Origin of the sequence: Pseudomonas sp. PDM22 (genome assembly GCF_014851965.1) — a bacterium.
GTDB lineage: Bacteria > Pseudomonadota > Gammaproteobacteria > Pseudomonadales > Pseudomonadaceae > Pseudomonas.
Window position 1 is genome coordinate 622148 of record NZ_JACVAR010000004.1, and the last position, 56189, is coordinate 678336.

51 protein-coding genes (1 of these 51 cut by a window edge) are annotated in these 56189 nt (G+C 67.1%); 19 read left to right on the forward strand and 32 right to left on the reverse strand.

Annotation, left to right across the window (positions count from 1 at the left end; all coding sequences use genetic code 11):
* The 12 genes from IB255_RS17765 to IB255_RS17820 form a co-directional block, all read right to left on the reverse strand.
* Positions 1–1710: the 5' portion of a hybrid sensor histidine kinase/response regulator gene (locus IB255_RS17765; protein WP_081515603.1), read on the reverse strand. Its footprint begins 1098 nt before the window's first position; the window shows 1710 of its 2808 coding nt (coding positions 1–1710); it begins with the start codon at positions 1708–1710; the stop codon falls past the left edge of the window.
* 125 nt (positions 1711–1835) lie between these two features.
* Positions 1836–3125 carry a phosphoribosylamine--glycine ligase gene (gene purD, locus IB255_RS17770; RefSeq protein WP_081515604.1) on the reverse strand — a complete coding sequence of 430 codons (1290 nt, stop codon included), beginning with the start codon at positions 3123–3125 and terminating at the stop codon, positions 1836–1838.
* A gap of 218 nt (positions 3126–3343) precedes the next feature.
* Positions 3344–4951: a bifunctional phosphoribosylaminoimidazolecarboxamide formyltransferase/IMP cyclohydrolase gene (purH, locus tag IB255_RS17775; protein WP_081515605.1), complete on the reverse strand. Its 1608-nt coding sequence runs from the start codon at positions 4949–4951 to the stop codon at positions 3344–3346.
* Between the two features lie 87 nt (positions 4952–5038).
* Positions 5039–5359 (reverse strand): DNA-binding transcriptional regulator Fis, encoded by a 321-nt coding sequence (gene fis, locus IB255_RS17780; protein ID WP_024766365.1) that lies wholly within the window; start codon positions 5357–5359, stop codon positions 5039–5041.
* Entirely contained in the window at positions 5356–6363 is a 1008-nt protein-coding gene (gene dusB, locus IB255_RS17785; RefSeq protein ID WP_081515606.1) for a tRNA dihydrouridine synthase DusB, read from the reverse strand. The genes fis and dusB overlap by 4 nt, the downstream gene beginning before the upstream one ends.
* 221 nt (positions 6364–6584) lie before the next feature.
* Positions 6585–8195 (reverse strand): DUF3426 domain-containing protein, encoded by a 1611-nt coding sequence (locus IB255_RS17790; RefSeq protein WP_081515607.1) that lies wholly within the window; start codon positions 8193–8195, stop codon positions 6585–6587.
* A gap of 60 nt (positions 8196–8255) precedes the next feature.
* Entirely contained in the window at positions 8256–9134 is an 879-nt protein-coding gene (gene prmA, locus IB255_RS17795; protein ID WP_081515608.1) for a 50S ribosomal protein L11 methyltransferase, read from the reverse strand.
* 183 nt (positions 9135–9317) lie between these two features.
* Entirely contained in the window at positions 9318–10667 is a 1350-nt protein-coding gene (gene accC / locus IB255_RS17800; protein WP_045216407.1) for an acetyl-CoA carboxylase biotin carboxylase subunit, read from the reverse strand.
* A gap of 17 nt (positions 10668–10684) precedes the next feature.
* Positions 10685–11149, reverse strand: coding sequence for an acetyl-CoA carboxylase biotin carboxyl carrier protein (gene accB, locus IB255_RS17805; protein WP_081515610.1), 465 nt, complete (start codon positions 11147–11149; stop codon positions 10685–10687).
* A gap of 24 nt (positions 11150–11173) precedes the next feature.
* Positions 11174–11617 (reverse strand): type II 3-dehydroquinate dehydratase, encoded by a 444-nt coding sequence (gene aroQ / locus IB255_RS17810; protein ID WP_015479055.1) that lies wholly within the window; start codon positions 11615–11617, stop codon positions 11174–11176.
* Between the two features lie 149 nt (positions 11618–11766).
* On the reverse strand, positions 11767–13620 hold the full coding sequence (locus IB255_RS17815) for a protein-disulfide reductase DsbD (protein WP_081515611.1): 1854 nt from the start codon (positions 13618–13620) through the stop codon (positions 11767–11769).
* Between the two features lie 145 nt (positions 13621–13765).
* Entirely contained in the window at positions 13766–14674 is a 909-nt protein-coding gene (locus tag IB255_RS17820; RefSeq protein ID WP_081515612.1) for a LysR family transcriptional regulator, read from the reverse strand.
* Between the two features lie 114 nt (positions 14675–14788).
* Between IB255_RS17820 and IB255_RS17825 the strand changes: the two genes are divergently transcribed.
* Together IB255_RS17825 and speB are read left to right on the forward strand one after the other, a co-directional pair.
* The gene (locus IB255_RS17825; RefSeq protein WP_081515797.1) at positions 14789–15880 is read left to right on the forward strand and encodes a polyamine ABC transporter substrate-binding protein; all 1092 of its coding nucleotides are present in this window, start codon (positions 14789–14791) and stop codon (positions 15878–15880) included.
* 151 nt (positions 15881–16031) lie between these two features.
* On the forward strand, positions 16032–16994 hold the full coding sequence (gene speB, locus IB255_RS17830) for an agmatinase (RefSeq protein ID WP_081515613.1): 963 nt from the start codon (positions 16032–16034) through the stop codon (positions 16992–16994).
* 166 nt (positions 16995–17160) lie between these two features.
* Here the strand turns inward: speB and IB255_RS17835 are convergent, their stop codons facing one another.
* On the reverse strand, positions 17161–19128 hold the full coding sequence (locus tag IB255_RS17835; RefSeq protein WP_081515614.1) for a methyl-accepting chemotaxis protein: 1968 nt from the start codon (positions 19126–19128) through the stop codon (positions 17161–17163).
* Positions 19129–19262: 134 nt separating this feature from the next.
* Positions 19263–20873: a response regulator gene (locus tag IB255_RS17840; RefSeq protein WP_081515615.1), complete on the reverse strand. Its 1611-nt coding sequence runs from the start codon at positions 20871–20873 to the stop codon at positions 19263–19265.
* A gap of 288 nt (positions 20874–21161) precedes the next feature.
* Here IB255_RS17840 and IB255_RS17845 point away from each other — a divergent pair, with 288 nt between their 5' ends.
* From IB255_RS17845 to speA, 4 genes are all read left to right on the forward strand, one after another.
* On the forward strand, positions 21162–22226 hold the full coding sequence (locus IB255_RS17845; protein WP_045216423.1) for a DUF2333 family protein: 1065 nt from the start codon (positions 21162–21164) through the stop codon (positions 22224–22226).
* A 3-nt stretch (positions 22227–22229) separates the two neighbouring features.
* Entirely contained in the window at positions 22230–22769 is a 540-nt protein-coding gene (locus IB255_RS17850) for an NUDIX hydrolase (RefSeq protein ID WP_081515616.1), read from the forward strand.
* Positions 22770–23078: 309 nt separating this feature from the next.
* Positions 23079–23450 (forward strand): translation initiation factor Sui1, encoded by a 372-nt coding sequence (locus IB255_RS17855; RefSeq protein WP_015479046.1) that lies wholly within the window; start codon positions 23079–23081, stop codon positions 23448–23450.
* Positions 23451–23739: 289 nt separating this feature from the next.
* The gene (speA, locus tag IB255_RS17860; protein WP_081515617.1) at positions 23740–25653 is read left to right on the forward strand and encodes an arginine decarboxylase; all 1914 of its coding nucleotides are present in this window, start codon (positions 23740–23742) and stop codon (positions 25651–25653) included.
* Between the two features lie 271 nt (positions 25654–25924).
* Here the strand turns inward: speA and IB255_RS17865 are convergent, their stop codons facing one another.
* The 4 genes from IB255_RS17865 to IB255_RS17880 all read right to left on the reverse strand — a co-directional run bounded on the left by IB255_RS17865 (position 25925) and on the right by IB255_RS17880 (position 30427).
* The gene (locus tag IB255_RS17865; protein ID WP_081515618.1) at positions 25925–26623 is read right to left on the reverse strand and encodes an anaerobic ribonucleoside-triphosphate reductase activating protein; all 699 of its coding nucleotides are present in this window, start codon (positions 26621–26623) and stop codon (positions 25925–25927) included.
* The gene (nrdD, locus tag IB255_RS31300; RefSeq protein WP_015479043.1) at positions 26620–26766 is read right to left on the reverse strand and encodes an anaerobic ribonucleoside-triphosphate reductase; all 147 of its coding nucleotides are present in this window, start codon (positions 26764–26766) and stop codon (positions 26620–26622) included. The genes IB255_RS17865 and nrdD overlap by 4 nt, the downstream gene beginning before the upstream one ends.
* A gap of 54 nt (positions 26767–26820) precedes the next feature.
* On the reverse strand, positions 26821–28839 hold the full coding sequence (locus IB255_RS17875; protein ID WP_081515619.1) for a ribonucleoside triphosphate reductase: 2019 nt from the start codon (positions 28837–28839) through the stop codon (positions 26821–26823).
* Between the two features lie 157 nt (positions 28840–28996).
* Positions 28997–30427: a PLP-dependent aminotransferase family protein gene (locus IB255_RS17880; RefSeq protein WP_081515620.1), complete on the reverse strand. Its 1431-nt coding sequence runs from the start codon at positions 30425–30427 to the stop codon at positions 28997–28999.
* A 264-nt stretch (positions 30428–30691) separates the two neighbouring features.
* On the opposite strand from IB255_RS17880, the gene cbpA reads away from it, so the two are divergent.
* Positions 30692–31660, forward strand: coding sequence for a curved DNA-binding protein (gene cbpA / locus IB255_RS17885; protein WP_192210606.1), 969 nt, complete (start codon positions 30692–30694; stop codon positions 31658–31660).
* Positions 31657–31959, forward strand: a complete 303-nt coding sequence (locus IB255_RS17890; protein ID WP_225594885.1) for a chaperone modulator CbpM — start codon at positions 31657–31659, stop codon at positions 31957–31959. Before cbpA ends, IB255_RS17890 begins: the two co-directional genes overlap by 4 nt.
* A 4-nt stretch (positions 31960–31963) precedes the next feature.
* Here IB255_RS17890 and IB255_RS17895 read toward each other — a convergent pair whose 3' ends face one another.
* Together IB255_RS17895 and IB255_RS17900 are read right to left on the reverse strand one after the other, a co-directional pair.
* On the reverse strand, positions 31964–32719 hold the full coding sequence (locus IB255_RS17895) for a hypothetical protein (protein ID WP_081515626.1): 756 nt from the start codon (positions 32717–32719) through the stop codon (positions 31964–31966).
* Between the two features lie 156 nt (positions 32720–32875).
* Positions 32876–33436, reverse strand: a complete 561-nt coding sequence (locus IB255_RS17900; protein ID WP_081515628.1) for an NADPH-dependent FMN reductase — start codon at positions 33434–33436, stop codon at positions 32876–32878.
* Between the two features lie 182 nt (positions 33437–33618).
* On the opposite strand from IB255_RS17900, the gene IB255_RS17905 reads away from it, so the two are divergent.
* Genes IB255_RS17905 through IB255_RS17915 form a run of 3 tightly spaced genes read left to right on the forward strand, consistent with a single transcriptional unit; the run spans position 33619 to position 35724 of the window.
* Positions 33619–34359, forward strand: coding sequence for an NAD-dependent epimerase/dehydratase family protein (locus IB255_RS17905; protein WP_081515629.1), 741 nt, complete (start codon positions 33619–33621; stop codon positions 34357–34359).
* Positions 34356–34850, forward strand: coding sequence for a cupin domain-containing protein (locus IB255_RS17910; RefSeq protein WP_081515631.1), 495 nt, complete (start codon positions 34356–34358; stop codon positions 34848–34850). The genes IB255_RS17905 and IB255_RS17910 overlap by 4 nt, the downstream gene beginning before the upstream one ends.
* 22 nt (positions 34851–34872) lie before the next feature.
* Positions 34873–35724: an arylamine N-acetyltransferase family protein gene (locus IB255_RS17915; RefSeq protein WP_192210607.1), complete on the forward strand. Its 852-nt coding sequence runs from the start codon at positions 34873–34875 to the stop codon at positions 35722–35724.
* Here the strand turns inward: IB255_RS17915 and IB255_RS17920 are convergent.
* The 7 genes from IB255_RS17920 to IB255_RS17950 all read right to left on the reverse strand — a co-directional run bounded on the left by IB255_RS17920 (position 35694) and on the right by IB255_RS17950 (position 40973).
* Entirely contained in the window at positions 35694–36365 is a 672-nt protein-coding gene (locus tag IB255_RS17920) for a hypothetical protein (RefSeq protein ID WP_081515635.1), read from the reverse strand. The genes IB255_RS17915 and IB255_RS17920 overlap by 31 nt on opposite strands.
* A gap of 112 nt (positions 36366–36477) precedes the next feature.
* Entirely contained in the window at positions 36478–36933 is a 456-nt protein-coding gene (locus IB255_RS17925) for a DUF2214 family protein (RefSeq protein ID WP_081515636.1), read from the reverse strand.
* Positions 36934–36965: 32 nt separating this feature from the next.
* Entirely contained in the window at positions 36966–38009 is a 1044-nt protein-coding gene (locus IB255_RS17930) for a sensor domain-containing diguanylate cyclase (protein ID WP_081515638.1), read from the reverse strand.
* 17 nt (positions 38010–38026) lie between these two features.
* Entirely contained in the window at positions 38027–39376 is a 1350-nt protein-coding gene (locus IB255_RS17935; RefSeq protein WP_081515640.1) for an MATE family efflux transporter, read from the reverse strand.
* Between the two features lie 65 nt (positions 39377–39441).
* On the reverse strand, positions 39442–39843 hold the full coding sequence (locus tag IB255_RS17940) for a YkgJ family cysteine cluster protein (protein ID WP_081515642.1): 402 nt from the start codon (positions 39841–39843) through the stop codon (positions 39442–39444).
* A 90-nt stretch (positions 39844–39933) separates the two neighbouring features.
* A complete protein-coding gene (idi, locus tag IB255_RS17945) occupies positions 39934–40473 on the reverse strand; it encodes an isopentenyl-diphosphate Delta-isomerase (RefSeq protein ID WP_081515644.1) in 540 nt (179 codons plus the stop codon).
* Positions 40474–40523: 50 nt separating this feature from the next.
* Positions 40524–40973: a DMT family transporter gene (locus IB255_RS17950; RefSeq protein ID WP_081515646.1), complete on the reverse strand. Its 450-nt coding sequence runs from the start codon at positions 40971–40973 to the stop codon at positions 40524–40526.
* A 126-nt stretch (positions 40974–41099) separates the two neighbouring features.
* Here IB255_RS17950 and IB255_RS17955 point away from each other — a divergent pair, with 126 nt between their 5' ends.
* Positions 41100–41501 carry a polyketide cyclase gene (locus tag IB255_RS17955; RefSeq protein WP_081515799.1) on the forward strand — a complete coding sequence of 134 codons (402 nt, stop codon included), beginning with the start codon at positions 41100–41102 and terminating at the stop codon, positions 41499–41501.
* Positions 41502–41510: 9 nt separating this feature from the next.
* On the opposite strand, the gene IB255_RS17960 is transcribed toward IB255_RS17955, so the two are convergent.
* The 3 genes from IB255_RS17960 to IB255_RS17970 form a co-directional block, all read right to left on the reverse strand.
* On the reverse strand, positions 41511–41798 hold the full coding sequence (locus IB255_RS17960) for a HigA family addiction module antitoxin (RefSeq protein ID WP_081515648.1): 288 nt from the start codon (positions 41796–41798) through the stop codon (positions 41511–41513).
* A gap of 14 nt (positions 41799–41812) precedes the next feature.
* Positions 41813–42091 (reverse strand): type II toxin-antitoxin system RelE/ParE family toxin, encoded by a 279-nt coding sequence (locus IB255_RS17965; protein WP_081515650.1) that lies wholly within the window; start codon positions 42089–42091, stop codon positions 41813–41815.
* 177 nt (positions 42092–42268) lie between these two features.
* Positions 42269–44293 carry an NADPH-dependent 2,4-dienoyl-CoA reductase gene (locus IB255_RS17970; RefSeq protein ID WP_192210608.1) on the reverse strand — a complete coding sequence of 675 codons (2025 nt, stop codon included), beginning with the start codon at positions 44291–44293 and terminating at the stop codon, positions 42269–42271.
* A gap of 191 nt (positions 44294–44484) precedes the next feature.
* Here IB255_RS17970 and IB255_RS17975 point away from each other — a divergent pair, with 191 nt between their 5' ends.
* The 7 genes from IB255_RS17975 to selB all read left to right on the forward strand — a co-directional run bounded on the left by IB255_RS17975 (position 44485) and on the right by selB (position 54065).
* Positions 44485–44673, forward strand: coding sequence for a hypothetical protein (locus IB255_RS17975; protein WP_081515654.1), 189 nt, complete (start codon positions 44485–44487; stop codon positions 44671–44673).
* A 153-nt stretch (positions 44674–44826) separates the two neighbouring features.
* A complete protein-coding gene (fdnG, locus tag IB255_RS17980; RefSeq protein WP_139791455.1) occupies positions 44827–47904 on the forward strand; it encodes a formate dehydrogenase-N subunit alpha in 3078 nt (1025 codons plus the stop codon).
* 8 nt (positions 47905–47912) lie between these two features.
* Positions 47913–48845 carry a formate dehydrogenase subunit beta gene (fdxH, locus tag IB255_RS17985; protein ID WP_081515660.1) on the forward strand — a complete coding sequence of 311 codons (933 nt, stop codon included), beginning with the start codon at positions 47913–47915 and terminating at the stop codon, positions 48843–48845.
* A gap of 57 nt (positions 48846–48902) precedes the next feature.
* The gene (locus tag IB255_RS17990; RefSeq protein WP_081515662.1) at positions 48903–49529 is read left to right on the forward strand and encodes a formate dehydrogenase subunit gamma; all 627 of its coding nucleotides are present in this window, start codon (positions 48903–48905) and stop codon (positions 49527–49529) included.
* Positions 49530–49654: 125 nt separating this feature from the next.
* The gene (gene fdhE, locus IB255_RS17995) at positions 49655–50587 is read left to right on the forward strand and encodes a formate dehydrogenase accessory protein FdhE (protein ID WP_081515664.1); all 933 of its coding nucleotides are present in this window, start codon (positions 49655–49657) and stop codon (positions 50585–50587) included.
* Positions 50588–50739: 152 nt separating this feature from the next.
* A complete protein-coding gene (selA, locus tag IB255_RS18000) occupies positions 50740–52146 on the forward strand; it encodes an L-seryl-tRNA(Sec) selenium transferase (protein WP_081515666.1) in 1407 nt (468 codons plus the stop codon).
* A complete protein-coding gene (gene selB / locus IB255_RS18005) occupies positions 52143–54065 on the forward strand; it encodes a selenocysteine-specific translation elongation factor (protein WP_081515668.1) in 1923 nt (640 codons plus the stop codon). The genes selA and selB overlap by 4 nt, the downstream gene beginning before the upstream one ends.
* Before the next feature lie 127 nt (positions 54066–54192).
* On the opposite strand, the gene IB255_RS18010 is transcribed toward selB, so the two are convergent.
* Together IB255_RS18010 and IB255_RS18015 are read right to left on the reverse strand one after the other, a co-directional pair.
* Positions 54193–55647: an alpha/beta hydrolase gene (locus IB255_RS18010; protein ID WP_192210609.1), complete on the reverse strand. Its 1455-nt coding sequence runs from the start codon at positions 55645–55647 to the stop codon at positions 54193–54195.
* 65 nt (positions 55648–55712) lie between these two features.
* The gene (locus tag IB255_RS18015; RefSeq protein ID WP_192210610.1) at positions 55713–56183 is read right to left on the reverse strand and encodes a hypothetical protein; all 471 of its coding nucleotides are present in this window, start codon (positions 56181–56183) and stop codon (positions 55713–55715) included.
* Positions 56184–56189: the final 6 nt, after the last annotated feature.

Here is a 56189-nt window from a genome sequence, read left to right on the forward strand (position 1 = left end):
AAGCAGGGCCTGGCGGTCGGCGCTGTCCAGCGGACGGCCGCTGTCCTGCACGGCGATGCGCAGGCGCGGACGCTCGGGCGGGCCGTCGAGGGCGACGACGAGGAGAATTTCGCCCTCGTCGGTCTGCTTGAAGGCGTTGTCCAGCAGGCTCAACACGGCCTGGCGCAGGCGCGTCGGGTCGCCACTGACGATGCGCGGCACCTGCGGCTGGGTGAAGCTGATCAGCTCGACCTTCTGCTGCTCGGCCTTGGCACGGAAGATCGCCAGGCAATCCTCGATCAGCGCGCCGAGGTCGAACTGCACTTCGTCCAGCTCGATCTGCCCGGACTCCAGCTTGGAGATGTCGAGGATCTCGTTGATCAGCGAGAGCAGCTCGTTGCCCGCGCTGTGGATGGTCTGCACATAGTCGCGCTGCTTGGCCGAGAGCGGGGTGCCGAGCAGCAGCTCGGTCATGCCCAGCACGCCGTTCATGGGGGTGCGGATCTCGTGGCTGATCTTGGCCAGGAAATCGCCCTTGGCCTTCAGCTCGGCGACGTTGGCGGCGCGCTGGCGGCTGGCGGCGAACTGGTCGTTCTGGATTTTCCGCTGACGCTCGGCTAGCGCCAGGCTGAGCAGGAAGCCGACCACTGCCGAGAGGCCGAGCAGGCCGCTGCCGAGCCATTCCGCCCGGGTCGCCACGTAGCCCAGCAGCGACGGCAGGCTCAGGCACCAGACCACCACGAAGAGGCCCATGCCGATGGCGAACAGGCGCGCCGGGCGGTAAGCGTGAATCCAGTAGTAGACCGCCACGCCGAGAATGCTCAGGGTCACCAGAGTGATCAGCCCGTAGACCAGGCTGCTGATGGACAGGTCGAGTACCAGGTTGAGCGCCACGCACAGCACCACCAGTCCGGCGGTGCCACCCAGCAGCAGGCGCTTGAGCGGCAGGCGCGGGGTGAGGTCACGGAAGAAGCTGGCGGTATAGCCAAGACCGCAGATCAGCGTCACCACCAGGCAACCCAGCGCAATCATCGGCTGCAGCGACTGGCTGTTGCCGTACCAGGGGCTGAGCAGGCCGAACAGGTTGAGGCAGGCCAGCAGCAGGCTCGCATGCACGCCGGCCAGCCACAGGCCGCTGGCGACGCGGGTGTAGGCGAAGCGCACGAGGTTGTAGAGCAGCAGCATGGCCAGGCAGCCGATCAGCACGCCGAAGTGCAGCGGGCGCTGGTCGTTGCTCGGCTGGCCGGCGGCCTCGATGCTGATGTTCGGGCGCAGCGGCAGAGTCGAGGCGAGGCGCAGGTAGAGATCCAGCGGCTCGGCGGCCGTGCGCAGGGGGATCACCAGATCACTGTTGAGCAGGGGGCGCTGCACCGGAGAGAGGTTGCCGGCGCTCTTCTGTTCGAGGACTTTCTGCCCGTCGAGGATGAACATCTCGAAGCTGTCCAGGCTCGGCGCGAACAGGCGCAGCTGCTGGGGCTCGTCGTTGGCGGGCAGGCGGAAGTGCAGCCAGGTCGCGCCGGGGCCGGCGGGGGCGTGCAGGTCGCTGATGTCGAGGGGGCTGAAGAGGGTGCGGTAGCGCGGGGAGATCACGTCCTGCAGCTGCAGGCGGGCGTCACTGTCGTGGAGCTGGGACCAGCCGGGTTCCTGGCTTGCCGCATAGGTCGGAAGACAGACCAGAGCGGCCAGCAGCAAGCTGACGAGGAGTCCTGTGGCAGTCCAGAGCCGACGCACGGCGAAGTCCCTTCGGTAGTGAGTGGGCGGATTATAGCCAAGTGTGCTGAAGGCCGTAATCCACCCGTGCACGCCGGGACCGGTGTGGAGGAGGCGTCCGACGGGGGACGCCTCCACCCGTCGGATCAGCCCTCGCCGCGCTCGCGGGCGATGGCGCGATAACCGATGTCCTTGCGGTAGAAGCTGCCGTTCCAGCGGACCTTCTCGGCCAGACGGTAAGCCTGTTCCTGGGCCGAGGAGACGGTCGGGCCGATGGCAGTGGCGCACAGTACGCGGCCGCCGGCGGTGACGATCTGGCCGTCCTTGAGCGCGGTGCCGGCGTGGAAGACCTTGCCGTCGAGCTGGGCGGCATCGTCCAGGCCGAAGATAGCGTCACCCTTGGCGTAGTCGCCCGGGTAGCCGCCGGCGGCGATCACCACGCCTACGGTGGGACGCGGGTCCCAGGTGGCTTCGACCTTGTCCAGCGCCTTGGCCAGGGCGGCCTCGACCAGCAGGACCAGGGACGATTCCAGGCGGACCATGATCGGCTGGGTTTCCGGATCGCCGAAGCGGCAGTTGAACTCGATGACCTTGGGCTTGCCGCTCTTGTCGATCATCAGGCCGGCGTAGAGGAAGCCGGTATAGACGTTGCCTTCCTCGGCCATGCCGCGCACGGTCGGGTAGATCACTTCGTCCATCACGCGCTGGTGCACGTCGGCAGTTACCACCGGAGCGGGGGAGTAGGCACCCATGCCGCCGGTGTTCGGGCCGGTGTCGCCGTCGCCGACGCGCTTGTGGTCCTGGCTGGTGGCCATGGGCAGCACGTTCTGGCCGTCGACCATGACGATGAAGCTGGCTTCCTCGCCGTCGAGGAACTCTTCGATCACCACGCGCGATCCGGCGTCACCGAAGGCGTTGCCGGCGAGCATATCGCGCACGGCTTCCTCGGCTTCGGCCAGGGTCATGGCGACGATCACGCCCTTGCCCGCGGCCAGGCCGTCGGCCTTGATCACGATGGGCGCGCCTTTCTCTTTCAGATAGGCCAGCGCCGGCTCGACTTCGGTGAAGTTCTGGTAGTCGGCGGTGGGGATCTGGTGGCGTGCGAGGAAGTCCTTGGTGAAGGCCTTGGAACCTTCCAGCTGGGCAGCGCCGGCGGTGGGGCCGAAGATGTCCAGGCCGCGCGAGCGGAACAGGTCCACCACGCCTTTGACCAGCGGCGCCTCGGGGCCGACGATGGTCAGCTGCACGTTCTTCGCTGCGAAATCGGCCAGTTCTTCCAGGGCCAGCACGTCGATGGCGACGTTCTCGCACTTGGCTTCGGTGGCGGTGCCGGCGTTGCCCGGCGCGACGAAGACCTTCTGCACGCGCGAATCCTGCGCGACCTTCCAGGCCAGCGCGTGCTCGCGACCGCCGCTGCCGATGATGAGTACGTTCATTGGAGTTCTCCTGAACAGTTCCGGCTTTGCCGGATTGTTGGGTATCGCTTCGCTCCACCCAACCTACGAGAGCTTTTTTCCAGCCTGTGCGAGGGCGCAATGGAGTGGCTGGATGCAAGGCGCGGACGGCTTCGACAAGCGGAGTTGCCTATTGGCAATGAGCATTGGCGAAGTCGTCCGCAACGCAGCAGACGGCCGCTACAGTGCGGCCGTCCCGGTTAATGCCTAAAGTGGCGCATGCCGGTGAAGACCATTGCAATGCCGGCTTCGTCAGCGGCGGCGATCACCTCGTTGTCGCGCATCGAACCACCCGGCTGGATCACCGCGGTGATACCGGCCTTGGCAGCGTTGTCGATGCCGTCGCGGAACGGGAAGAAGGCGTCGGAAGCCATGACCGCCCCCTTCACTTCCAGGCCGGCATGCTCGGCCTTGATGGCGGCGATGCGGGCGGAGTTCACGCGGCTCATCTGGCCGGCGCCGACGCCGACGGTCTGGCGCGCCTTGGCGTAGACGATGGCGTTGGACTTCACGAACTTGGCGACTTTCCAGGCGAAGATCAGGTCGTGGATTTCCTGCTCGCTGGGGGCGCGCTGGGTGACGATCTTCAGGTCATCGGCGGTGATCATGCCGATGTCGCGGCTCTGTACCAGCAGGCCGCCGTTGACGCGCTTGAAGTCCCAGCCCGGCGCACGCTCGGCCGGCCACTCGCCGCACTCCAGCAGGCGCACGTTGGCCTTGGCAGCGACCACGGCACGGGCAGCTTCGGAGATTTTCGGGGCGATGATGACTTCGACGAACTGGCGCTCGACGATGGCCTGGGCGGTCTCGCCGTCCAGCTCGCGGTTGAAGGCGATGATGCCGCCGAAGGCCGACTCGGTATCGGTGGCGTAGGCCAGGTCGTAGGCCTTGCGGATGCCGCCTTCATTTTCCGGAACCACGGCCACGCCGCACGGGTTGGCGTGCTTGACGATGACGCAGGCCGGCTTGACGAAGCTCTTCACGCACTCCAGCGCGGCGTCGGTGTCGGCCACGTTGTTGAACGACAGTTCCTTGCCCTGCAGCTGGATGGCGGTGGAGACGCTGGCTTCGCCCTTCTTCGCCTCGACGTAGAAGGCCGCGCTCTGGTGCGGGTTCTCGCCGTAGCGCATTTCCTGCGCCTTGATGAACTGGCTGTTGAAGGTGCGCGGGAAGGCGCCGCGGTCTTCGGTGGACAGGGTGTCGCGCGTCTGGTCGATGGTGCCCAGGTAGTTGGCGATCATGCCGTCGTAGGCCGAAGTGTGCTCGAAGGCCTTCAGGGCCAGGTCGAAGCGCTGGGCGTAGGTCAGGCCACCGGCCTTCAGGGCGCCGACGATGCTGGCGTAGTCACCGGCGTTGACCACGATGGCAACGTCCTTGTGGTTCTTCGCCGCGCTGCGGACCATGGTCGGGCCGCCGATGTCGATGTTCTCGATGGCGGTCGGCAGGTCGCAGTCGGCCTTGGCCACGGTCGCTTCGAACGGGTACAGGTTGACCGCCACCAGGTCGATCGGCTTGATGCCGTGCTCTTCCATCACTGCGCCGTCGAGGTCACGACGTCCGAGGATGCCACCGTGGATCTTCGGGTGCAGGGTCTTCACGCGGCCGTCCATCATTTCCGGGAAGCCGGTGTAGTCGGCCACTTCCACGGCGGCGATGGCGTTGTCCTTGAGCAGCTTGTAGGTGCCGCCGGTGGAAAGGATCTCCACGCCAAGGGCTGCCAGCTCACGGGCGAAATCGACGACGCCGGTCTTGTCGGAAACGCTGATCAGCGCACGGCGGACGGGCAGGCGGGTGGTTTGGTCGGTCATAACGGCTTCCACAAAGGCTTCGGGCTTTTCGCGTGTCAGGCGCGGGCCCGGCTGACCTCGAGGTCGCGGGCCCGCGCCTGCCACCTGTCAGAGAAGATCGTACTGCTTGAGTTTCTTGCGCAGGGTCCCGCGGTTCAGCCCCAGCAGTTCGGAGGCTTTGGTCTGGTTACCCTTCACGTGGTTCATGACGGTTTCCAGCAGCGGCGCTTCGACTTCGCAAAGCACCATGTTGTATACGTCCGTGACCGGCTGCCCTTCGAGATGGGCGAAATAGTTGTGCAGTGCCTTTTCCACGCTGTCGCGGAGGGTCTGGCCCTCCTGCGTCGGAGTGGTCAGGTGCTGTTTAAGGTTGGCGTTGTCGCTCACGGGTGTCATTCCACTCACTAATGTCTCGGTCATCGTTGTCATGCGGCCACCCCTTCTCCGTTATTGTGGCGCTCGGCGAAGAACTGCCTGACGCTGGCGCTCTGTGCATCCGTGTCCTGCAAACGATTGAACTGGGAACGGAACTCCGCCGCTCCCGGTAGGGTTGCGAGGTACCAGCCCACATGCTTGCGGGCAATTCGCACACCCATTTCCTCCCCATAAAACGCATGCAATGCAGCGAGGTGCTCGAGCAGGATGCTCTGTACCTCGTGCAGACTCGGCGCCGGCAACAGCTCGCCGGTGCTCAGGTAATGATCGATCTCGCGGAAGATCCAGGGATTGCCCTGGGCGGCGCGGCCGATCAGCAGGGCATCCACGCCCGTCTGCTCGAACACCTGCCGTGCCTTGCGCGGTGAATCGATATCACCATTGGCGAAGACCGGAATCGAAACTGCCTGCTTGATCGCCGCGATGGTTTCGTACTCCGCCTCGCCGGTGTAGAGGTCGGCACGGGTCCTGCCGTGTACCGCCAGCGCCTGGATGCCCGACTGCTCGGCGATCCGCGCCACCGTCACACCGTTCTTGTTCGACCGGTCCCAACCGGTGCGAATCTTCAGGGTGACGGGAACCTCTACCGCCGCGACCACCGCCTCGAGGATGTCGGCCACCAGCCGTTCATCCTTCATCAGCGCGGAACCCGCGGCCTTGTTGCAAACCTTCTTCGCCGGACAGCCCATGTTGATGTCGATGATCTGGGCGCCGAGCTCCACGTTGCACCGTGCGGCTTCCGCGAGCATCTGCGGGTCGCCGCCGGCGATCTGCACCGAACGTGGTTGATCCTCGTGGTCGTGCTGCAGGCGCAGGCGCGACTTGCGGCTGTTCCACAGGCGGACGTCGCTGGTGACCATCTCCGATACCACCATGCCGGCGCCGAGGCGGCGACAAAGCTGGCGGAACGGACGATCGGTGACGCCGGCCATCGGGGCCAGGATCAGTCTGTTGGGCAGTGTGTAGGAGCCGATGCGTACCACCGACTGGTTTTCCATGGTCAATGGGGCGGGAACACCGAGGCGCCGCGCGTTACGAGACTCGCGGGTGCTTTCGGGGCCTGCCACCGGTGCTAGCAAAAAAGGGAGGGCATGATACCCGCTCTCGATGACCGGATAAAGGCGATTTTGGATAAATTCTGAACAATCCCGGGCTTAGTACCCCAGGTTGGAAGACGAGCGGAACTGGCGCTCTCAGGCGCTTTGAGCTACTCGCCGGGTCATTCCGGCGAGTGGAAGCTCAGGCTGTAGTTCACCGCTTTGGGACCCGGATCGAGGATGTCCAGGGAGATGTGGATCGGCGTCTGCGGCGGCATCTCGCTCTGCCCGGCCAGCTCGCCCGAGAGGTACTCGCTGGGCTTGAAGCGGCGGCTGGCGATCAGCTGGCCGTTCAGGTCGGCGAAGCGCATCTCCAGCAGCGGGAAGGGCTGGGAGAAGTTGGCGCGGTTGTAGATGATCGCGTCCACTACCAGCGCACCGCTGAAGTCCGGGTGGCTGCGCACCACCAGGTTGCTGCTGCGGATCTGCTCCACGTCGACCTTGGAGGGCAGTGTGCAACCCAGCTCCGGGCAGGCCTGGGCGAACCAGGGGCGGTACTGGTCCTGGCGGGCCAGTTCGTCGAAGTGATAGGCGATGTACTGGCCGGCGAGACCGGCCAGGGCCAGCAATACCAGCAGCAGCCAGAGCAGTCGGCGGCCCCAGCGGCTCTTCGGCTTCTGCCAGTCGAGCTGCAGGGGTTCGTCGCTGAGGTCGTTCAGGCCATCATTGCCAAGGCCTGGATCGGCGCGCCGATGGTCGCCGCGCTGGTCGGCCAGCGGCGGCTCCTCGTCTTCATCGTCAGGCTCATCGTCATCACGGCGGGCGCTGAAGGCTGGAAGTTTCTCGTCGTCGCTCTCGACGCGAAGGGGGGCCGGGTCGATGCGCGGTTCGTGCTCCGGCTCTTCCTCGGGCTCCTCCGGCTCGGATTCCTTGTCGGCCACCAGGCGCGCGCTGGCGGGCGGCTCCTCCGGTTCCTCGATGGGCAGCCGGCCGAAGCTGGGCTCCTGACGGGAAGTGCGACTTGCGCCGTTCTGTTCCTCTTCGATCAGGGCTTCGGCCCAGCGCTCGTCGTGCGGGTCGCGCTTCTCTTCCTGGCGAGTCTGCAGGGCTTCGCTGGGGCGCGGCGCACGGTCGATGCTGAGGAATTCCTGGGACAGCTCGAACTCGTCGAGCTTGGCCAGTTCCTCGTCGAGGTTGAGGCTGTCCAGATCGAGATCGTCGTGGATCCACAGCGTCTCGTCTTTTTTTCCGGCTGCCGGTGCAGGAGCAGGCTTGGGTGGCTCGCTGGTCACGGTCGCTGCCGGGGCGATCACCGTGGTCGCGGCGACGGCCGAGGCAGGTTCGGCAACCGGTGCCGGTTTTGCTTCTACCTTCGGCTCGGCGACGGCGGGCTTTTCCGCCACATCGCTGGAATGCCGCGCGGCGTGGGGTGCCAGCGGCCAGCCGAGGGTGGCGGTGCCAGGAGCGCTCGGTGCGGCGGGCTTTTCGGGAGTGAAGGTGTTGAAGGCCGGCGCGGGAACGGGCGCGGCTGCGATCGGCTCCGGGGCTTTCGATGGCGCAGGCGGCGCGACCGGCTCCGCTGCCGGGGCAGGTTTCGGGGCTGCGGCGGGCGGTATCGCCGTGACAGCCGGCGCCGGAACCTGGGTCGGCTCGCCGACCATGTTCTGCGGCGCACTGAAGACCTTCAGGCAGGTTCCGCAGCGCACAGCACCGCTGGCCGCGCCCAGTTGCGCCGAGTTGACGCGGAAACGGGTCTGGCAATGGGGGCACTGTGTGATGAAGCTTTCGCTCATGCGGCGGTCCGGCGGAAAAATCTGGCGGTTAGTCTAACTCAAGCCCCGTACGGCGGGCACTCAGCGGCGGCGGCCGCTGATGCGGATCCAGCCATCGCGCTCGGCGGTCGGGTCAAGGTCGAAGGCGTCGGCGTAGGCGGCGCGTACTTCCTCGGCCTGCTCGGCTAGGATGCCCGAAAGGGCCAGCAGGCCACCGGACTTCACCAGCCCGGTGAGCTGCTCTGCCAATGTGACCAGCGGACCGGCCAGAATGTTCGCCACCAGCACGTCCGCCTGCGCCTTGGGCAGATCAGCGGGCAGGTAGACGGGGAATTTCGCCGGGTCGATGCCGTTGCGCGAGGCGTTGTCGCGGGAGGCTTCCAGCGCCTGCGGGTCGATGTCGGTGCCGACCGCCTGCTCAGCACCCAGCAGCAGCGCGGCTATGGCGAGGATGCCCGAGCCACAGCCGAAATCCAGCACCTGCTGGCCGGCCAGCTCCTGGCCGTCGAGCCACTCCAGGCACAGCGCGGTGGTCGGGTGGGTGCCGGTGCCGAAGGCCAGGCCCGGGTCGAGCAGCAGGTTCACCGCTTCCGGCTCCGGAGCCTCGTGCCAGCTGGGGACGATCCACAGGCGGCGGCCGAAGCGCATCGGCTTGAAGTTGTCCATCCAGCTGCGTTCCCAGTCCTGGTCCTCGATGCGCTCGATCTGGTGCTCTGGCAGTTCGCCGCCGGTAAGCAGGGTCAGGTGGGCGATCAGCGAAGTTTCGTCGGTGTCGGCCTCGAACAGTGCGAGCAGGTGGGTGTGGCTCCACAGCGGGGTGGTGCCCAGGTCCGGCTCGAAGATCGGCTGGTCTTCGGCGTCCATGAAGGTCACGGAGACGGCGCCGACTTCCAGCAGCGCATCTTCATAGGTTTCCGCCTGATCCGGGGTGATGGCGAGTCGGACTTGAAGCCAGGGCATGGGGCGGTACCTCGATCGTGCCGGGATGGAGCTGGAAAAGACAACGGACCGCCTGGGCGGCCCGCAGATAAAGGCGGCAAGCTTACTGCACGGCACCCTGCCATGCCAGCGTGCAGGGGCCGCAAAGCACAAGGGCCGCCCGGAGGCAGCCCTTGTGGTGGAGCGAGGCGGAGCAGGGCAGGCTTAGTGCTTGTCCATGCCCAGCTTCTTCTCCAGGTAGTGGATGTTCACGCCACCCTTGCAGAACTCTTTATCGCGGACCAGCTCCTTGTGCAGCTCGGTGTTGGTCTTGATGCCATCGACGATCAGCTCGTCCAGCGCATTACGCATGCGCGCCATGGCTTCATCGCGGTCCTTGCCGTAGGTGATGATCTTGCCCACCAGCGAGTCGTAGTTCGGCGGTACGGCGTAGCCGCTGTACAGGTGCGAGTCCACGCGCACGCCGTTGCCGCCCGGTGCGTGGAAGTGCTTCACCTTGCCGGGGCTCGGCATGAAGGTCTTCGGGTCTTCGGCGTTGATCCGGCATTCCAGCGCATGGCCACGGATGACCACGTCTTCCTGCTTGATCGACAGCTTGTTGCCCGAGGCGATGCTGAGCATCTCCTTGACGATGTCGATACCGGTGACCATCTCCGACACCGGATGCTCCACCTGCACGCGGGTGTTCATCTCGATGAAGTAGAAGCGGCCGTTCTCGTAGAGGAACTCGAAGGTGCCGGCGCCACGGTAGCCGATTTCCACGCAGGCCTGGACGCAGCGGGCCAGCACTTCGGCGCGGGCCTTCTCGTCGATGCCCGGGGCTGGGGCTTCTTCCAGCACCTTCTGGTGACGACGCTGCAGGGAGCAGTCGCGGTCGCCCAGGTGGATGGCGTTGCCCTGGCCGTCGGAGAGGACCTGGACTTCCACGTGACGCGGGTTGGTCAGGAACTTCTCCAGGTAGACCATCGAGTTGCCGAAGGCCGCGCCCGCTTCGGTGCGGGTCAGCTTGGCGGACTTGATCAGGTCTTCTTCCTTGTGCACGACGCGCATGCCGCGACCACCACCGCCACCGGCGGCCTTGATGATCACCGGGTAACCCACCTCGCGGGCGATGGCCAGCGCGGTTTCTTCGTCCTCGGGCAGCGGACCGTCGGAGCCCGGTACGGTCGGCACGCCGGCTTTCTTCATGGCGTCCTTGGCGGACACCTTGTCACCCATCAGGCGGATGACGTCGGCGCTCGGGCCGATGAAGGTGAAGCCCGAGCGCTCGACCTGCTCGGCAAAGTCGGCGTTCTCGGCGAGGAAGCCGTAGCCGGGGTGGATACCCACGGCGCCGGTAACCTCGGCCGCGGCGATGATCGCCGGGATGTGCAGGTAGGACTGCGCGGCCGGGGCCGGACCGATGCAGACCGCTTCGTCGGCCAGCGACAGGTGCATCAGCTCGCGGTCGGCGGTCGAGTGCACGGCCACCGTCTTGATGCCCAGCTCCTTGCACGCGCGCAGGATGCGCAGCGCGATTTCGCCGCGGTTGGCGATCAGTACTTTTTCCAACATCGCAGGTTCCCCGCGGTTTAAACGATGGTGAACAGGGGCTGGTCGAATTCGACCGGCTGGCCGTTCTCCACGAGGATCTGACCGATCACGCCGCTGGTCTCGGCCTCGATGTGGTTCATCATCTTCATGGCTTCGACGATGCAGAGGATGTCGCCTTTCTTCACGCTCTGGCCGACTTCGACGAAGTTGGCGGAAGTCGGCGAGGCTGCGCGGTAGAAGGTGCCGACCATCGGCGAGCGCACGGCGCCGGCGAGGTTCTGGGCAGCCGGGGCGGCTTCAGCGGCCGGGGCAGCAGCGGCAGCGGCCACGGGAGCTGCGGCCGGGGCCGGAGCGTAGGCCGGGGCGGCAGCGTAGATCGGCTGGGCGGCGGTCTTGCTGTGACGGCTGATGCGTACGGACTCTTCGCCCTCTTTGATCTCCAGTTCGTCGATACCGGATTCTTCGAGCAGTTCGATCAGTTTCTTGACTTTACGGATGTCCATCAGTGTTCGCTCTCCCAGGTGAGGTCACGGGCGTTCAAGTTGTTCGAGGGCGGATTCCAGGGCCAGGCGGTAGCCTGTGGCTCCCAGACCGCAGATCACCCCTACCGCCACGTCGGAAAAGTAGGAGTGATGCCGGAAAGGTTCACGTTTGTGCACGTTGGAGAGGTGCACTTCGATGAATGGGATGCTCACTGCGAGCAATGCGTCACGTAGAGCGACACTTGTATGCGTGAAAGCGGCCGGATTGATGAGGATGAAGTCCACGCCTTCGTTGCGCGCGGCGTGAATCCGGTCGATCAGTTCGTACTCGGCATTGCTCTGCAGGTGCATCAGGTGGTGGCCGGCCTCGCGGGCGCGGCGCTCCAGGTCCTGGTTGATCTGCTCGAGGGTGACGGAGCCGTACTTGTCGGGCTCGCGGGTGCCCAGCAGATTGAGGTTGGGCCCGTGCAGTACCAGTAAGGTCGCCATCTGGATGCGGTAGTCCTTGTTCTTGGCGGGAAAAGATAGGGCGGGACTATGCCGGAAAGCCGGCGTGACTGTCCAGTCATGCGGGTTTTGCCGTAGATGTCAGCATGTTGCCAGCCGATTACGGCAAAATCATTGCAATAAAACTGTGATCAGGAGCGCGTTCCAGCCTGTTTCAGGCGGTCGGCGAGGGTGGCGGCGTCGGTCTCGCCGATGATGCGCAGGTCGCTCCATTCGTCGCCTTTTGCCGAAAAGAACAGCAGCGCGGGCGGGCCGAACAGGTTGTAGCGGTCGAGCAGGGCGCGCTGCTCCTCGGTGCTGGCGGTCATGTCGAAGCGCAGCAGGACGAAGCCGGGCAGTTGCGACTGCACTTCCGGCGCCGGCAGTACCTGGCGCTCGATGATCTTGCAGCTGATGCACCAGTCGGCGTACCAGTCCAGCAGTACCGGCCGACCGGCGGCCTGGGCGCTGGCCAGCGCGGCGTTGAGCTGCGCCGGGGTGGTGATGTTCTGCCAGTCGCCGGGGGTGGACGTCGGCGGGCCCGCATGCAGGCCGGGGCCGCTGCGGCCCAGCGGGTGCAGCGGGTCGGATTCGCCGCGCAGGGCGCCGGTCCAGGCGGCCACGGCGTAGACCAGCAGCATCAGGCCGAGCAATTGACCGAGGCGCTGCAGCGGCTTCTTCGGCCCCAGTTCGAGGGTGCCGATGGCCAGGGCGATGCCGCCGGCCAGGGTGCCCCAGAGGGTCAGTGAGACCGGGCCGGAGACGATGCGGTCGAGCATCCAGATGGCCACGGCCAGCAGCATCACGCCGAAGACGTTGCGCACGCCGTTCATCCAGGCGCCGCTCTTGGGCAGCAGCGCGCCGCCGCCGACGGCGAAGATTACCAGCGGCGTGCCCATGCCCAGGCCCAGGGAGAACAGCAGCAGGCCGCCGCCCACCGCATCGCCGGTGCTGCTGATGTACAGCAGCAGGCCGGCCAGCGGGGCGGTGACGCAGGGCGATACCAGCAGGCTGGAGAGCACGCCCAGGGTCGCCGCGCCGGCGATGGAGCCGCCGCGGGTGTTGTTCGCCATCTTGTCCAGACGCTCGCGCACGAAGCCCGGCAGGCGCAGCTCGAAGGCACCGAACATGGCGATGGCGAAGACCACGAAGAACGCCGCGAAGGGGATCAGCACCCAGGGCGACTGCAGCATTGCCTGCAAGTTGAGCTTGGCGCCGAACAGGCCCATCAGGGTGCCGAGCACCGCATAGCAGGCGGCCATCGGCAGCACATAGGCGAGCGACAGCGCCAGGCCGCGCATGCCGCCCGGACGACCACGCAGCACGACGCCGGAGAGGATCGGCAGCATCGGCAGTACGCAGGGGGTGAAGGTCAGCGCCAGGCCCAGCAGGAAGAAGATCGCCAGCGCTCGGCCGAGTTTCTTGATCTTGCCCGGCTCGTGGTCGCCCAGCAGGCTGGCCAGCGGGTTGGCTGAAGTGGCGGAGGACTTGGCAGCGGCGGAAGGCGCGGGGCCGGTCACCACGCTGGCGGCCTGGCCGTCGGCGATCTGCAGGCGGGTGGTTTCCGGCGCATAGCACAGGCCCTTGTCGGCGCAGCCCTGGTAGCTGACGACCAGGGTGAAGGGCTTGTGCTGCGGGTTCACCAGCGGCACGTCGATGTCGGTGATGGCGTAGTAGACCACCGTGTCGCCGAAGTAGTCGTCGTGGTGCTGCTTGCCCTGTGGCAGCTTCACTTCGCCGACGCTCACGCCGCTGTCGGCGGGCTCGACCTTGAAGCTGAAACGGTGCTGGTAGAGGTAGTAGCCATCGGCGTTGATGAAGCGCAGCTTCACCTGCTGGCTGTCGCTGTCCTCGACGCTGACGCGGAAGGCCTCGGCCACCGGCAGGAAGTCGCCCTTGGCCGGTTGCCCGACGGCGAAGCCGCCCTTGTCGGCGGGTTTGTCGAACAGGCCGGCGGAAGCGGGCAGGGCGACCAGGAGCAGAAGCAGGGTGAGCAGGCGGCGCATGGACATCTCGCGGACTACAGGGTGGCGGGCATCATAGCGGAAAGCTTCCGACGCGGCCCGAGGCGTTGCCGGATCAGCTGTCACAAGAAGTGATAGACGCTGTGGGACTGCGCCTACGAGTCCCGGTTCCCGTGACGCCGCTGCGTCAATCGGCCGCGTGCTGGCCGAAGGCTGTCAACAGATCGCTGACGAAGGCCTGCTCGGCGTCACCGGGGTGGCGGCCGCGGTGGCGGGTCAGGCTGAAGGCCACGTCGAAGCCCAGTTCGCCGGGCAGCAGTTCGCGCAGCTGGCCACGCTCGATCCACGGCTGGGCGACATGCCTGGGCAGGTAGCCGATGTGCGCGCCGGAGAGGATGAACGCCAGGCTGCCGTCCACCTGCTCGCAGCGCGCGCTGCTGCGGCTGGTTTGCAGCGGCTCGTCGGCGGCGATGAAGCGGTAGGGGTGCAGGACCTGGTCGGCGTCGGCGAGGGAGTCGCGGGTCGGTTTCTTCTCGCTGAAGGCCGGGTGCCCGGCGCCGCAGTAGAGGCCCTGGGGTTCGCTGAACAGCTCGACATGCTCCAGCGCCGCCTGGGTCCCGGCGAAATAGCCGACTGCCAGGTGCAGGCGGTCCTGCAGTAGCAGGCGCTCCAGCTCGGCGGGCGTGGCGGTGATCAGTTCCAGGCTGACGGCTTCATTGCGCTGGCGGAAGCGCCGGATGGCCCCGGACAGCTGCGCCAGTACTTCCACGTCCAGCCCTTCGGAAAGCCCGATGCGTACCTCGCCGAGCAGCTTGTCGGCGACACCGCGGGCCTCGTCGCGGAAGCCCTCGATGGCGAGGAACAGGCGCCGCGTCGATTGCAGCAGGTGCTCGCCCTTGGGCGTCAGGCGAAAGCCGCCCTTGCCGCGCTCGCACAGGCGGTAGCCCAGGCGCGTCTCCAGCTTGGCCATCTGGATGCTGATGCTCGGCTGGCTCAGCCCCAGCTCGCCCTGCGCGGCGCTGAAGCCGCCGCATTCCACCACGGTGACGAACAGCCGCAGCAGTTGCAGGTCGAGGTCGCGCAATTGGCTGAGCATGGCCGTCTCCAAACATTGTCATGGTGAAATGCCAAAGTAATTAACTTTGTATTTTTACAAAGTAAAGCCCGCCCCATGCTCGCCGCATAACCACAACAACCTGAGGCGATGATCATGCGTGCGTTCTTCCGGGCTTCTCTCACGGCGCTTGCCGTGGCCCTGGCCATGCCCCTGCAGGCGCAGGAGCGGGTGCTCAACCTCTACAACTGGGCGGATTACGTCGGCGCCGATGCCCTGCAACGCTTCCAGAAGGAAACCGGCATCCGCGTCAAATACGACACCTTCGACAGCGCCGAGGTGCTCGACAGCAAGCTGATGACCGGCCGCAGCGGCTACGACGTCGTGTTCCCCGCCAGCAGCGGGCTGGCCCGCGCCATCCAGGCCAAGGCCGTGCAGCCGGTGAACGACGCGCAATTGAAGAACTTCGTCAACCTCGATCGGGACCTGCTCGCCAAGCTGGCCGCCATCGACCCCGGCAATCGCTTCGGCGTGCCCTACACCTGGGGCACCGTGGGCCTGGCGATCAACAAGGACGAGGTGCTCAAGCGCATCCCCGACGCACCGCTGGACAGCCTCGACCTGCTGTTCAAGCCCGAGTACGCCAGCCGTCTGGCCGACTGCGGCATCTCGCTGATCGATTCGCCGCAGGAAGTCATCAGCGTGGCGCTGAATTATCTGGGCAAGTCGCCGTACAGCACCGACGCGGCCGACCTGGCCGAGGTCCGCCAGTTGCTGGAGAAGTTGCAACCCAACGTGCGCTACATCGCCAGCGGCAAGCACATCAACGACCTGGCCAACGGCACGCTGTGCGTCGCCCTGACCTACACCGGCGACGCGCTGATGGGCGCTGCACAGGCGAAGCAGGCGAGCAAGCCGTTCGAGGTGATCTACCGGATTCCGAAGGAGGGCACGCTGATCTGGTTCGACACCATGGCCATCCCAGTGGACGCGCCACACCCGCAGGAAGCCCGCGCCTTCATCGACTTCATGCTGCGCCCGGATTCCATCGCCGAGCTGACCAACACGCTCTATTTCGCCAACGCCAACCTGAAGGCCACGCCGCTGCTGAATGCCGATGTCGCTGGCGACCCGGACATCTACCCGGCGCCGGCCATGCGTCAGAAGCTGTTCGGCGAGCAGTTGCTGACCTTGAAGCAGCAGCGCGAGCGCACCCGGCTGTGGTCGGCGTTCCGTACCCGTAGCTGAGGAGCCGTTTTTTGTAGGGCGCATAACGCGCCAGCGTTATCCGCCGAGTCGCGCCAGAGCCGGCGCATAACCTGTTCCAGGTTATGCGCCCTACGTAGCGGACGTTCCCTGAATCACCGTGACCAACCGATAACTAAAAAATGAGGAAGCCATGGATCTCGCCCAAGACAACGACCAGGCCATCACCCGCGACAGCCTTTACGGCACCGCCGCCGAATCCACCTACGCCGGCATTACCAGCTTCATGCGCCGCCGCTACAGCCGCGACCTGCGCGGCGTCGACCTGGTGGTCAGCGGCGTGCCCTTCGACACCGCCACCACCAACCGCCCCGGCAGCCGCTTCGGACCGCGGGCGATCCGCGCCGCCTCGGTACAGATGGCCTGGGCCCGGCACTTCCCCTGGGAATTCGACCCCTTCGACCACCTGGCGGTGATCGACTACGGCGATTGTTCCTTCGACCACGGCGTGCCGCAGGAAACCCCGGACGTCATCGAAGCCCACGCCGCGCGCATTCTCGATGCCGGCTGCGCGCTGCTGACTCTGGGCGGCGACCACTTCATCAGCTACCCGCTGCTCAAGGCCCACGCGAAGAAGCACGGGCCGTTGTCGCTGATCCACTTCGACGCCCACAGCGACACCTGGCCGGACGAGGATTGCCAGCGCATCGACCACGGCACCATGTTCTACCACGCCGCCCGCGAGGGGCTGGTCGACCCGGCGCGCTCGGTGCAGGTCGGCCTGCGCACCACCAACGACGATGTGATGGGCTTCCAGGTGCTGGACGCCCGCGAGGTGCATCGCAACACGCCGCAGGCCATCGCCGAGCGTATTCGCGCACGGGTGGGCGACAACCCGGTGTATCTGACCTTCGACATCGACTGCCTCGACCCGGCTTTCGCACCGGGTACCGGTACGCCGGTCTGTGGCGGGCTGAGCTCGCACCAGGCGCTGGAAATCCTCCGCGCGCTGCGCGGCATCAACCTGGTGGGGATGGACGTGGTGGAAGTCGCGCCGCCCTACGACAACGCCGAAATCACCGCGCTGGCCGGCGCGACCCTGGCGATGGAGATGGTTTGCCTGTATGCGGCGCGGCACAAGCTCGGCGAGCGCTGACTCCGCTTTGAATTGCCCCCGCGCCTGCGCGTACAGGAAAAACCCGACGTAGGATGGCGTGGAGCGCAGCGATACCCATGCTGCCTGCGCACGGCGATTGATGAGTATCGCTGCGCTCCACGCATCCTACAAGTGCCTGATCCCAGGCGTCGGGCGTATGACGTCGTCAGACGCGGAAGGCTCTGACGGCGGTGTGCAACGCACCGCCCAGTTCCTGCAGTTGTTCGCCCTGGCTGCGGCCCTGGCCGATCAGGCGCAGGTTCTCGCTGCCCAGTTCGTGGATGCGTTCGCTGTGCGAGCGGATTTCGCTCACTGCGCCGCTCTGCTGGGCGGAGCTTTCGGCGATGCGCTCGGCCATGCTGGCGATGGTGCGGATGGCGCCGACCACTTCGTCCAGCGCGCCCTCGGCGGCGCCGGCCTGGTTGGCGGTGACTTCCGCGTGCTCGACCTGGCTGCGCATCGCCTCCACCGACTGCCGCGCAGCCTGCTGCAGACGCGCGGTGAGCTGCTGGATTTCCTCGGTGGCGCCGGTGGTGCGCAGGGCCAGCGAGCGCACTTCCTCGGCGACCACGGCAAACCCGCGGCCCTGTTCGCCAGCCCGCGCGGCCTCGATGGCGGCGTTGAGCGCCAGCAGGTTGGTCTGGTCGGCAATGGAGCGGATCACCCCCAGCACGTTGCCGATCGTGGCCGACTCCTCGGCGAGGTTCTCGATGGCCTGGGCGTTGCTCTGCACTTCGTCCACCAGCGCGCGCATGCCGCTCAGGCTGTTGCCGATCACCTGCTGGCCCTGCTCGACGGCCGTACCGGCTGCGTGGCTGGCCGAAGCGGCCTGGCTGGCGTCGCCGGCCACCTGCTGGATCGCCGCTTCCATGTTGCCCAGCGCGTCGCGGATTTCCCCGGTATCGCTGGCCTGGCGCTCGGCTCCGGCGTGCAGGCCGCCGCTGAGCTCGGCCAGGGCGCGGCTGCTGCCGGCGACTTCCTCGGCGCGCTGGTGGATGGTGCCGACCAGGGTGCCGAGGAAGTCGCGCAGGCGGTTCAGCGATTCCTGCAGTTCCACCAGGTCGCGGGTGCGGGTGGCCAGGGCGATGGGCCTGGCGAAGTCGCCACGGGCCCAGGTGGAGAGCGCCGGGACCAGTTGGCCAAGCACGCGCGCCAGGCGGCGTTGCAGGGTGTCGATGAGCAGCGCGGTAGCGAGGATCAGGGCTATCAGCGCGCCCTGGATGATGCGCACCTGGGTCTGGATCTTCGAGCGCTCCTCGCGCACCTGCGGCTCCAGGGTCGCCAGCGCCTGCTGCACGGCGCCCAGGCGCTGGGCGGTGGCGTTGGCCAGCTCCTGGCGCTGGGCGATCAGTTGGCGGGTGCGGTTGAGTTCATCCGGGTAGCGGCGCAGCACGCTGGCGAGGTCGCGCTTCAGGGTGACGCCACGGTCCTCGCTCTGCGCCTGGGCGGCCGGCTGGGATTCCAGGCCCATCATGGCGGCGAAGTCGTCGGAGGCGGAGGCCTGTTGCTCCAGCACGCCGAGAAGGGGCAGGGCGTCGATGCGCTCGGCCAGCTGACGCAGGGTTTCCAGCTCGCGCTGGATGTCTTCGGCCAGCGCCGGGTTGCCGCTCTCCACCAGCTTGGCGCGGGCGTGGGCCAGGCGCGTCAGGTGCAGGCCGGCTTGCAGCAGCGGGGTGCGGTACTCGGCGGCGGCGGGGTTCTGGCTGGCGTCGGCGTAAGTGCCGAGCTGGTCCAGCGCGGCCAGCAGGTCACGCTCGGCCTGCAGCAGCAGGCCCTGTGGGTCGCCGGCAAGCTTGCCGGCGGCGAGCAACTGGTTGCCGCTGAACTGGCGCAGTTCGTCGAGGCTCTGGCCGAGCAGTTGGCTGAGGCTGTCCGGCAGTTGCGGCAGCTCCTGGGCGAGTTCGTCCAGGCCCTGCTGGGCGGCTTTCTGCTTGAGCGCGTCGCCGCTGGCGAGGTACGCCTGGATGTTCTGCGCGACCTTGCGCTCGAAGCCCTGGGAGAGCTCCAGGTAGCGGTCCATCAGCGTGAACGGGCGCTCCAGGGCGCGTTGCGACCACCACAGGGTGGCGCCCAGCGCGAGGCAGACGAGCAGGAGCAGGAAGGTGTTGAGGTTGGTGAGCAGCTTGAGGCGCATGGCAGGTCTCGACCGACAGCGAAAAAACGGCGAGCCCTGAACCTATTGCAGTTTCGTTACTGGCTGATGACACGGTGCCAGCATCCGGTCGGGAAATGGCGCGGCAGAGCGCCGCGCCGGACCGGCGGCAGGAGTTACTTGTAGACCTCGACGCGGTTGCGGCCGCCGTGCTTGGCGGTGTACAGCGCCTCGTCGGCCTGCTTGGCGAGGGTCTTGATGTCCATCTCTTCGCCCAGCTCGGCGATGCCGCAGCTGAAGGTGCAGGACAGGTCGTGGGGCTGCGCCGGGTAGTGGATCTCGGCGAAGCGCTGGCGGATTTCCTCCAGCACCTTGTGCGCCGAGGCGGCGTCGGTGTCCGGCAGTACCACGGCAAACTCTTCGCCGCCGTAACGGCCGATGTGGTCGGTCTTGCGCAGACGCTGCTTGAGGAACAGCGCGAGGCTCTTGATCACCCGGTCGCCCATGGGGTGGCCGTAGGTGTCGTTGACCCGCTTGAAGTGGTCGATGTCGAGCATCGCGAAGGTCAGCGGGCGCTCCTCGCGGCGCGCGCGGAAGCGGGCATCGTCGAGCAGCTGCAGGGTATGCGTGTGGTTGTACAGGCCCGTGAGGCTGTCGCGCACCATCCGCGCCTTCAGGCTGCGCGCGCGGGCGGCGCGGTTGCGCACGGTGGCGATCAGGTGGCGCGGCTTGATCGGCTTGGTGAGGAAGTCGTCGCCGCCTTCACTCATGGCGTCGAGCTGCTTGTCCAGGTCGTCCTCGGCGGACAGGTAGATGATCGGCACGCTCACATAGCGCTCGTGCTGGCGGATCACCTTGGCCAGCTCGGTGCCCAGGCACTCGGGCATGTACATGTCGAGGATGATCAGGTCCGGCTGGAACTCGGCCAGCTCGGTCATCACCGACAGCGGCGCGGTGAGGGCGCGGGTGACGATGCCGGCGCTGTTGAGGACCATCTCGGTATGCGCGGCCTGGGCGCGGGAGTCGTCGACGATCAGTACGCGGAATGGCTCGTAGTGGGCCACGCGGGTCAGCGTCTCGATCTTCTCCAGCAGGCCGGAGGCGTCCAGCGCGCCACTGAAGAAGTCCTGGCCACCGGCGCGGGCAGCGGCCAGGCGGGTCGGGGTGTCGGTTTCTTCGTGGCTGAAGAACAGCACCGGCAGCTTCTGCTTGAGACCGGCCTGGGCCTCGTCGGCCAGCGCCAGGCCCTGGCCGTTGGCGAAGTCGATTTCCATCACGATGGCCGCCGGATGGCGGTCGGCCATGGCGGCGCGGAAAGCGTTGGCGTGCTCGCAGGGCTGCGCGGCCATGCCGAAGAATTCCAGCTGCTGGGCCAGTCGCTCGGCGCGCTCCTGGTCCTGCAGGGCGAGGTAGACCGGCTTGCGCAGCGGTGGCAGGTTGGTCTGCTCGAACTGGTCGCCGTGGCGCAGGCCGGTGCGCGACAGGCGCTGCATCAGGCGGTTGAGTTCGGTGATCAGCTCGCTGGAAAGACGCCCGCGGTTGTCCTGCACAGCGCGCAGACACTGGTCGATGGCCTTGGCCAGGTCCGCATGCTCGGCCTGTTCGAAGCGTTCGGCATAGCGTTGCAGGCGCAGGCAGGCTTCGGCCAGCTCGGCCGTGCCGGCGCTGTTCCACTCCGAGCGCGACAGGCGCTGCCAGACTTCCAGCAGGTGCCGGGCCTGGTGGATCACCCGCTGGGCGAAATGATGCTTGAGGCGGTCGAGGGATGGATCGTCGAGCTCGGTCATCGCGCGCTTCTTTATAGAGCCGTACCGGCGGCCTGCGGGGCGAAAATGTTTCCGCCGTGATACACAGTGATGGCCCTATGCTACCAATCCTTGATGGCAATAACAGTGCCTTCGGTCAAACATCCGAAGCTTTGTATTTCGCAGCATTAACCAGCACCATGCGCAGGGTAGGCTGCGCCGACCCGCCTGCGTGCGGCATGCTTGCGCACAGCGGCCTAAAATCCCGGCACCCTGGGGCCGGTTGCGGGTCCAAGCTATCTTCGAATTCGGGACATCAAGGAACTTGCCATGTGGAACTGGAAGAAACGCGGCTCCGTGCGTGACCGCGTGAACGACTCGGTGGACGACGCGCGCGCCTACTTCGGCGGCCCCTGGCTGGGCCGCGTGCTCGGCGGTCTGCTGGGCGTCTACCTGGTGATCTGCGGCGCGATCGGCTGGTACTGGAGCCAGGAGCCGGACCTCTTCCCCGTGCAGCAGAACGCCCAGGCCGCCGCCGAGCGCGCCGGCCGGCAGATGGTGGTGGGCTACACCACGGTGGAAACCCTCAAGGAAGTGGTCGCCACGCTGCTGAACAAGCCGGGCGGCTATCTCTCCAACGACATCTTCCCGCCGGGCGTCTGGCTGGACAACATGCCCAGCTGGGAATACGGCGCCCTGGTCCAGGTGCGCGACCTGTCCCGCGCGCTGCGCAAGGACTTCGCCCGCTCCCAGTCGCAGTCCACCGAGGACGCCGACCTGGCACGCGCCGAGCCGCGCTTCAACTTCGACAACAAGAGCTGGGCGCTGCCGTCCTCCGAGTCGGAATACGCCGAGGGCATCAAGTCCCTGGACCGCTACCTGGGCCGTCTCTCCGCCGACCCGGCCGGCGCGCAGTTCTATGCCCGCGCCGACAGCCTGAACAACTGGCTGGGTGACGTCTCCACCCGCCTGGGCTCGCTGTCCCAGCGCCTCTCGGCCAGCGTCGGCCGGGTCAAGCTGAACACCAACATCACGCCGATGCAGCCGGTCACCCCTGGTCAGGCGCCGGAAGTCGAGGAAGTGATCCAGGAAACCCCCTGGATGCAGATCGACAACGTGTTCTACGAAGCCCGCGGCCAGGCCTGGGCGCTGTCGCACATCCTGCGCGCCATCGAGGTGGACTTCGCCGACGTGCTGGCGAAGAAGAACGCCACTGTCAGCGTGCGCCAGATCATCCGCGAGCTGGAAGCCGCCGAGGCGCCGCTGTGGAGCCCGATGGTCCTCAACGGCAGCGGCTTCGGCGTGCTGGCCAACCACTCGCTGGTGATGGCCAACTACATCTCCCGCGCCAACGCCGCGATCATCGACCTGCGTCAGCTGCTGGCCCAGGGCTGATCCATGGCCGCCATCAGCGACAAGGAAGCCGCCCACCGGGCGGCTTCGGACGCCGAGAAGATCGCCTGGGTCGACGAAGACGACCAGCTGCTGGGCAGCCTGCCGCGCGCCGAACTGCGCGCGCGCGGGCTGATCGGCCGCGGCACCTTCATCCTGCTGTTCAACTCAGCCGGTGAGCTGTGCGTGCACCGCCGCACCCTGAGCAAAGCGGTCTATCCCGGCTACTGGGACCCGGCCGCCGGCGGCATGGTGCAGGCCGACGAGAGCTACGCGGAGTCCGCCGCTCGTGAGCTGGAAGAGGAACTGGGCATCGCTGGCGTCGAATTGCGCGCCCACGGCACCTTCTTCTTCGACCAGCCGGACAATCGCCTGTGGTGCGCGGTGTTCTCTGCCGTGTCCGATGCGCCGCTGAAGTTGCAGCCCGAAGAGGTGCTGGAAGCGAAATTCATCGACCCGCACCAGGCGCTGGCCGAGGCCAAGGCGGGCACGCCTTACTGCCCGGATTCGCTGGCGGCGCTGCGCAAGTACCTGGTCAGTTTCTGATCCTCCAACCCACTGCGGGCTGCTCTTCGTAGGAGCGAGCATGCTCGCGAATGGCTTCGCAGCGGGGCTTGTTCGCGAGCAAGCTCGCTCCTGCAACAACCCTGCTGCGCCGGCATGTCGCCAAACTGCCGATCAATGACGCATTTTCGCTCTTAGCATTTGCCTTCAATGCTGCTAAATTGCGCGACCTTTCCGGCAGGGTCCTCCGCCGGGAATTGCGCAGCCCCTGCCTGAGTGGGGCGTCGCGGTCGGCGCCAGCCGGCCATTCGTTGACCTGGCCCGAAGAGGCCAATCCTGGGGAAACGCCCGGTGGTCAAGAAAGCATCCTCCCTGTCCGCCCTCGGCGGGCTCGTCTACTCCACTGATTCCGGCCGGCATTGCCCGGACTGCAATCAGCCCATTGGCGCGTGCATCTGCAAGCAGGCCGAGATTCCGGCCGGCGATGGCATCGCTCGCGTGCGTCGGGAAACCAAGGGCCGTGGTGGCAAGACCGTGACCACGGTGACCGGCGTGCCGCTGGCGGCCGATGCGCTGAAGGACCTGGCGACCGCGCTGAAGAAGCGCTGTGGCACGGGTGGCGCGTTGAAGGACGGCATCATCGAGATCCAGGGCGACCACGTCGACCTGCTGCTCGAAGAGCTGACCAAACGCGGCCTCAAGGCGAAGAAATCCGGCGGCTGAGCCGTCCTCCGCCGTCTGTCTCAACTGACAGGCGACTCTCCCCTGTCGAGAACGGGTTCCAGGCGATGCGCGCGCAGCGCTTCGCCGGCAAGCCCTTTCCCTAGATGGGAGATTTATCGGCGCGCCCTGGGCGTGTCGTCGGATTTTCCTAAACTTACCGCCAAGCCCGGCGGTCAACACGGCAACGTCACGAGGCCCGGCTAGGTTTACTCCACCAGGCCTTGACGACTCACCCGCACGCCGGGCGGGCGCCTGCACACATTCGCGCAATCTGAGGAGACCACCCCGCATGGCCGCTAGACGGACCCGCAAAGACGACGGCAGCAACTGGACCGTGGCAGACAGCCGCAGCATCTACGGAATTCGCCACTGGGGTGCTGGCTACTACGCCATCAACGACGCCGGTAACGTGGAAGTTCGCCCGCAGGGCGCCGATGCCCAGCCGATCGATCTGCATGCGCTGGTCGAGCAGCTGCGCGAGGCGGGCCTGTCGCTGCCGCTGCTGGTGCGCTTCCCGGATATCCTCCAGGACCGCGTGCGCAAGCTCACCGGCGCCTTCGACGCCAACATCGCGCGCCTGGAGTACACCAGCCGCTACACCGCGCTATACCCGATCAAGGTGAACCAGCAGGAAGCCGTGGTGGAAAGCATCATCGCCACCCAGAACGTCTCCATCGGCCTGGAAGCCGGCTCCAAGCCCGAGCTGATGGCCGTGCTGGCGCTGGCGCCCAAGGGCGGCACCATCGTCTGCAACGGCTACAAGGACCGCGAGTTCATCAAGCTGGCGCTGATGGGACAGAAGCTCGGCCACAACGTGTTCATCGTGATCGAGAAGGAATCCGAGGTGCAGCTGGTGATCGAGGAGGCCGCCAACGTGGGCGTGCTGCCCCAGGTCGGCCTGCGCGTGCGCCTGTCCTCGCTGGCTTCGTCCAAGTGGGCGGACACCGGTGGCGAGAAGGCCAAGTTCGGTCTGTCCGCCGCGCAGCTGCTGTCGGTGGTCGACCGCTTCCGCGCCGCTGGCCTGGACCAGGGCGTGCGCCTGCTGCACTTCCACATGGGGTCGCAGATCGCCAACCTGGCTGACTACCAGCACGGCTTCAAGGAAGCCATCCGCTACTACGGCGAACTGCGCGCCCTCGGCCTGCCGGTGGACCATGTGGACGTCGGCGGCGGCCTGGGCGTGGACTACGACGGCACCCACTCGCGCAACGCCAGCTCGATCAACTACGACATCGACGACTACGCCGGTGTGGTGGTGGGCATGCTCAAGGAGTTCTGCGACGCGCAGGGCCTGCCGCATCCGCACATCTTCTCCGAGAGCGGCCGCGCGCTGACCGCGCACCACGCGGTGCTGATCACCCAGGTCACCGATGTCGAGCGCCACAACGACGAAGTGCCGAAGATCACCGACCTCGCCGAACAGCCGGAGATCGTCCAGTGGCTGGCCGACCTGCTCGGCCCGACCGACGCCGAAATGGTCACCGAGACCTACTGGCGCGCGACCCATTACATGAGCGATGCCGCCGCGCAGTACGCCGAGGGCAAGATCAGCCTGGCGCAGAAGGCCCTGGCCGAGCAGTGCTACTTCGCCATTTGCCGTCGCCTGCACAACCAGCTCAAGGCGCACCAGCGTTCGCACCGCCAGGTGCTCGACGAGCTGAACGACAAGCTGGCCGACAAGTACATCTGCAACTTCTCGGTATTCCAGAGCCTGCCCGACACCTGGGCCATCGGCCAGGTGCTGCCGATCCTGCCGATCCATCGCCTGGGCGAGGAACCGACCCGCCGCGCGGTGCTGCAGGACCTGACCTGCGACTCCGACGGCAAGATCACCCAGTACGTCGACGAGCAGAGCATCGAGACCAGCATGCCGGTGCACGACGTGAAGGAAGGCGAGGACTACCTGATCGGCACCTTCCTGGTCGGTGCCTACCAGGAAATCCTCGGTGACATGCACAACCTGTTCGGCGACACCGACTCGGTGAACGTCTACCAGAACGCCGACGGCAGCTACTACCACGCCGGCATCGAGACCCACGACACCATTGAGGACATGCTGCGCTACGTGCACCTGTCGCCCGAGGAACTGATGACCCACTACCGCGACAAGGTCGCCGGGGCCAAGCTCACCGCGCGCGAGCGCACCCAGTTCCTCGACGCGCTGCGTCTGGGGCTTACTCGCTCGGCGTACCTGTCGTCCTGATCGGGCGGCTGGCTGCGTGATGAAAAGCCCCGCTTCGGCGGGGCTTTTTGCTTTTCGCAGGAGCAAGCTCGCTCCTGCGGGGATGCCTGGGGTTGTTCGGATCGTAGGGCGGATAACGCGCCAGCGTTATCCGCCGTGAGGCAATCGGCGGATAACCCGTTCCGGGTTATGCGCCCTACGGTCTGAGTCTGTTCGCGAGCAATAACGATGGCGTCCCCCTCGCTCCTACAGGGATGCGCTGGAGTTTCCGGCGGGGATGGTCCGGCGTCGTTCAGGCATCGCGCAGTTCGAATGAAGGGAACAGCGCATGCAGCTCCCGCCACAGATCGGGTGCGCCATGGGGCGCGGGTGTGGCGATCAGTTGGGGATCAAGCTGCCGGCCGCTGCGGGCCAACTGCACCACGAAGTTATCCACACCCATCCCGCGCAACCGCGTGGCCAGCTGACGCAGGCGCTCCAGGTCGAACAATTGCCAGTGCACAGTCGTGCGGCACTCGTAGCCCACGCCGCTCTCCAGCAACAGCTCCAGGCTGCGCCAGTTGGCCTGTCCGCTGCGTTTCACGCAGGTTGTAGCGTCCATGTCCTCGGCCAGCCCCTTCACGTCGAAGCCGATCCAGTCGGCATGGGGCAGCGCGCGGGCGAAGGCCTCCGGGCGGATGCCGGCGCTGTGCAGCCCGCTGCGGAAACCCATCTCGCGCACGCTGGCCATGGCCTCCGGTAGCGCGTTCTGTAGCGTCGCCTCGCCGCCGCTGAACACCACGGCCTGCAGCAGGCCCTGGCGTCGCCGGAGGAAGGCGAGAATGGCGTCCCAGGGGATCTCCGCTTCGCCACGCGGCGGAATCAGTTCCGGGTTGTGGCAATACCGGCAGCGCCACGCGCAGCCCTGGCAGAACAGCACGCAGGCGAGCAGGCCGGGGTAGTCGAGGGTGGTCAGGGGCACCAGGCCCCCGACCCTGAGCGCACTGCTCATCGCGTCTCGCGGAAGTGACGGCGCTCGCGGTGCTCGGATTGCTTGCCGGCGTTGAACGCCGTCACCGGGCGGTGATAGCCCATCACGCGGGTCCACACCTCGCAGCGCTGGCGCTGGCTTTCGGGCAGTTGGTTCGCGGTCATCGTGGTGCTCCTTTTTTTGCGGGGATGAATTTTCGGGGATGAAAGAGAAGGGGCTCAGCTGCTGCAGCAGTTCCTGCTGGCGGCTTTCTGCAGCGCGGCTTCGTCGCAGCGCGGACAGAACTCGTGTTCGCCGGCGAGGTAGCCGTGTACCGGGCAGATGGAGAAGGTCGGCGTCACCGTCAGGTAAGGCAGGCGGAAGCGTCCGAGGGCGGTGCGCACCAGGGTCTTGCAGGCCTCGGCGCTGGAGATGCGCTCGGCCATGTACAGGTGCAGCACGGTGCCGCCGGTGTATTTGCATTGCAGGGCGTCCTGCAGTTCCAGTGCCTCGAACGGATCGTCGGTGAGGCCCACCGGCAGCTGCGAGGAGTTGGTGTAGTAGGGCGCGTCCGGCGTGCCGGCCTGGAGCACGTCCGGGTGGCGCTTCTGGTCCTCACGGGCGAAGCGGTAGGTTGTGCCTTCGGCCGGCGTGGCTTCCAGGTTGTAGAGGTGTCCGCTGTCTTCCTGGAAGCGCACCAGACGCGCCCGCACATGGTCCAGCAGCGCCAGCGCCATCTGCCGACCGACCTCGGTGTGCAGGCCTTCGCGGTCGTCGGTGAAGTTGCGCAGCATCTCGTGCAGGCCGTTCACACCGATGGTGGAGAAGTGGTTGCGCAGGGTGCCCAGGTAGCGCTTGGTGTAGGGGTAGAGCCCGGCATCCATGTGCTGCTGGATGACCTTGCGCTTGACCTCCAGGCTGTCGAAGGCCAGCTCCAGCAGGTAGTCGAGCTGAGCGTAGAGGCCGGCAGCGTCACCGCGATGGCGGTAGCCCAGGCGCGCGCAGTTGATGGTCACCACACCCAGCGAACCGGTCTGCTCTGCCGAGCCGAACAGGCCGTTGCCGCGCTTGAGCAGCTCGCGCACGTCCAGTTGCAGGCGGCAGCACATGGAGCGCACCTGGTTGGGCTGCATGTCCGAGTTGAGGAAGTTCTGGAAGTACGGCAGGCCATAGCGCGCGGTCATCTCGAAGAGGCGCGTGGCGTTGTCGCTGTCCCAGGGGAAGTCGTGGGTGATGTTGTAGGTCGGGATCGGGAAGGTGAACACCCGGCCGTGGGCGTCGCCGGCCTGCATCACCTCGATGTAGGCGCGGTTGATCAGGTCCATCTCGGCCTGCAGCTCGCCATAGGCGAAGGGCATTTCCACGCCGCCGACGTAGGGAATCTGCTCGCGCAGGTCTTCCGGGCAGACCCAGTCGAAAGTCAGGTTGGTGAAGGGCGTCTGGGTGCCCCAGCGCGAGGGCACGTTGAGGTTGTAGATGAACTCCTGCAGCGCCTGGCGCACCTGTTGATAACTCAGACTGTCGTTGCGCACGTAGGGCGCCAGGTAGGTATCGAAGGAGCTGAAGGCCTGGGCCCCGGCCCATTCGTTCTGCAGGGTGCCGAGGAAGTTGACCATCTGCCCCAGCGCGCTGGACAGGTGCTTCGGCGGCCCGGCCTCGACCCGCCCCGGCACGCCGTTCAGGCCTTCGCTGAGCAGGGTTCGCAGCGACCAGCCGGCGCAGTAGCCGGCGAGCATGTCGAGGTCGTGGATGTGCAGGTCGGCCTCGCGGTGGGCGACGGCGATGCCTTCGCTGTACACCTCGTCCAGCCAGTAGTTGGCGGTGACCTTGCCGGACACGTTGAGGATCAGCCCGCCCAGGGAATAGCCCTGGTTGGCGTTGGCGCGCACCCGCCAGTCCTCCCGCGACAGGTATTCGTTCATCGACGCGGCGACGTCCACCAGTGTCTTGCGCTCTCGGCGCAGGCGGCCGTGGCGTTCGCGGTAGACGATGTAGGCGCGGGCGGTGGGGTAGTGTCCGGCTTCCATCAGGGCGCGCTCGACGACGTCCTGCACCTGCTCCACGTCCAGGTCGTTCCGGGCCGGCAGGCGGGCCAGCACGCGACGGGTCAGCTCTCCGGCGTGGGGCGCGGTGAACTCGCCGCTGGCCTCGCCAGCGGCGGCGATGGCGCGTTCGATCTTGCTCGGGTCGAAGGCGGCGGAGCTGCCGTTACGCTTGCGCAGGCTGGCGGGAAGAGGGGCGGTCCGTGTCAGGGGCATTGGCTTGATTCCACAACATGCTGTGTCCCGAGTTATTCAAGACAACAAGATGTTGTTGGAATCTAACGGCATTGCCCGTAGGAAAATTGACCTCGGTCAACGTCGAGCGTCAGTCAATTTTTGCCATCGGAGGTATTGACCGGCACACCTCCCGGAATCAGCCGAGCAAGGGCGCCAGCCGCTCTGCCAGGCGCCCGGCAAGGTGCTCGTCGGTGACATTGGTGAAACTCATGATCAGCGCCGGCTCGCGCCTGGCCTCGACGCACCACGCGTTCAGCGCCTGCAGGCCGAGGCCTTCGGCATGGGCGCGGCGGGCGACGGCGAGGTCGTCCTGGTCCAGCGCGCCGATCAGGTGCAGGCCGCCGGGGGTGTCAGCGAAGCGCAGGCGCTCGCCCAGGCGCTCCTCCAGCGCGCTGCGCAGCCACTGGCGGCGCCGGGCGTAGAGCGTGCGGGTGCGCTTGAGGTGGCGGGCGAAGTGGCCTTCCTGCATGAAGTCGCACAGGGTCGCCTGCAGCAGCGCCGCGCAGCCGGAGGAAAACACCTGCTGGGTGCGCACGAAGTCCTCCACCAGATGCGCCGGCACCACCAGATAGCCCAGGCGCAGGGCGGGGTAGAGCACCTTGCTGAAGGTGCCGGTGTAGAGCACGTGGCCGGCGCGGTCGAGGCTCTTCAGCGCCGGCAGCGGGAAGCCGGCGTAGCGGTACTCGCTGTCGTAGTCGTCCTCGACTATCCAGGCGCCGCTGCTGGCCGCCCAGTCCAGCAGGGCCAGGCGGCGCGGCAGGTTGAGCGCAACGCCAGTGGGGCTCTGTTGCGACGGCGTGACCAGCGCAAAGCGCGCCTCCGGCGCGCGGGTGATGCCGTCTTCCACGCGCAGGCCATCGGCGTCCACCGCGATGGGCACTGGCACGCCGCCGGCCCGGCGCAGCAGTTCGCGGCCGCGCGGGTAGCCGGGGTCTTCGTGCCAGAAGCGCTGGCCGGGTTCGAGCAGGGTGCGGCTGATCAGGTCCAGCGCGCCCTGGTAGCCGGCGCAGATGAATACCTGCTCCGGGGCGCAGACGATGCCGCGGGAAATCCCCAGGTAGCCGGCGACGGCCTCGCGCAACGGCCCGTAACCGCAGGGCTCCGGGTAGGCCAGCATGGACGCGCTCTGCTGGCGCAGACGCCGCGCACACAGGCGCGCCCAGAGTGCGCGGGGGAAGGCATCCAGCGCCGGCACGCCGAGCTGGAACGGTCGCAGGGTCGGGCCGTGGGCGATCAGGCCGGGCAGGCTGCGTTCCACCGTCGCGGGCTCGACCGGCACCGGTGGTGCGGAGCTGGTGCGTCCCGCCAGCTGAGGCGAGACCACGGTGCCCGCCGGTCCGCGCGCCAGCAGGTAGCCCTCGCTGGTCAGCAACTGGTAGGCCAGCTCCACCGTGCCGCGCGCCACGCCCAGTTCGCCGGCCAGCCCCCGCACCGGCGGCACGCGCTCGCCCGGGCGTAGCGCACCACGGCTGATGGCATCGCGGAAGCGCTCGTAGAGCTGGCGGTAGATCGGCAGTTCATGGCTCGGGTCCAGCGGTTGGCGGAACGAATCGAAGGGCGCGGTCATGGCCTGTCCGAGTAGGCGATTAATCCGGAATGCGACTATGCCATGACCGGTATCAAGGCGTCCTGGCGGCCGCGATGCACGATCAGCGTCTAGGCTTGCAGGCAGTGTTGAAAAGCCGGCGCCGCGACTCCATCTGTTGTCGCAGAAGCCCGTTTTTTCCACCTGTTCGCCTCGCAGTGCGCGCAGCGGCTCCGGCTGCCCGCGCGAATTCCCCGTGTCCCAGGCGCCGACAGGTCCAACGCATGTGAGGAGTGACCGTTACCGATGGAATTCAAGGACTATTACGCCGCGCTCGGGGTCGAGCCCGACGCCGACGAGAAGGCGATCAAGACCGCCTACCGCAAGCTCGCGCGCAAGTACCACCCGGACGTCAGCAAGGAGCCGGACGCCGAGACGCACTTCAAGGAAGTCTCCGAGGCCTACGAAGTGCTGAAGAGCCCGGAGAAGCGCGCCGAGTACGACGAACTGCGCAAGTACGGCGCGCAGGGGCCGCAGTTCGAGGCGCCGCCCAGCTGGCAGCCGCGCGGTGGTTTCGACGGCCCGTCGCCGGGGCACGAGCAGGACTTCAGTGACTTCTTCGAGCAGATTTTCGGCGGCCGCGCCGGCGGCTCCCACGGTGGCTTCGGCGGTGCGCGCCAGCCGCAGGTCCACCGTGGCCAGGACGTGGAGATGGAGGTCCCGCTGTTCCTCGAGGAAACCCTTTCCGGAGACAGCCGGCCGATCAGCTTCAGCCTGCCCAGCTACGACGAATACGGCCGCAAGCTGCCGCCGCAGAACAAGACGCTGAACGTGAAGATCCCCGTGGGCACCGCCGACGGCGAACGCATCCGCCTCAAGGGGCAGGGCGCGCCGGGTATCAACGGCGGGCCGGCGGGCGACCTGTACCTGGCTATCCGCCTGGTGCCGCACCCGGTGTTCGACGTCGACTGCCGCGACCTCGTCGTCACCGTGCCGGTGGCGCCGTGGGAAGCGGCGCTCGGCGCCAAGGTGGAAGTGCCCACGCTGGGCGGGCGGATCAACCTCGGCATCCCGGCCAACAGCCAGGCCGGCCAGCGCCTGCGCATCAAGGGCAAGGGCCTGCCGAACAAGGGCGAGGCCGCCGCTGGCGATCTCTATGCGGTGCTCAAGGTGGTGATGCCGAAGACGGCAGACGAAGCGACCCGCAAACTCTGGGAAGAACTGGCTGCCAAGGCGGCCTTCGACCCCCGTGCCGATTGGGGTAAACGCGCATGACGACGACAGTGATGGTGGTGGACCTCGACGAGCTCTGCCAGTCGGTGAACCTCCCCCGCGACGTGCTCGTCGAGATCGTCGAGGTGGGTATCGTGGAGCCTCGCGAACAGCGCGCCGGGCATTGGGTCTTCGATTACCAGGCGGTCAGCGTGGTGCGCCGCGCGGTCCGGTTGCGCCGCGAGTTCGAGCTGGACTGGCCGGGCATCGCCCTGGCGCTGCGCCTGCTGGACGAGGTGGACGAACTGCGCGCGGAGAACCGTTACCTGCGCCAGCGCCTGGCGCGCCTGCTGGAGGACTGACGACTCACTGGGCCGTGGTCGCTGCGCTGGCGGCGTTGAGCGGGATGAACTGCACCAGGCCGAGGATTGGTGCGGCAAGGATGCCCTGCACGTAGTTGATCCCGCTGCGTCGCAGGCTCTCGTGGGTCATCTGTGCCAGCAACTCCAGCCGACCGATCATGCGGCCGAACTCGCGCTCGAAGGACAGGTTGCGGCCGGCGGCGCTGATCTCGTTGGACAACAGCAGCGGCTGGCCCTGCTCGTCGGTGCGGCTGGCCAGCAGCCAGGCCGCTACCTCGATGTTCCAGGCCGCATTGGCGGTCATCTGCGAGTTCAGCCCGCTGAGCAGGTGCTGGGTATCGGTGTCGCCATACAGTTCGTAGAGCATGCTGCCGAGCCCGTAGATCAGCGCTCCGGCACGGTCGCCCTGGAACTCCGCGTCGAAGGCCAGGGGCAGGGCAGCCACCGATTGCCTGCCGCCCAGGCCGGGCAGCGGCTGCTGGTTGCGGATGGCGTCCATCACCTGCTGGTGGGCTGCATCGCGTGAGGCAGCGCCGGTTTTCTTCCATTCCCGCGGGTTGCGCTTGTAGAGCTTGTCGAGCAGCAGCGACAGGCTGTCCAGGTTATCGCGCATGGCCAGGTTGGCGGCGCGGTTGGCGTCGTTCTGCAGCATCTGCCCGGAGCTGAAGCCCACACCGTCGACGTCCTTCTTCACCGGCGGCGAAGTACAGCCGGCGAGCAGGGTGAGGGCAAGGAAGTGCAACAGAAGGTGGCGCAGCATCGACGGTCCGGGCGCGGGAAACGGGCCTGAACCTTGGCGTGAGAAGGCGCGTGGAGCCAGCCGCAATGATGGCCAGTGCCGGGTGTCGCAGCGGCCTGCGACGGGCTGCTCAGAATGGCGGGGGAAAGCGCCGGCGGGTGCCGGCGCCTGGGCAGATCAGCGTGGCTGGTTCTGCACGATCCAGCCGGAGAAGGCATCGATGATGCTCTTCAGGAAGGGCTCGGTCTTCTCCGACAGCTTGCCGGATTCATCGAAGAAGCCGCCGGCGCCGCCCAGGTAGGCTTCGGGCTGCTGCAGCACGGGCATGTTGAGGAACACCAGCGACTGGCGCAGGTGGTGGTTGGCGCCGAAGCCGCCGATGGCGCCCGGCGAGGCACTGACCACGGCGCAGGGCTTGGCATTCCAGGCGCTCTTGCCGTAGGGGCGCGAGCCGACGTCGATGGCGTTCTTCAGCACGCCGGGCACCGAGCGGTTGTACTCGGGGGTGACGAAGAGCACCGCATCGGCGCGGGCGATGCGCTCGCGGAAGGCGGTGTAGCTGGCGGGCGGGGTGCCCACGTCGAGCTCTTCGTTGTACAGCGGCAGGTCGCCGATCTCCACGATTTCCAGCTTCAGGTTGGCCGGCGCCAGTGCGGCGAATGCCTTGGCGATCTTGCGGTTCAGGGATTCCTTGCGCAGGCTGCCGACAACAACGGCAACATCGAAGACTTGGCTCATGGCGACTCCTAGGGATCGGGGTAGTGAGCCGTTTGTTATAGACGATGAGCGTGACATTGCGTGGACATGGATCAAGGTTCGGTAATCATGTCCCAGTCGTTCTGAATGATCTTGGCTCTGTGGGGTGGGGCATTGCACCACTAGAGTGGCGACATGTCCCAGCCGCCCGATTCGAGGTCCCCATGTGCATGAAAGTCTTCTTCGCCGGAGCCAGCGGTGCCATCGGCCAGCGCCTGCTGCCGCTGCTGCTGGAGCGTGGTTACCAGGTGCTGGCAATCAGTCGCTGCGCGCAGCGAGCCGCCGCTCTGGAGGCCGCGGGAGCGCGGGCGCTGGTGCTGGATGTCTATGACGCGCAAGCCCTGAGTGCCGCCATGCGGCAGTTCCAGCCGCGCTGGGTGATCCACCAGCTCACCGACCTGCCCGCCGGCCTCGACCCTGCCCTGATGCCCGCCGCCCAACCGCGCAACGCGCGGGTTCGCCGCGAAGGTACTGCCAACCTCGTGGCAGCAGCTCGCGCCGCTGGCGTCGAGCGCATGGTGGCGCAGAGCATCGCCTGGGCCTACGTGCCGGGCGAGTTGCCGTTGCATGAGGAACAACCGCTGGACCTGGGCGCCGAAGGCCCGCGCGCCATCAGTGTCGGCGGCGTCGCCGCGCTCGAAGAGGCGGTGCTCGGTGCGCGGCCGATGGAGGGCATCGTCTTGCGTTACGGCCGACTCTACGGGCCGGGTACGGGAGCCGATGCGGCAGACCCGAGGCTGGCCGTGCATGTGGACGATGCCGCCCGCGCCGCCCTGCTGGCGCTGGAGTGGGGCGCGCACGGCGCCTACAACATCGCCGAACAGGACATCGAAGTCAGCTCGGCCAAGGCACGACATCGCCTGGGCTGGCAGCCGGGCTTCCGCCTGGCGGGGGTGCCGGCATGAGCCTCGTCTCGGGGCATGAGGCCCGGGCCGGTCTGGTGCTGGTCATTGCCCTCAGTGCCGGCGCATTGCTCTGGCAGCCCTGGTCGCGGCCGCTGGTGAGCCTGGCGCAAAGCCATGCCGGGGCTTCAGCTGGCGCGCGGCCGAGCACTCAGGTGAAGCGCCTGTCCTGCGAGCCGCTGGCCGACATGCCCGGCAAGGTCGTGACCACGCTGCAGGTGGACTTCCCGCCCAACGGCTACACCCCGGCGCACCGCCATCCCGGCGCGGTGACCGCCATCGTGCTCAGTGGTCAGGTGCGCTCGCAGATGCAGGGCCTGCCGGCGCAGACTTACCGCGCGGGCCAGACCTGGTTCGAGCCCAGCCGCGAGCTGCACCTGTTCGCCGAGAACCCCAGCGCCAGCGAGCCTGCGCGCCTGCTGGCAGTGATTGTCAGCGACGAGCACTGCGGCCCGCTGGTGATCCCCGAACCGACCGCCGCCCACCGCCATTGATGCTTCGCGAAAGGAGATTCGCATGACCCCACTCACCCCCTTCAGCGCTGCCCAGCTCGACGCGACCCTGGCCCGCCTCGGCCTGTCGCCGGAGCGCCCAGCGCCGACGCTGGAAAACCTCGACCGGCTGATCGTCGCCGCGCTGCATCACCTGCCTTTCGAGAAGCTCGACGTGCTGCTGGACCAGCCCATCCTGATCGAGCCGGAGGCGGTGTTCGCCAAGGTCGTCGAGCGCCAGCGCGGCGGTTACTGCTTCGAGTTGAACAGCCTGTTCGCCCGCCTGCTGGCCAGCCTGGATTACCGTGTGACCCTGCTGGTGGCGCGGGTGCGCTGGGGCCTTCCGGCGGATGCGCCGCTGACGCCGCAGACGCACCTGCTGCTGCGCATCGATCTGGCCGAAGGGCCGCACCTGGTGGATATCGGCTTCGGCGGCCCTGCTTCGCCCAAAGCCCTGCCGCTGCGGGTGAACGAAGAGCTGCCAGGAGGCTGGCGTGTCAGTGGTTCGGCGGATGAGGAACTGGAGATGGCAACGCGCTCGGCATCCGGCTGGCAGACGCTGTACCGCTTCACCCTCGAGCCGCAGCATTGGGCCGACTACGGCATGCGCAACTGGTACACCTCGACCTACCCGCAGAGCGTGTTCCGCAACTCCCTGCGCGTGGCGCTCAGCGACGGCGGCGCGCGGCTGTCGCTGTTCAACGGGCAATTCAGCCGGCGTGGTGCGGACGGCGAAGTCGAGCAGCGCTCGATCGAGCATGCCGACGAATTGCTGGACGTCCTGCGCGAGCGTTTCCACCTGCAACCGGCGGCGCCGGACTTGCCGGCCCTGCGCCGCAGGCTGGCTCAGTTGCTGGAGTCGGCCGTCAGCGCCTGAGTGCCGCGAGGCTCGGCGGAGGCGGCAATGTCCGGCGCCACGCCGATGGCCAGCCGGACGATGCGGCCGGGCAGTTCGTCGCGCTGCAGTTCGCCGCCGGGCCTGCCGGCGAGCCAGTTGCCGTCGATGTCCGAGGCGCGGCACTGCAACTGGCGCTCGCCGTCCGGTGAGTCCGGCAACAGCCAGCGGCAGCGCCCGTCGAAGATGCGTGCGCCCTTTTTCGGCATTCCGGCGCTGCCGGCGGAGAGCTGGCTGCGGACAGCCAGGTTGGCGAAGCTGATATCGGGTTGCACGGCGTCCAGGGGGTGGGTGGCCGATTCGCCGTCCATTTCGATGAGGATGTGCCGGAGCTCGCGCCTGCAACCGTCGCTGCTCAGACTCAGCGGCACCTGGTAACTGACCCGGTAGGGGCGTTCACCGTGGCCGGGCGTGGCGAAGAGGCGTTGCGTGAGGTCGTCTTTCGCCGGGGAATTGCAGTGGCTGCCCTCGGGTGGCGAATAGCGCGCATTACCCACCAGGCTGAAATCGCCCGGCAGGTCGGCTTCGAAAGTGAATTCGTCGCTCGCGCAGCCGCTCAGGACGAGGGCTGCCAGCGAGGGGAGCCACCGCCACAGTGGGCGGCTGGAGGGGCGGGAAGGCATGTGGAGGTCCTGCGGCAGTCGAAGCTGCGCAGGAGCATCCACGGATCAGCGGAGCGACTGTATCGGATTGCTCGGTACTGGTTGTAGGAAAGCGGCCAGTCAGTCCGGCGGCTCAGCCGATCATTCCAAAACCACGCGCCATCAGGGTCGCCAGCAGCGGCAGGATCAGCAGCGCCAGCAGCTCCACGCGGATGGTCATGATCACCAGCTTCGCCTGGCGCTCGCTGGGCACTGGAACGCGGCCAGCCTTGAGCTCGTTGCGCCAGTTGAGGAAGGTCATGGTCGGCAGGATCGACAGCAGCGCCACCAGCACGAAGAGGCCGATCTTGGCGTGGAACAGGCTGTTGTGCAGATAGTAATCCGTGCCCTTGGCGAACCAGACGACACGTGCCGCGCCGGTCAGCAGTACCACGCCGGCACAGGCGCCGTAGGCCAGGTCGACTATCACCAGGCTGCGCGCCCGCGACAGGTCCAGCGGCAGGCGGAACAGCTGGTGCTCCAGCACCAGCAGGGCGAACAGGATGAAGATCGACAGGTAGTGCAGGTACGCGGCGATGGCTTGGGCCATGAGTGGGTCCTCTGCTGGGGCCTTGCTTCTGGTCAGGCTGAGGCCGGCGGCGCGCTGAAGTTCACCCGGTTGCGCCCGGCCTGCTTGGCACTGTAAAGCGCGCCGTCGGCGCGTTCCAGCGCCTGGTCGACAGGCTCTTCACCTGCCAGCAGGGTGCAGCCAATGCTCAGGCTGACCGGCAGCGGCCCGCAGGGGAGTTGCACCGGCTCGTGGCCGATCAGCTCGCGCACGCGCTCGGCGACGCGCTGCAGTTCCTCGCCGTCCTTCACCTTGAGCAGGGCGACGAACTCCTCGCCGCCCTGGCGCACCAGCAGGTCGTCCGGCCGCAGCGCGGCGCGCAGGCGGCGGGCGCATTCGCAGAGCACCTGGTCGCCGGCGGCGTGGCCGTGCTGGTCGTTGATCGCCTTGAAGTGGTCGAGGTCGGCGTAGATCACGCCCAACTGCACGTGGTTTTGCCGCGCCAGGCGGCACTCGCGGTCCTGGAAGGCGAGCAGGCCACCGCGGTTCCACAACTGGGTCAGTGGGTCGAGCAGGGCCTTGCGCTGCTCGCGGTCCATTTCCACGCGCAGGTCGCGGTTGCTCTGGATCAGTGTGCGCAATTGCAGGTAGCCCTCGGCGAGGGTGGCAAGGTCGCGGAAGTTGGCCTGCTGCGCCTCGGTCATGCTGCGCGGCCGCGGGTCGACCATGCACAGGGTGCCGATGGCCTGGCCATTGCCGGCGCGCAGCGGGCGCCCGGCGTAGAAACGGATGTAGGGCGGGCCGAGCACCAGCGGGTTGTCGGCGAAGCGTTCGTCGAGGGTGGCATCGGGCACCAGCAGGGTGTCCTCGCCGAGGATCGCGTAGCCGCAGAAGGACACGTCGCGCGTGGTCTCGGTGGCGTCCAGGCCGACGCGGGCCTTGAACCACTGGCGATCCTGGTCGATCAGGCTGATCAGCACGGTGTCGACCTTCACCAGGTCCTGGGTCAGCTGGACGAGGGTATCCAGGTAGTGCTCGGCCGGGGTGTCGAGCAGGTTCATCTCATCCAGGGTCTGCTGACGCAGGGTTTCGTCAACGGGAATGGGACAAGCCGGCATGGCGTCTCCTCAACAGGTCAGGGGCTGGCAGGCGCCTGCCAGGCGTCTTGGCGTGTCAGCTTCCACGCGTAGCCGGCTAGGACCAGCGCACGCAGCAACATGAAGCATAGGAAGGTTAGCCACAATCCGTGATTTCCCCAGCCCTGCAGGGCGAAACCCAGCGGCAGACTGGCGGCGCAGGCCAGCAGCATGGCGTTGCGCATCTCGCGGGCGCGGGTGGCGCCGATGAACAGGCCGTCGAGCAGGTAGCTCCACATGCCGATGAGTGGCAGGCAGGCGAGGTAGGGCAGGTACTGGTCGGCGGTGGCGCGCACCTCCGGGATGTCGCTCTGCAGGGCGATGAACAGGTGCCCGAAGAAGGTGAAGAAGACGACGAACAGCAGGCTGGCGATCAGCGACCAGCCGCAGGCGACCACCAGCGAGCGGCGCAGCGCGGTGCGGTCGCGGCCGCCGATGGCATGGCCGCACAGCGCCTCCACGGCGTGGGCGAGGCCGTCGAGGGCGTAGGCAGTGACCATCAGGCCGTTGAGCAGCAGCGCGTTGGCCGCCACCGTGGCGTCGCCCAGGCGCGTGCCCTGCACCGTGAGCAGGAAGAACACGCCCTGCAGCGCCAGGCTGCGGATGAAAATGTCGCGGTTGACCATCAGCAGCGGCCGCCAGCTGGCCCAGGCGTGCAGGCGTGACCAGTCCGGCAGGCCGGGAAAGCGCCTGAGCGCACCACGGGTCAACGCCAGGCCGAGCAGCGCGCCGCCCCATTCCGCGGTTACCGCGGCCTTTGCCGCGCCGGCCACGCCCCAGCCCAGGCCCAGCACGAACCACAGGCTGAGGACGATATTGATGAGGTTGGTGGTCAGCAGGATCGCCAGCGGTGCGCGGGCGTTCTGCGTGCCGAGGAACCAGCCGACCAGTGCGTAGGTGGCCAGTGCCGCCGGCAGGCCGAACAGGCGGATGTGGAAGAACTCACGGGCCAGCACATCCAGCTCGGGGGACGGGCGCATCAGCGCAAGCGCGGGGCCGGTCAGCGGCACTGCCAGCAGGCTGAGCAGCAGCGCGAGGCCCAGCGCCAGCAGCAGGCCCTGGCCGAGAATCCGCCGCAAGGCTCCGCCGTCTTCACGCCCGGCCGCCTGGGCGGCGAAGCCGGTGGTGCCCATGCGCAGGAAGCCCAGCACGCCGACCAGCAGGGTATAGAACCCGCCGCCAACCGCGACGGCGCCCAACTGGTGCGCATGCGGCAGGTGGCCGATGACCGCGCTGTCCACCAGGGTGACCAGCGGCACGGAAACGTTGGAGAGGATCATCGGCGCGGCGAGCGCCCAGACACGACGGTGGGTCGGCGAATGTCGCCAGGCTTCGAGCAGGGAATTCATGAGGGGCTCCTGAGCTGGCGCGCAGTATAGCGAGCCGGGAGCCCCGTGCTTTCAGGCGGCCGTGATCAGGCCGTCTTCTTGCGGTAGGCGCAGTAGCCGGGGCGCGGGCCGACCTGCGGGTGGTTGCGGCAGGTGTCCGGGCGCTTGGCGTAGACGCTGCAGAGGCGCGTCTTGCGGTCGAGGAAGTAGCAGTCGCCGTTGCTGGTGCGGGTCAGGGTGAAGATGCCACTCTTCTGGTTGAAACGCTCGACGACGCCTTCCTTGAGCAGGCGCTTGGCGATGTTCTTCGCCGGTTCGTCGCGTTCGAATTCGTCGACCACGCCGATCCGGATCAGGTCGTTGACGTTCACTTCCGCCGGCATGGTGCAGCAGGTGGCGTTGCAGTCCTTGCACAGGCCCGAGGTGTACTTCGCCCAGGTTTCCAGGCGGTCCAGTTCGGCGTTGGCAATCAGCGGTGGTTTTCTCATGGCGGCAAGTCGGTAGCGGTGGCGCGAAGGCGCGCATCATAGTGGTCGGCGCGCAGATTTGCTTGGCCTTTCGACGAACAGAGCGGCGTTCTACAGAGCGTCGATTCCGCCGTTATCGCGCAGATAGTCCCTGAAGGTCGGGTAGCAGATGAGGAACCAGGGCGTGAAACGCTCCGGGTGCGCGGCCATCTCGGCTTCCAGATCGGGCAGGGCGACGTAGCGGAAGTCGTCGGCCTCCTGTGGATCGGGGTGCGGTGGCTGCTCATCGACGGCACCGAACAGGTGGCCGTACTCGTGCTCGGTCATGCCGTTGGCCAACGCCAGGCGATAGCTGAACTCGAACAGCTTGCGCAGCTCGACCTGTACGCCCATCTCCTCGCGCAGCCGGCGTTCGGCAGCGTGCTTCGCGGACTCATCGGGGTAAGGGTGGCCGCAGCAGGTATTGCTCCACAGTCCGCCACAGTGATACTTGCCCGCCGCGCGGCGCTGCAGCAGCAGTTCACCGGCGCGGTTGAACACGTAGACCGAAATGGCACGGTGGCGCAGCCCGAGATGATGGGCCTGGTGTTTTTCCATCGTGCCGGTCGGGTTGTCGTGTTCGTCGACCAGGATCACCTGGATATCGGTCATGGAAATCTCCTGCGGGCGAGCCATCCGTGCTCAGAGTAGACGGATGGTTTTCAGCCCTTGCGGATCATCCAGATGCCCACCGCGATGGCGGCCATGCCGGCGATCTTCAGGGTGCTCACCGGCGCTTCCTTGAAACCGGCCCAGCCGAAGTGGTCCAGCGCCAGTGCCATGCCCAGCTGGCCGGCGAGCACCAGCACCATGAACATCAGCGCGCCGACGCGCGGTGCGGCGAAGGCGGCGATGAAGATGAAGAACATCCCCAGGAAGCCGCCGCACCACTGCCACCAGGGCATCCCGCGCATCGCTGCGAGGCTGGGGAATTCGCGGTTGGCCAGGGTCAGCGCGAGCAGGCCGAGCATGCCGACGAAGAAGGAAATCAGCGCGGCGGCCAGCACGCTGGATACCTGCTTGGCCAGTTGGCCGTTGATGCCGGCCTGAAGGGGCAGGCAGGCGCCGGCGATCAGCGGAAGGACGAACAACCACCAGGGTGGCGTAGGCATGGGAAACTCCGGAAAGGGTCGCAAAGCTGGGCAGCGAAGGGCTGGCCAGCGGTCGATCGAGAATAGTCAGCCGCGTAGTATGCACCAGACTGGAGCATCGCTCCCGCCCCGATGGAGGTCCCGACCATGGCCACCCGTGCTTCCCGCGTGCTGAGCGTCCGCATCGAGCGGCCGCGCGACACCGCCTACGAGTTCCTCGCCGACCCGACGAACTTCCCTTACTGGGCTTCAGGCTTGTGCAGCTCCATCGAGCCGCTGGAAGGTGATCTCTGGCTGGCGCAGACACCCCAGGGCCCCCTGCGCGTGCGCTTCACGCCGCGCAACGCGTTCGGCTTGCTCGATCATGACGTGCTGCCCGAGCAGGCGCCGGCCGTCCACATCCCGTTGCGACTGATCGCCAATGCCGAGGGCTGCGAGCTGCAACTCACGCTGTTGCGCCAGCCACAGATGGACGACGCCACCTTCGAGCGCGACGCGCAGTGGGTGGAGCGTGACCTGCAGGCGATCAAGGTGTTGCTGGAGGGGTGATTCGTGGACTTATGCCACCGCTTGCAGCCGGGCAATGGGCGGGTGCGCCTGCTGACTGACCTGCCACAGATCGTAAGCCGCCTGCATCGCCAACCAGTGGCGGGCCGTGCCCAGGCCGGCCTGCTCCAGGCGCCAGGCTAGGTCCGCGCTGATGGGCGCTCGGCCGTGGAGCACTTTGGACAGGTGCGGGCGGCTTACGCCGAGATGGGTCGCCAGAGCAGTCACGGAAAGGCGAAGCTCCGGTAGTACATCCTCACGGAGGATTTCGCCGGGGTGGGGCGGGTTGTGCATCGCCATGCTGGGTGCTCCAGTCAGTGGTAGTCGAGATAGTCCAGCAGCTCCACGTCGCTGTCGACGAAACGGAAGGTAACGCGCCAGTTGCCCGAGACGCTGACGGCCCAGCAGCCGGACAGCGAACCTTTCAGGCCGTGCAGGCGGTAACCGGGCAGGTCCATGTCTCGCGGGCCGTTGGCGCTTTCCAGCGCGGCAAGGATGCGTTTGAGCCGGGGCACGTGATCGGCCCTCACTCCACGAGGATCACCTTGCTGGTAAAGGGCGCGCAGCCCCTTGTGGCGGAAGCTTCTGATCATCGCCGGACTGTAATCTAACAGATTACAGTCGCCCTAGCCGAGACGCTTGTCAGAAGGTTCTCCGCACAGTGTTCAGCTTGTAGGAGCGAGCTGGCTCGCGAACAGTTTCCAGGCAGCTGCGGCGCTGGGCGGTTCGCGAGCAAGAACTAGGCGTCCCCCTCGCCCCTACAGAAACCGTCAAAGGCGTGCGGCCAGCTCAGCACCCTCGCGGATCGCCCGCTTGGCATCGAGTTCCCGCGCCACGCTGGCGCCGCCGATGATGTGGTAGCGCAGGTTCTGCGCCGCCAGCGTCGGCTGCAGGTCCAGCAGCGGTTCCTGGCCGGCGCAGATCACCACGTTGTCCACCGCCAGGCATTGCTCCTGGCCGTCGATGCGCAGGTGCAGGCCGTCGTCGTCGATGCGCAAATATTCCACGCCACCGATCATCCGCACGCCGTGATGTTTGAGGTGCGCGCGGTGCACCCAGCCGCTGGTCTTGCCCAGCCCGGCGCCGGGTTGGCCGGCCTTGCGTTGCAGCAGCCAGAGCTGCCGGTGTGGGTTGGCGGCGACCGGCGGGATCAGGCCGCCGCCGGTGGCGTTGTCCAGGTCGATGCCCCACTGGCCCAGCCATTCGCCCAGCGGCTGCGGGCCGTTGCGTTCGCTCAGCAGGAAGCTGGCGACGTCGAAGCCGATGCCGCCGGCGCCGATCAGCGCGACCTTCTCGCCCACCGCAGTGCCGCGCAGCACATCGAGGTAGCTGAGCACCTTGGCGTGGCCGATTCCCGGAATCGACGGCGTGCGCGGCTGGATGCCGGTGGCGACTATCACCTCGTCGTACTCGCCGCTCAGTTCGCCGCGCCGGATGCGCCGGCCCAGCTGCACCTCGACGCCCAGGTCGCCCAGGCGTACGGCGAAGTAGCGCAGCGTCTCGTGGAATTCCTCCTTGCCCGGCACTAGCTTGGCCAGGTTGAACTGCCCGCCGATCTCCCCAGCGGCTTCGAACAGTGTCACCCGGTGGCCGCGTTCGGCGGCGACGCAGGCGGCGGACAGCCCGGCCGGCCCGGCACCGATCACCGCGATGCGCTTGTGGACGCGCGCCTTGCGGTAGCGCAGTTCGGTCTCGAACGCCGCACGTGGGTTGACCAGGCAGCTGGCGCGGCGGTTGGCGAAGGCGTGGTCCAGGCAGGCCTGGTTGCAGGCGATGCAGGTGTTAATCGAGGCAGCGCGGCCGGCGGCGGCCTTTTCCACGAACTGCGGATCGGCCAGCAGCGGCCGGGCCATGGAAACGAGGTCGGCGTGGCCTTCGGCGAGCAAACGCTCGGCGACTTCCGGCGTGTTGATGCGGTTGCTGGCGATTACCGGCACGCGCAGTTCGCGACGCAGGCGCGCGGTGACTTCGGCGAAGGCCGCGCGCGGCACCGAGGTGACGATGGTCGGCACCCGTGATTCGTGCCAGCCGACGCCGGTATTCAGCAGGTCGATGCCGGCGCCTTCGAGGGCTCGTGCCACAGTGCGTACCTCGTCCCAGGTGTTGCCGCCTTCCACCAGGTCGAGCAGTGACAGGCGGTAGCTGATGACGAAGCGCTCGCCCAGCGCACGACGGGTGCGGCGGACGATCTCCAGCGGCAGGCGCATGCGGTTGCCCAGGTCGCCGCCCCAGCGGTCTTCGCGCTGGTTGGTGCGCGGGCAGAGGAACTGGTTCAGCAGGTAGCCTTCGCTGCCCATGATCTCCACGCCGTCGTAGCCGGCGGCGTGGGCGAGCTTCGCGCAACGCACGAAGGCGGCGATGGTGCGCAGGATGCCGCGCTCGGACAGCTCGCGCGGGGCGAACCAGCTGATCGGCGATTTCACCGGCGAGGCCGAGACCACCAGCGGGTGATAGCCGTAGCGCCCGGCGTGGAGGATCTGCAGCAGGATGCGCCCGCCCTCGCGGTGCACCGCCTGGGTCAGGCGCCGGTGCGCCGGCACCTGCAGGCCGCTGGTGAGGCTGCTGCCCAGCGGCAGCAGCCAGCCTTCGCGGTTGGGCGCAAAGCCGCCGGTGATGATCAGCCCGACACCCCCGCGCGCCCGCTCGCGGTAATAGGCGGCGAGCTTGCCGAAGTCCCACAGGCGGTCTTCCAGGCCGGTGTGCATCGAGCCCATCACCACGCGGTTGCGCAGTTGAATCGGGCCCAGGTCGAGCGGGGCGAGCAGGTGAGGGTAGGGCGAGGCGGCGGACGACATGGAAGCGCTCTTGGGCAATCAGGTCCTGCCACCCTAACGGGCCGGCGATGGGCTGGTTAACGGCCCGGCTGCCGTACCGTTCGGGCATTTCGGTCAAGCGCTTCGGTTGACAGACTGGCCACAGGTTCCAGACTCAAACCCATGGCAGGGCTGCAAGGCCCCGATCGCAGGCTGAAGTGACGGAGGTCGTCATGAAAGCGATAAGAACAAGACACGCGCGCCATTACCTGCTCGCTGCCCTGATCGGTGTGGCCCTGCTCGGGCTGCACGAATCCCTCCAGCCGGATCGCGCGCAATCCGCCTGCCGCCCCGACGGTGAGAGTATCTCCTGTGCCTACCCGCCCGTTGCCCATTTGGGGGTACTCGGCAGTGCGTTCTGAGTGACGCACTGACGCGCGTCAATGCGCCGCAAATCCACGGCGTGCATGGTCTGCCCCGCTCAAAGCTGGCGCATTGCGCCTGCTTGGCTATCTTTTAAGCAGCAAGGGTCCGGCCATGTCCCGGACGTACGCTGCCTGATCAGGAGACGCACGATGGATATGAACCGTCGGCAATTTTTCAAGGTCTGCGCCGTGGGCCTTGGAGGATCGAGCCTGGCGGCACTCGGGATGGCACCCCCGGATGCATTCGCCGACCAGATCCGCCACTTCAAGCTTGCGCGCACCGTCGAGACCCGCAACACCTGCCCGTACTGCTCGGTCGGTTGCGGCATCCTGCTGTACAGCCAGGGTGACGCGGCAAAGAACGTCGCGCAGAACATCATCCACATCGAGGGTGATTCCGATCACCCGGTCAACCGCGGCACGCTCTGTCCCAAAGGCGCAGGCCTCCTGGACTTCGTCCACAGCCCCAACCGCCTGAAGTATCCGGAAATCCGCGAGGCGGGCTCCAGCGAGTGGAAGCGCATCGGCTGGGACGAGGCGCTCGACCGCATCGCCAAGCTGGTGAAGGAAGACCGCGACGCCAACTTTATCGAGAAGAACGCCCAGGGCCAGACGGTGAACCGCTGGCTGACCACCGGCTTCCTGGCCGCGTCGGCGTCTTCCAACGAAGCGGGCTACATCACCCACAAGGTGGTTCGTTCTCTCGGCGTACTGGCGTTCGACAACCAAGCGCGTGTCTGACACGGCCCGACGGTGGCAAGTCTTGCCCCGACGTTTGGCCGTGGAGCCATGACCAACCATTGGACCGACATCAAGAATGCCGATCTGATTCTGATCATGGGCGGAAACGCCGCTGAAGCGCACCCGTGCGGCTTCAAGTGGGTGACCGAAGCCAAGGCGCACAACAAGGCGCGCCTGCTGGTGGTCGACCCGCGATTTACCCGTTCCGCTTCGGTGGCCGATTACTACGCGCCCATCCGCACCGGCACGGACATCGCCTTCCTCGGCGGTCTGATCAACTACCTGCTGGAAAACGACAAGTACCAGAAGGAATACGTGCACAACTACACCGACGTCTCCTTCATCGTGAAGGAAGGCTTCGGCTTCGACGACGGGCTGTTCAACGGCTACGACGCGGAGAAGCGCACCTACCCGGACAAGTCCTCCTGGCAGTACGAGCTGGGCGAGGACGGTTTCGCCAAGGTCGACCCGACCCTGACGCACCCGCGCTGTGTGTTCAACCTGATGAAGCAGCACTACAGCCGCTATACGCCGGACGTGGTGAGCAACATCTGTGGCACGCCCAAGGACATGATGCTCAAGGTGTGGGAAGAGATTTCCACCACTGCGGCGCCGACCAAGGTCATGACCATCATGTACGCCCTGGGCTGGACCCAGCACTCGGTGGGCGCCCAGATGATCCGTACCGGCGCGATGGTCCAGCTGCTGCTGGGCAACATCGGCATGCCCGGCGGCGGCATGAACGCCCTGCGCGGCCACTCCAACATCCAGGGCCTGACCGACCTGGGGCTGCTGTCCAACTCGCTGCCCGGCTACCTGACCCTGGGCATGGATGCGGAGCAGGACTACAACGCCTTCATCACCAAGCGCACCAGCAAGCCGCTGCGTCCGGGGCAGTTGTCCTACTGGCAGAACTACCCGAAATTCCACGTCAGCCTGATGAAATCCTGGTTCGGCAAGGCCGCGACCAAGGAGAACAACTGGTGCTACGACTGGCTGCCGAAGCTGGACATGCCCGGCGCCGGCTACGACGTGCTGCGCTACTTCGACATGATGTACCAGGGCAAGGTCAACGGTTACTTCTGCCAGGGCTTCAACCCCATCGCCTCCTTCCCCAACAAGGCCAAGGTCAGCGCCGCGTTGGCCAAGCTGAAATGGATGGTGGTGATGGACCCGCTGGCCACCGAGACCTCGGAGTTCTGGCGCAATGCCGGCGAGCACAACGACGTCGACACCAAGGCCATCCAGACCACGGTGTTCCGCCTGCCCACCAGCTGCTTCGCCGAGGAAGACGGCTCCATCGTCAACTCCGGGCGCTGGCTGCAGTGGCACTGGAAGGGCGCCGAGCCGCCGGGTGAAGCGCGTACCGACATCGCCATCATGAGCGGCCTGCTGCATCGCCTGCAGGCGGCCTATCGCAAGGATGGCGGCGCCTTCCCCGACCCGATCCTGGGTCTGGACTGGCCGTACCTGCGGCCGGACGAACCGAGCCCGGAAGAGGTGGCCAAGGAGTACAACGGCAAGGCACTGGCGGATCTCGTCGACCCGAACAACGGCATGGTCCTGGCGAAAGCCGGCGAGCAGCTACCGGCCTTCGCGCTGCTGCGCGACGACGGCAGCACCGCCAGCGGCTGCTGGATCTTCGCCGGTTCCTGGACGCAACTGGGCAACCAGATGGCCCGCCGCGACAACAGCGACCCGTACGCCATGGGCCAGACCCTGGGCTGGGCCTGGGCGTGGCCGGCCAACCGGCGGATCCTCTACAACCGCGCCTCCGCGGACGTCAGCGGCAAGCCCTGGGACCCGGTGAAGAAACGCCTGGTGTGGTGGAACGGCAAGGCCTGGGGCGGCACCGACGTGCCCGACTACAAGGCCGACGTACCGCCGGAAGCGGGAATGAACCCGTTCATCATGAACCCCGAAGGCGTGGCCCGTTTCTTCGCCGTCGACAAGATGGCCGAGGGCCCGTTCCCTGAGCACTACGAGCCGTTCGAGACGCCGATTGGCGTCAACCCGCTGCACAAGAACCCGCAGGCGATCAGCAGCCCGGCGGCGCGGGTGTTCAAGAACGACATGGAGCTGTTCGGCAAGGCCGACGAGTTCCCCTACGCCGCGACCACCTACCGCCTCACCGAGCACTTCCACTTCTGGACCAAGCATTGCCGTCTGAATGCCATCGTCCAGCCGGAACAGTTCGTCGAGATCGGCGAGGCGCTGGCCAAGGAGCTCGGGATCAAGGCCGGCGACCGCGTGAAGGTCTCCTCCAACCGTGGCTTCATCAAGGCGGTGGCGGTGGTGACCAAGCGCATCCGTCCGCTGCAGGTCAACGGCAAGACCGTGCACCACGTGGGCATCCCCCTGCACTGGGGCTTCTCCGGGGTTGCGCGCAACGGCTACCTGACCAACACCCTGACCCCCTTCGTGGGCGACGGGAATACGCAGACGCCGGAGTTCAAGTCCTTCCTCGTCAACGTGGAAAAGGCGTGAGGTGAAGCATGAGTAGTCAAGACATCTACGCCCGCTCCGCCACGACCTTGCCGTCACCCTCGGTGCGGCACGAGCAGGAAGTGGCCAAGCTGATCGACGTGTCCAAGTGCATCGGCTGCAAGGCCTGCCAGGTCGCCTGCTCGGAATGGAACGAGCTGCGCGACGAGGTGGGCCACAACCACGGGACCTACGACAACCCCATCGACCTCACGGACCAGTCCTGGACGGTCATGCGCTTCACCGAGCATGAAAACCCGGCCGGCAACCTGGAGTGGCTGATCCGCAAGGACGGCTGCATGCACTGCGAGGAACCGGGTTGCCTGAAGGCCTGCCCGAGCCCCGGCGCGATCGTGAAGTACGCCAACGGCATCGTCGACTTCAACCAGGACCACTGCATTGGCTGCGGCTACTGCATCACCGGCTGCCCGTTCAACATCCCGCGCATCTCGCAGAAGGACCACAAGGCATACAAGTGCACCCTGTGTTCCGACCGCGTGGCGGTGGGCATGGAGCCGGCCTGCGTGAAGACCTGCCCGACCGGCGCCATCGTCTTCGGCACCAAGGAGGACATGAAGGAACACGCCGCCGAGCGCATCGAGGACCTGAAGTCCCGCGGCTTCGAGAACGCCGGCCTGTATGACCCGCAAGGCGTGGGCGGCACCCACGTCATGTACGTGCTGCACCACAACGACCAGCCCTCGCTGTACGCCGGCCTGCCCGACAAGCCGGCCATCAGCCCGATGGTCAGCCTGTGGAAAGGCCTCACCAAACCGCTGGGCCTGCTGGCCATGGCGGGCGTGGTGCTGGCCGGGTTCTTCCACTACACCCGCATCGGCCCCAACCGGGTCGAAGAGGACGAGGAAGACGGACCCGACCCGCAGGCGCCGGTGCACAAGGTCGACCCTTCGGTGCATGGCTACGATCCGCGTGATCCCCGCTGACTGACTTCCGCCCTCCTCGCGGGGAGGGCGGAAAAGGGCAGCAAGGAGCCCGACGACATGAAAAAAGATATCCAGCGCTACAACGCCAACGAACGGAGCAACCACTGGATGGTGGCCATTCTGTTCTTCCTCGCCGGCCTCTCGGGGCTGGCGCTGTTCCACCCGGCCATGTTCTGGCTGACCAACCTGTTCGGCGGCGGGCCGTGGACGCGCATCCTCCACCCCTTCCTCGGGGTGGCGATGTTCCTGTTCTTCCTCGGCCTGGTGATCCGCTTCGCCCACCACAACCTGGTGGAGAAGCGCGACGTGCAGTGGCTCAAGCAATGGAAAGACGTGGTCACCAACCGCGAGGAAAACCTCCCGGAAGTCGGCCGCTACAACGCCGGGCAGAAGCTGCTGTTCTGGACCCTGCTGCTGTGCATGCTGGTGCTGCTGGTGACCGGTTTCGTGATGTGGCGTGCCTACTTCAGCCACTTCTTCGGCATCGACATCATCCGCATCGCTTCGCTACTGCATGCCTTTGCCGCCTTCGTGCTCATCTGCAGCATCCTGGTGCACATCTACGCCGGCATCTGGGTGAAGGGCTCGATGGGCGCCATGCTCTACGGCTGGGTCAGCCGCGGCTGGGCGCGCAAGCACCATGCGGCCTGGCTCAAGGACGTGGACAAGGGCAAGGGGCACTGACGCCCGACGTAATCGCCGGCTCGCACTGACCTGCCAGCCGGCACGGACAGTTCCCTCTCCCTCTGGGAGAGGGCTAGGGTGAGGGGCTCTCAAGGCCTCGAACCTCCATCAACAAGGAGTCCTGCGTGTCAGGCCGAATTCTCGAACCCGGGCAGATCGAAGCTGCCGCCAACATCCCCCCGCTGTTCAACCTGCCGTCCCCCGATCTGTTCTCCCGCCGCGCCGCGCGCCTGCGTGAACTGGCACCGGGCAATCCCCTGCAGGGCTACCTCGAACTGATCGCCGGCGTCTGCGAAGCCCAGCAGGCGCTGCTCGACCGCAAGCTGTTCCTGCAATCGCCGGACGCCGCCGCGCTGGCCCGCAGCCGCGAGCACCGCATGCCGCCACTGGCCTACGAAGTGCTGGTGCGCGAAGGCGCGTGGCTGCCATTGCTGGACGCCTTCCTCGACGCCTACGAAGTCACCGCCAACCCGGCCGTGGTCGAGGCACTGAAGGTCCTGCGCAGCGCCGATTCCGGCCAGCGCAAGGCCTGGGCACTGGGCCTGCTCAACGGCCAGTTCGACCTGTTGCCGCCGGCGCTGGTGCCTTTCCTCGGTGCCGTGCTGCAGGTCGCCTTCAGCCAGTGGCTGCTGCAACTGCCCGACGACACCCTGGCGGAAACCGACAGCCAGACCCTCTGTCCGGCCTGCGGCGCGCCGCCAGTGGCCGGGATGATCCGCAGCCAAGGCAAGCATGCCGGGCTGCGTTACCTGTCCTGCTCGCTGTGCTCCTGCGAATGGCACTACGTGCGCGTGAAATGCAGCCACTGCGCCGAGAGCAAGGGCCTGGCCTACTACTCGCTGCAGCGCGAAGGCGTGGCCAGCGACCAGGCGCCGCTCAAGGCCGAGACCTGCCCCGGCTGCCAGTCCTACCTCAAGCAGTTCTACCTGCAGCACGACAAGCACGCCGAGGCCCAGGCGGACGACCTGGCCAGCCTCGCGCTGGATATCCGTCTCGCCGAGGACGGCTATCTGCGCACCGCACCGAACCTCCTGCTGGCGCCGGGCGGCGCTTCGTAGGATGGGTGGAGCGCAGCGATACCCATGCTGGCGCGGCACAGGGCTCGATGGGTATCGCTGCGCTCCACCGCATCCTACAAAGGCATAGCTTCCGCCTGGGCGTCGGTCTTCTAGACTGACTCCAGCCATCGTCTCCTGCACAAGGTTCGTCCATGACCTCGGTACGTTTGCCCTCCATCGACCGCCTGCTGCGCAGCCCGGCCTGCCAGCCGCTGCAGCAACGCTACGGCCGCGAGGCCCTGCTCAAGACCCTGCGCGACCTGCTCGACGAACTGCGCGATCCCGCCCGTCACGGCCAGCTGGCCGCCATCGAACTGGAAGAGTCGGTGCTCGCCGGCCGCGCTGGCGAGCGCCTCGCCGCGCACCACGCCAGCCGCGTGCGCCGGGTGTTCAACCTCACCGGCACCGTGCTGCACACCAACCTCGGCCGCGCCTTGCTGCCCGAGGAAGCCATCGAAGCGATCACGCTGGCTGCGCGCTACCCGCTCAACCTCGAATTCGACCTGGCCACCGGCAAGCGCGGTGACCGCGACGACCTCATCACCGGGCTGATCCGCGAACTGACCGGCGCCGAAGCCGTCACCGTGGTCAACAACAACGCCGCCGCCGTGCTGCTGGCGCTCAACAGCCTGGGCGCGCGCAAGGAAGGCATCATCTCCCGCGGCGAGCTGATCGAGATCGGCGGTGCCTTCCGCATCCCCGACATCATGTCCCGCGCCGGTGTGAAACTGGTCGAGGTCGGCACCACCAACCGCACCCACGCCAAGGACTACGAAGCCGTGATCGGCCCGCGCTCGGGCCTGCTGATGCGCGTGCATACCAGCAACTACAGCGTGCAGGGCTTCACCGCCAGCGTCGCCACCCCGCAGCTGGCGCAGATCGCCCACGCCCATGGCCTGCCGCTGCTGGAGGACCTGGGCAGCGGCACCCTGGTCGACCTCACCCGCTGGGGCCTGCCCAAGGAGCCCACCGTGCAGGAAGCCCTGCGCGACGGCGCCGACATCGTCACCTTCAGCGGCGACAAACTGCTCGGCGGCCCGCAGGCCGGGCTGATCCTCGGCAGCAAGGAACTGATCGGGCGGATCAAGAAGAACCCGCTCAAGCGCGCCCTGCGCGTGGACAAGCTGACCCTCGCTGCGTTGGAGGCCGTGCTCAACCTCTACCGCGATCCGGACCGCCTCGCCGAACGCCTCACCAGCCTGCGCCTGCTCAGCCGTCCGCAGGCCGACATCCGCGTCCAGGCCCAGCGCCTGGCGCCTGCTTTGGCAGCGCTGCTGGGCGAGCGCTGGAGCGTCGGTGCCGTGGATGCCTTGGGCATGATCGGCAGCGGCGCCCAACCGGTCGCGCGCTTGCCCAGCGCCGCGCTGTGCCTGCGGCCGAACCAGCCCAAGCGCCAGCGCGGTCGCGCCCTGCTGGACCTGGAAGAGCGCCTGCGCTGCCTACCGGTTCCGGTGCTCGGCCGCATCGATGACGACGCGCTTTGGCTCGACCTGCGCCAGCTCGACGACGAGCCCTGCTTCGTCGCACAACTGCCGCTGCTGGCCGAGGACGAGGCGTGATAGTCGGAACCGCCGGCCACATCGACCACGGCAAGACCTCACTGCTGCGCGCGCTCACCGGCATCGAGGGCGACCGCCGCCCGGCCGAGCGCGAGCGCGGCATCACCATCGACCTCGGCTACGTCTATGCCGACCTTGGCGACGGCGCGCTCACTGGTTTCATCGACGTGCCGGGCCACGAGCGCTTCGTCCACAACATGCTCGCCGGCGCCAGCGGCATCGACCTGGTGCTGCTGGTGGTGGCCGCCGACGACGGCGTGATGCCGCAGACCCGCGAACACCTCGCTATCGTCCAGCTGCTCGGCATCCGTCGCGCCATGGTCGCGCTGACCAAGGCCGACCGCGTCTCGGGCGAACGGGTAGAACAGGCTGCCGCGCAAGTGCGCGAACTGTTGGCATCAGGACCGCTCGCCGGCGCGCCGATCTTCCCGCTGTCCAGCGTCAGCGGAGAGGGCGTCGATGCGTTGCGTGGCGCTCTCGCCGCTGCCGCCCGCGAGACCCGCGAGCGCGCCGCAACCGGTGGCTTCCGTCTCGCCGTGGACCGCGCCTTCAGCGTCAGCGGCGCCGGCGTCGTCGTCACCGGAACAGCCTTTGCCGGCACCGTGAATGTCGGCGACGAATTGCTGCTGGGCAGCGCTGGCCGCCGCGCTCGCGTGCGCGGTTTGCACGCACAGAATCGCGAAGCGCAGCAGGCCCACGCGGGCCAGCGCGTGGCGGTAAACATCGCTGGCGAGCGCCTGAGCCTCGAACAGATTCACCGGGGCGACTGGCTGATCGCCGGCGAACTGCTTGCGCCCACCACGCGCATCGATATCGACCTGAACCTGCTGCCCAGCGAAACCCGCACCTTCGCCCACTGGACGCCGGTGCATGTGCACCTCGGCGCGCAGGATGTCACCGGCCGCGTCGCACTGCTCGAAGGCGAACGCCTGCAACCCGGCGAGCGTGCCTTCGCGCAACTGGTGCTGAATGCGCCCAGCCATGCCGTGCATGGCGACCACCTGGTGCTGCGCGACCAGTCCGCGCAACGCACCCTCGGCGGCGGGCGCGTGCTCGACCCCTTCGCGCCCGCGCGCAACCGGCGCAGCCCAGAGCGCCTGGAGCAACTTCGTGCCCTGCAGGGCGAAGGCCTGGAAAGCGCCTTGCCAACCCTGCTGGCCCACGCCAGCAACGGCCTCGATCCCGCGCTGCTGGCGCGCCAGTTCAACCGCCCGCGCGAAGGCTGGCAGCTGCCCGGCGAAACGGTCGAAATCCACACCCGGCTCGGCGCGCGACTGCTCTCCGCCGAACGCTGGTCCGCGCTGCAACAGCAATTGCTCGATGCCCTGCAACGCTTCCACGCCGAAGCTCCCGACGAGCTTGGCCCCGACCGCGACCGCCTGCGCCGCTATGCCTTTTCGCAACTCGAACGACCGGTGTTCATCGCCCTGCTGGAAAGCCTGCTGGCGCCGGGGCAAGTCGACAGCAGCGGCCCCTGGCTGCACCTGCCTGACCACCGCGTGCAGCTGGGCGAAGCCGACGAACAACTGCGCGAACGCCTCTGGCCCTTGCTGCTGGCCGGCGCCTTCGACCCGCCCTGGGTACGCGACCTCGCCCGCGAACTGAAGGCGGAGGAGGGCGACGTGCGCCTGCTGCTGCGCAAGCTCGGCCGCCTTGGCCAGCTGCACCAGGTGGTGAAAGACCTGTTCTACCCCGAACAGACCCTGCGCCAACTCGCCGGCCACGCCCTGCACCTGCGCGACGAAACCGGCATCATCCGCGCCGCCGCCTTCCGCGACCGCATCGGCATCGGCCGCAAGCGCTGCATCCAGTTGCTGGAATACTTCGACCGCATCGGCTTCACCCGCCGTTTCGGCAATGAGCGGCGGGTAAGAGAGGATTCTGCGCTGGCGCAGTCGACCGCTGAAGAAACTTTCTGAACTCCCGATCCCCACGCCCCCTCGATACCCCTGTTGACTACCGGGGAGTGGGTCCAATGAGTTCCTGGCTGATTCTGCTGTTCATCGCCGTCACCCTGATTGCCGTCGTGCTCGACGTCGGCAAGCGCTAGCGCGACGGCAACACCCGATCGACCCGTTGCACGAGGTAGTCGTAGAACGGGTTGGAGGTCACCCGCTGGAACAGGTCCAGCCCGACGATCAGTACGCCGCGTTCACCGCGCGGCGTGAGTGTGCCCAGGTGGATGCCGAAGTCTTCGCCGGCCGCCGGATGCTGGCCGTAGAGTGCGTCGTCGGGCGGGAAGGGCAGTGCCACGTGGGAGAGTGAGAACAGGTCCGGCGGGTAGCTGGCTGCCAGCGGCTGGCTCTCCTGTCGCTGGCTGTGGGCGGGTGTGTGCAGGGCGCTGGTCTGGCTGCTCTGCGGGCTGTTGGAGATCACCGTCAGGTCATAGTTGCGCTGACGCTCGGGCAGCAGGCGGTCGCCGAGCGTGGCCATTTCCGGGCGCAGCAGCGGGCCGTAGTTCAGCGAGCGATTGAGGTCGAACAGGACCAGCTGGCTGCCGTTGTCCGGCAGCCGGTCGTACAGGTTGCTGATCACCGCCGGGGTGCTGACGGTGCTGTCGGCAAGCGACTGGAAGGTGAGGATCGGCGGCAGGCGCGCAAGGCTGCCGCTGCTGCTGGCGCTCTCCAGGCTGCCCTGCACGGCGTCGGTCAGCTCCACCGTCTGGCGCGCCGCCGCGATGGGGAAGGAGTTGTACTTGAACGGGTTGAACTCCGGCAGCACGCTCAACCAGGCCGCCTTGGCGAAGGCCGGCAGCAACGCCGGCAAGCCCGCCAATCCGGCGAACTGCGCATAGCGGGTGACGCCGATCATCGGCGAGATCAGCACCACCTGTTTCGGCATCGCCAGGCTCGGGTCGCCCAGTGCATCCAGGCTGTACTTCATCGCCAGCGCGCCGCCATTGGAGAAGCCCACCATCAGCAGCGGCGCGCCCTTGGGCAATTGTGCAGAGGCCTCGCGCACAGCCAGCCGGGTGGCGGCCATCCAGTCTTCCCAGTCCGCGTCGGTGAGCCCGGCCGGCACGGTGCCGTGGCCCGGCATGCGGATCGCGATCACCACGAAACCCTGCTGCCGCAGGTGCTCGCCCAGGTGGCGCAGGCTGTAGGGCGAATCGGTCAGCCCGTGCAGCAGCACCGCCGCGCCGCGTACTTCACCGGCGGGGCGCATCTCGTAGGAGCGATTCCAGTCGGTGGCGAAGTGGCCGGGGTAGACCTGGCTCTGGTCGAAGTAGCGGTTGTAGGCGACGCGCTCGAAGGGTTGCAGGCTGGCCGCCATCTCCTTGCGCATGGCCTGCATCAGCTTGTCCTCGGCGGCCAGGTAGCCGGCCCAGTCGGTGCGGTCGATGGCGTCGCTGTGCAGGTCCTCGGGCACCCAGGTGTGCCAGGGCTCCAGCGGCGGGATGTTGCGCAGGGCGGCGACCCGTAGCCCCAGCGCCAACACGGCGATAGAGAGGATGAGGATGACCAGCCAGAGCAGCGCCCTGGTGAATTTCGCGTTCAGCATGGAGTTCCCTTGTCAGCGTGCAGGACAAGCATAGAGCCCCTGGCGCTACAAAGTCCGCTCACGGGTCAAAGGGCCGAGACCGCCTCGACGTAACCGGGGTTGCCGATGCCGACCTGAGCCCAGACCGGGCGTGTCTCGTTGCCCTGGCGGTCGTACTGCTCGTCTGCGTCCCACAGCGTGATGATCTGCCCCGGAAACAGGTACTCGCAGTCGTTGAATTCGTGCGCGCCGGAGTCGTCTGCCGCAGCGATCAGCGAGAACAGCTCGCCAGCCGCCAGCGCAAACACATCCATGCCCTGGTAGCGCGCGAGGTACTGCTCGCTCTGGGACAGGCCGATGAACCAGATGAACCCCTGCTCGTCGCACTCGGTCTGGATCGCCGCCTGGCAGAAGTAATCCGTCGGCCCGTTGGACGATTCCAGCGGGAAACCCACGGCGGCCAGTGCGTCCCGCGCCATGGCCCGCGTATCGCCGAGACAGACCGGGCCAATGCCCAAGTGTGGGGAAATATCGAGGATGGGTAGAGTGGGCTTCATGCCGTG

What these genes read in the sequence shown, in the direction of transcription:
- purD (WP_081515604.1), bottom strand. Translation starts at nt 3,125, where the DNA reads ATGAACGTACTCATCATCGGCAGCGGCGGTCGCGAGCACGCGCTGGCC.
- purH (WP_081515605.1), bottom strand. Translation starts at nt 4,951, where the DNA reads ATGACCGACCAAACCACCCGCCTGCCCGTCCGCCGTGCGCTGATCAGC.
- fis (WP_024766365.1), bottom strand. Translation starts at nt 5,359, where the DNA reads ATGACAACGATGACCGAGACATTAGTGAGTGGAATGACACCCGTGAGC.
- dusB (WP_081515606.1), bottom strand. Translation starts at nt 6,363, where the DNA reads ATGGAAAACCAGTCGGTGGTACGCATCGGCTCCTACACACTGCCCAAC.
- IB255_RS17790 (WP_081515607.1), bottom strand. Translation starts at nt 8,195, where the DNA reads ATGAGCGAAAGCTTCATCACACAGTGCCCCCATTGCCAGACCCGTTTC.
- prmA (WP_081515608.1), bottom strand. Translation starts at nt 9,134, where the DNA reads ATGCCCTGGCTTCAAGTCCGACTCGCCATCACCCCGGATCAGGCGGAA.
- accC (WP_045216407.1), bottom strand. Translation starts at nt 10,667, where the DNA reads ATGTTGGAAAAAGTACTGATCGCCAACCGCGGCGAAATCGCGCTGCGC.
- accB (WP_081515610.1), bottom strand. Translation starts at nt 11,149, where the DNA reads ATGGACATCCGTAAAGTCAAGAAACTGATCGAACTGCTCGAAGAATCC.
- aroQ (WP_015479055.1), bottom strand. Translation starts at nt 11,617, where the DNA reads ATGGCGACCTTACTGGTACTGCACGGGCCCAACCTCAATCTGCTGGGC.
- IB255_RS17815 (WP_081515611.1), bottom strand. Translation starts at nt 13,620, where the DNA reads ATGCGCCGCCTGCTCACCCTGCTTCTGCTCCTGGTCGCCCTGCCCGCT.
- IB255_RS17820 (WP_081515612.1), bottom strand. Translation starts at nt 14,674, where the DNA reads ATGCTCAGCCAATTGCGCGACCTCGACCTGCAACTGCTGCGGCTGTTC.
- IB255_RS17825 (WP_081515797.1), top strand. Translation starts at nt 14,789, where the DNA reads ATGCGTGCGTTCTTCCGGGCTTCTCTCACGGCGCTTGCCGTGGCCCTG.
- speB (WP_081515613.1), top strand. Translation starts at nt 16,032, where the DNA reads ATGGATCTCGCCCAAGACAACGACCAGGCCATCACCCGCGACAGCCTT.
- IB255_RS17835 (WP_081515614.1), bottom strand. Translation starts at nt 19,128, where the DNA reads ATGCGCCTCAAGCTGCTCACCAACCTCAACACCTTCCTGCTCCTGCTC.
- IB255_RS17840 (WP_081515615.1), bottom strand. Translation starts at nt 20,873, where the DNA reads ATGACCGAGCTCGACGATCCATCCCTCGACCGCCTCAAGCATCATTTC.
- IB255_RS17845 (WP_045216423.1), top strand. Translation starts at nt 21,162, where the DNA reads ATGTGGAACTGGAAGAAACGCGGCTCCGTGCGTGACCGCGTGAACGAC.
- IB255_RS17850 (WP_081515616.1), top strand. Translation starts at nt 22,230, where the DNA reads ATGGCCGCCATCAGCGACAAGGAAGCCGCCCACCGGGCGGCTTCGGAC.
- speA (WP_081515617.1), top strand. Translation starts at nt 23,740, where the DNA reads ATGGCCGCTAGACGGACCCGCAAAGACGACGGCAGCAACTGGACCGTG.
- IB255_RS17865 (WP_081515618.1), bottom strand. Translation starts at nt 26,623, where the DNA reads ATGAGCAGTGCGCTCAGGGTCGGGGGCCTGGTGCCCCTGACCACCCTC.
- nrdD (WP_015479043.1), bottom strand. Translation starts at nt 26,766, where the DNA reads ATGACCGCGAACCAACTGCCCGAAAGCCAGCGCCAGCGCTGCGAGGTG.
- IB255_RS17875 (WP_081515619.1), bottom strand. Translation starts at nt 28,839, where the DNA reads ATGCCCCTGACACGGACCGCCCCTCTTCCCGCCAGCCTGCGCAAGCGT.
- IB255_RS17880 (WP_081515620.1), bottom strand. Translation starts at nt 30,427, where the DNA reads ATGACCGCGCCCTTCGATTCGTTCCGCCAACCGCTGGACCCGAGCCAT.
- cbpA (WP_192210606.1), top strand. Translation starts at nt 30,692, where the DNA reads ATGGAATTCAAGGACTATTACGCCGCGCTCGGGGTCGAGCCCGACGCC.
- IB255_RS17890 (WP_225594885.1), top strand. Translation starts at nt 31,657, where the DNA reads ATGACGACGACAGTGATGGTGGTGGACCTCGACGAGCTCTGCCAGTCG.
- IB255_RS17895 (WP_081515626.1), bottom strand. Translation starts at nt 32,719, where the DNA reads ATGCTGCGCCACCTTCTGTTGCACTTCCTTGCCCTCACCCTGCTCGCC.
- IB255_RS17900 (WP_081515628.1), bottom strand. Translation starts at nt 33,436, where the DNA reads ATGAGCCAAGTCTTCGATGTTGCCGTTGTTGTCGGCAGCCTGCGCAAG.
- IB255_RS17905 (WP_081515629.1), top strand. Translation starts at nt 33,619, where the DNA reads ATGTGCATGAAAGTCTTCTTCGCCGGAGCCAGCGGTGCCATCGGCCAG.
- IB255_RS17910 (WP_081515631.1), top strand. Translation starts at nt 34,356, where the DNA reads ATGAGCCTCGTCTCGGGGCATGAGGCCCGGGCCGGTCTGGTGCTGGTC.
- IB255_RS17915 (WP_192210607.1), top strand. Translation starts at nt 34,873, where the DNA reads ATGACCCCACTCACCCCCTTCAGCGCTGCCCAGCTCGACGCGACCCTG.
- IB255_RS17920 (WP_081515635.1), bottom strand. Translation starts at nt 36,365, where the DNA reads ATGCCTTCCCGCCCCTCCAGCCGCCCACTGTGGCGGTGGCTCCCCTCG.
- IB255_RS17925 (WP_081515636.1), bottom strand. Translation starts at nt 36,933, where the DNA reads ATGGCCCAAGCCATCGCCGCGTACCTGCACTACCTGTCGATCTTCATC.
- IB255_RS17930 (WP_081515638.1), bottom strand. Translation starts at nt 38,009, where the DNA reads ATGCCGGCTTGTCCCATTCCCGTTGACGAAACCCTGCGTCAGCAGACC.
- IB255_RS17935 (WP_081515640.1), bottom strand. Translation starts at nt 39,376, where the DNA reads ATGAATTCCCTGCTCGAAGCCTGGCGACATTCGCCGACCCACCGTCGT.
- IB255_RS17940 (WP_081515642.1), bottom strand. Translation starts at nt 39,843, where the DNA reads ATGAGAAAACCACCGCTGATTGCCAACGCCGAACTGGACCGCCTGGAA.
- idi (WP_081515644.1), bottom strand. Translation starts at nt 40,473, where the DNA reads ATGACCGATATCCAGGTGATCCTGGTCGACGAACACGACAACCCGACC.
- IB255_RS17950 (WP_081515646.1), bottom strand. Translation starts at nt 40,973, where the DNA reads ATGCCTACGCCACCCTGGTGGTTGTTCGTCCTTCCGCTGATCGCCGGC.
- IB255_RS17955 (WP_081515799.1), top strand. Translation starts at nt 41,100, where the DNA reads ATGGCCACCCGTGCTTCCCGCGTGCTGAGCGTCCGCATCGAGCGGCCG.
- IB255_RS17960 (WP_081515648.1), bottom strand. Translation starts at nt 41,798, where the DNA reads ATGGCGATGCACAACCCGCCCCACCCCGGCGAAATCCTCCGTGAGGAT.
- IB255_RS17965 (WP_081515650.1), bottom strand. Translation starts at nt 42,091, where the DNA reads ATGATCAGAAGCTTCCGCCACAAGGGGCTGCGCGCCCTTTACCAGCAA.
- IB255_RS17970 (WP_192210608.1), bottom strand. Translation starts at nt 44,293, where the DNA reads ATGTCGTCCGCCGCCTCGCCCTACCCTCACCTGCTCGCCCCGCTCGAC.
- IB255_RS17975 (WP_081515654.1), top strand. Translation starts at nt 44,485, where the DNA reads ATGAAAGCGATAAGAACAAGACACGCGCGCCATTACCTGCTCGCTGCC.
- fdxH (WP_081515660.1), top strand. Translation starts at nt 47,913, where the DNA reads ATGAGTAGTCAAGACATCTACGCCCGCTCCGCCACGACCTTGCCGTCA.
- IB255_RS17990 (WP_081515662.1), top strand. Translation starts at nt 48,903, where the DNA reads ATGAAAAAAGATATCCAGCGCTACAACGCCAACGAACGGAGCAACCAC.
- selA (WP_081515666.1), top strand. Translation starts at nt 50,740, where the DNA reads ATGACCTCGGTACGTTTGCCCTCCATCGACCGCCTGCTGCGCAGCCCG.
- IB255_RS18010 (WP_192210609.1), bottom strand. Translation starts at nt 55,647, where the DNA reads ATGCTGAACGCGAAATTCACCAGGGCGCTGCTCTGGCTGGTCATCCTC.
- IB255_RS18015 (WP_192210610.1), bottom strand. Translation starts at nt 56,183, where the DNA reads ATGAAGCCCACTCTACCCATCCTCGATATTTCCCCACACTTGGGCATT.